Origin of the sequence: Natronococcus sp. A-GB1, from assembly GCF_029688845.1 — an archaeon.
Lineage (GTDB): Archaea > Halobacteriota > Halobacteria > Halobacteriales > Natrialbaceae > Natronococcus.
In genome coordinates this window covers 390,290-445,161 of sequence record NZ_JARUKW010000001.1, presented here as the reverse complement: position 1 = coordinate 445,161, position 54,872 = coordinate 390,290, and the positions used below count along the sequence as shown (strand labels likewise).

Here is a 54,872-nt window from a genome sequence, read left to right as displayed (position 1 = left end):
TTCCTCAGCGACGTCGTTCTCCTCGTCATCGGCGACATCGTTCTCCTCGTCATCGGCGACATCGTTCTCCTCGTCATCGGCGACATCGTTCTCCTCGTCATCGGCGACATCGTTCTCCTCGTCATCGGCGACATCGTTCTCCTCATCTTCGTCGAGTTCCGCCTCGAGTTCCTCTTCATCAACGCTGAACTGCTCGACGTTCAATTCCTCGATCGTCGCGTCCTCGACGGTTGCGCTGTCGAGTTCGAGCATTTCGACCTGTACGTTCTCGAGTGTTGCGCTCGTCTCTCCGGCGTTATCGCTCGTATTTACGGACGCTCCGGCGAGGCTGGACCCTCCAGAGAGTGCGACCATTACTACGACGAAAATCACGCCGAGTTGCTGCAGTCGTGAGACCATGCGTTTCGGCCTACAGTCAGACCGCGACTAAAGCGAGGGGACTGTTCCACCATTATTTCAGAGAAAATCGCGATTAGCGCCAGCAACGGACGGCCGGATCACCAGAGAAGAAAAACGGTGAAGAGCAGCCACTTTATGTAGTAGTATCCTTGTTGTGCTTGCGGCTGCTGCGATATTATTTTTAGAGGAGAGTGAACGAGTGTTTACCGGAGTATTCGATCGGCGAAAAATTAAACGGTGGTTCGACCGAGAACCCGATCGAACCTCGAACCGCGTTCGGAGTCGTTCCGGTTAGCTCAGGATCGACGGCAGTTCGTCGTCGTTCTCCTCGTCGTCGTCGAGCAGGCCATCGTCTTCGTCTTCTAGCAGGCCGTCATCCTCGTCATCTTCGATGTCCTCGAGTTCGTCGGCGTCGGCGAGGGTGAGTGACGCGGCGGTCGCATCACCGATCTCGATCATCGATGCGGAGGCATTCGAGATGGTTTCTTCGTCATCAGCGACGTCGTTCTCCTCGTCATCCATCATCTCATCGTCGTCGTTCATCTCGTCGTCAGCGACGTCGTTTTCGTCATCGGCGACGTCGTTATCCTCGTCGTCAGCCTCTTCGACCGACTCGACGGTCATCGAGTCGACGTTGATCTCGTCGGCGTCAAACTGCTCGATGGTGAGTGAGCCGATCTCCTGTGTCTCGACCTCGTCATCCTCGTCGTTAGCGACGTCGTTCTCCTCGTCATCCATCATCTCCTCGTCATCCATCATCTCCTCGTCATCCATCATCTCCTCGTCATCGGCAACATCGTTCTCTTCCTCAACAGTCAGTTCGTCGATGGTCAGCTGGTCGACGTCCATCGACTCGATAGTGAGCTCTTCGATGGTGAGCTCATCTGCGTCCTCGTCGAACACGTTCGCTTCGTCGTTCTCCTCGTCGTCAGCGACATCGTTCTCCTCGTCGTCAGCGACATCGTTCTCCTCGTCGTCAGCGACGTCGTTCTCCTCGTCGTCAGCGACGTCGTTCTCAGTATCCTCCTCGAAGTCCTCCATTGTCACGTCCTCAAGTTCGAGCTGCTCGAGCTCGATGTCTGTGATGGTGACTTCGTCGACGTCGTTCTCCTCATCCTCCATCATCTCATCGTCGTCGTTAGCGACATCGTTTTCATCGTCGTCAGCGACATCGTCCTCCTCATCGAGTGCGTCCTGGAGCTCCTGGGTGTCAGCGTCGAGTTCCTCGACGTTCAGCTCCTCTATTGTCGCGTCTTCGATAGTGACGCTATCGAATTCGAGTGTCTCGACCTGTACGTTCTCGAGTGTTGCGCTCATGTCTCCGGCGTCGTCGCTCGTGCTCATAGACGCTCCGGCGAGGGCAGACCCTCCCGAGAGCGCGACCATTAGCACGACAAAGACCACGCCAAGTTGCTGCGGTCGTGAAACCATGCACGCCACGGTACATCCAGTCGGAGAGTAAAACGAGACGACTGTTACACCATTGTCATCGAGAAAAGACTACTTAGAATCGTGCAACCGTCCCTAATCTCTCGTTCATCGTATCGGCTGCTATGATCGTAATCAACATTGGTACGACAGCGGATCGATGCCGAGCCCGAGGACCGTCGGCGCGGAACGGAACGTTTACCGACGCCCTCGCCAACACACGGTCGATGCGCGAGTGCTTCGAACTCCGGGACGCCGACGCCGGCGGTCGTATCGGCGAACTCACCGTCCCGCGTGCCGACGTGACCGTCGAGACACCGGCGCTGTTACCGGTGATCAACCCGAACCTGGACACGATTTCCCCCCGGCGGCTCGCCGAGGAGTTCGGCGCCGAGATCCTCATTACCAACTCATATATCATCTACGGCACCGACGACGTCCGCGAGGCAGCCCTCGAGGACGGCCTCCACGAGCTACTCGATTTCCCCGGCGCGATCATGACCGACTCCGGCTCCTTCCAGTTGGCGGAGTACGGCGAGATCAGCGTCACCACCGAGGAGATCCTCGACTTTCAGTACCGGATCGGTTCCGACATCGCCACCCCGGTCGACATCCCGACGCCCCCGGACGTCTCCCGCGAGCAAGCCGAAGGCGAACTCGAGACGACCCAGGAGCGCCTCGAGATCGCCGAGACCGTCGACACCGGCGAGATGCTCGTCAACGCGCCCGTCCAGGGTTCGACCTATCCCGACCTCCGCGAGGAGGCCGGGCGCCACGCTGCCGGAACCGACCTCGACGTCTTCCCTGTCGGTGCGGTCGTCCCCCTGATGAACGACTACCGCTACGACGACATGATCGACGCCGTCGCGGGCGCGAAACGCGGCCTCGGCGCCGATGCGCCCGTCCACCTCTTCGGCGCCGGCCATCCCATGATGTTCGCGCTCGCGGTCGCGATGGGCTGCGATCTGTTCGATTCGGCGGCGTACGCGCTGTACGCCCGCGACGATCGCTACCTGACGGTTCGTGGCACCCGTCACCTCGAAAATCTCGACTACATGCCGTGTTCGTGTCCCGTCTGCGTCGCCCACTCGCCCGACGAGTTACGAGCGCTGTCCGACCGGGAGCGCGAAGAGGAGCTCGCCGCGCACAACCTCCACGTCACGTTCGAGGAGATCCGACGCATCAAGCAGGCCATCCGCGCGGGCAACCTCCTCGAACTCGTCGAACAGCGCGCCCGCGCCCATCCGACGATGCTCGACGGCTACCGGACACTGCTCGATCACGCCGACCAGCTCGAGCGTTCGGATCCGGTCTCGAAGGGCGCCTTTTTCTATACCTCCCACGAGAGTGCGCGCCGACCCGAGGTGCTGCGCCACCACCAGCGCCTCGACCGGCTCTCGGTACCCGACTCGCTGTTTCTCACCGAGGGCGACTCCGACAGCGAGCGCTACGACGAGTCCTGGCGGGTCCAGCCGCCGTTTGGCCCCTTCCCGCGGGCGCTCTCGAAGAGCTACCCCCTCACCGCCGAAGTTCCCAAGCGAACCGACCGCGGGGCGCTCGAGGCCGCGGCCGACGGCGTCGCCCGTTTAGTTGAGACGAATCCCGAGACCGAGTTCGCGCTCGGACACCAGGGGTGGCCGGCGGACGTTCTCGAGCGGATACCAGACGGCGTTGACCTCGTCGATCTGTCCGGGGGAGGCGGCTGAAAGTCCCGTTTGCAGGTTCGTTTGCGCAGCCACTACTGCACCCAAATAGCGATTACAGCGCGGCTCCTTGAGGGCCATGTCCGATACGGACCAGAACAGCAAAGGGGCGAGCACGACCCAGTAGCGGTATGCTCGGGGCCGCGTCACTCGTTCTCGGCGGAATCGTCGGGGTGTTTTTCATCTCGTGGCTGGTCGGCCGCGTTCGTTCTTCTGACAGCGAACGGCGAGCGTCCGCAGCGCGCCATCGGGAGGCCCAGCAACGCGAGCCGCCGGTCGAGATCGGCGACACTCGAACGGTCGCCATCGAGGAGTTCACGACACATCACTCCGGGACGCGTCAGGCGGTCTGCAGGATCGAGGGGTTCGTCGTCTTCGTCGAAGACCTGCCCGACGACCTCGAGGAACGAGACGTCATCGAGATCACGATCCTCTCGTTCAACCGCGGCCACACCTCCGCGACCGCGACTTTCCTCGAGCGGGCCTGATCACTCGCCGAGTTCCTCCTCGAGCGAGAGCCACCAGAGGTAGCCCTCGCCGACGACCTCGTGGCCCTCGAGTCGGCCGGCCTCGACCAGCGACTCGAGTTGGGGGATCAGCTCCCCGGGGGTAACGTCGAACTTTCCCGCGAGATAGGTAGTGTTGACAACGGGCTTGGGGGCGGTGCGGATCGCCTCGACGAGTCGGTCGTTGTCGATCGAGTCGCCCTCGGTGCTTCGATCCCCGTTCGGCGGTGGCGACATACGGGACGTACGGTCTCGACCGGGTTGAATCTGGGCCAACGGGAGACGGGAAGGGCTTTTCGCCGCTGCCGGTGTGGATCGGGTATGCTTCGCCCGCTGCTGCTCGCGTTCGCCGTCCTCGAGGTCCTCGTACCGGATCGGATCGTCGCTTGGGGAGAGCGACGTGCCTTCGAGAACCCGGAAAGCGGCCGACTTCGACCCTGGACGCTTCCCCTGGCGCGCCTCGAGGGTGTCACGGCGATCTGGCTCGTCCGAAACCGCGAGACGGCGTGGCCCGGCATCAAGCCGCTGTTCGCCGTTCTCGGCCTGCCGGCCCTGTTACAGCCGCGGGCGTTTCTGAACGTCGCGCTCGCGACGGCCTACGAGAACCCCGAGGAGATCGAGCTCAAGCCGTGGGTCGTCCCGTTCACGCGGGCTCTGGGCGCCTGCTACCTCGTCGTCGCGCTGTGGCCCGGCCGCTCCGGATCGCCGTCGGACGCCCGGTCGGACCCGTAGCCGACGGCTATCGACAGCCTCTTTCGCGCCCCACCGTCATATCCGGTATGACCGACTACTTCGAAGTACACGCACGCGACGGGGCCGCGCGCGTGGGCGAGCTTCGCCTCGAGGAGCCGCGTTCGACGCCCGCGCTCGTCGACGACGTCCTCGAGGACGCGGGCTCGCTGTGGAGCGCCGATCGGGGAGTACCCGAGGGCGACGACTCCAGTCTCACCGTCCTTCCCCACCGCGGGTTCCCCGGCGGCACCGCCGACGAGGTCAAGGAATCCTTCGCCGTCGAGTATCCCAATGTCGACTACCCGAGCGTCGCCGTCGTCTCCAGCGACCACGCCGACGACCACGGTACCGACGCCTACACCGTCTCGGACGTCCAGTCGATCACAGGCCACGGCGCGGCGCTGGTCGAGGCCGTCGTCGAAGCCCGCGAGGCGATGCCCACTGACACCGCACTCTACTTCTCGGGGGTCGCCACGCCGCGCAACGTCGCCGTGCTCGCCTACGCCGGCGTCGACCTGTTCGACGAGACGGCCGCTGTCGTGAAAGGAACTCAGGGTCGGTACCTGACAACCGACGACGCCTACTTCCTCGAGGACCTCGAGGAGCTGCCCTGTGCCTGCCCCGCCTGCGAAAAGCCGCGCGAGGAGTTCACGCGCGAGGACTGCGTCGAACACAACGTCAACGCCCTCGAGGCAGAACTGGGGATCGTCCGTCGACGGATCCGTGACGGCCGGCTCCGGGATTACGTCGAGGGCCAGGCCCGCCAGGACCAGTGGCTCACCGCCGCGATGCGCGAACTCGACAGCCAGTGGGGCTACCTCGAGGAGCGGACGCCCATCCTGCGGGATGCAGAGATCGACGCCGCGAGCAGCGATACGATTCGGCGGGTCGAGATCCAACGCTACGCCGACCGCGTGACGACTCGGTATCGAAATCGGTTTTCGAACCCGCTCGTCCTCGTTCCCTGTTCGGCGGCCAAACCCTACAGCGAGTCCCAGAGCCACCGCCAGTTCCACGACGCGATCCAGTTCCGGGGCCACCTCGTCTCGATGACCAGCCCCATCGGCGTCGTCCCCCAGGAACTCGAGACGACCTACCCCGCCCAGCATTACGACACCGTCGTCACGGGTCGCTGGTCCGAAGACGAGAAGCAGTTCGTGAGTCAGGTTCTGCAGCGGTACCTCGAGCGTAACTCCTACCCGGAGATCATCGCCCACGTCCCCGACGAGGGCTACCGGGATATCGTCGGACGGGTCGAGGACGAGCTCGAACTCGATATTACGTACACCGTGGAGGAGCACCCGACCGACACCGAGTCGCTGGCGAACCTCCAGCGGGCACTGTCGGGCGAACTCAAGTACTCGAAACGCGAGCGCGAGCACAACACCGTTCGCGCCATCGCGGACTACCTGCTGGGCGACGGGGCGGGCGACGAGCTCTTTTCGGACATCCAGACCACGAGTCGCTACCCGAAGATCCAGGTCCGTGATCGCGACGAGACGCAGCTGGCGACGATGGTACCCCAGTACGGGACGCTGTCGTTCACGCTCGAGGGCGCCAAGATGTGGGTCGACAGCGAGGCGCCGACCAAACGTGTCGAGATCGACGGCTTCGTCCCCCACGGCAGCGTGCTCGCGCCGGGGGTCGTCGACGCCGACGAGGAGATTCGGGTGGGCGACGAGGTCGTTGTCGAGGGGCCAAAGGCCTTCGGCGTCGGCCGCGCCGAGATGTTCGGCCGCGAGATGGCCGAAAGCACGCGCGGTATCGCCTGCGAGATCCGTCACGTCGAGGAGAAGTAGTCACAGACGCACATCCTCTATGCGAATCGTCCTGTGATCCATGAGTTGCGCTTCCGGTGGGTCAATTCCTCCCCTGGCACCAGTTCGGCAGCGTATCGTATACAGACCAAGCAGGTGACGAAACGATAGTCGGTTTCTCCCGTGGCCGTCGAGAATCGCGTACCGAGTACGCAGCGCGAACACGACGCCCCTCGTAAGCTAATCGACGGGGTTAATCGCCGGTCGGCACCGCCCACTGGCAATTAACCGGGCCGGCTCGTGCAAACCGTCCTGTTTTATCAGTACGTATTAGTGTGCATATACAATGAATACCACTCGGCGAACACTGGTAGCGTCGGGAACGTCTCTCGTCGCGGCTGGGATGTTCGGGTCGCTGTCGACGGCAGCGACCGAACACGACGAGGACGAAGAACCTGCCGAGGACGATTCTGAGTACGCTCCAGTCGAGGAGTCCGCGAGCTGGTCGTCGTACGTCGGGACCGTGGGAAATACGGGTGCCGTACCCGCAGACGGCGCTTTTCCTGAGCCGGAAACGGTCGCGTGGGAACACGACGACTCGGGTCACGTCGCCATCGCCGACGGACGGGTCTATCTCCGGTCGGAGAACTCGCTTTACGCTCTCGACGACGGTGATGGTTCGGTCGTCTGGACGGCCGACGACGTCGGAACCGAAGGCGGTGTCCGGTATGGAACGCCGGCAGTCGCCGACGAGACGGTCGTTATCGGCGGCGATCGACTGACGGCGCTCGACGCCGACAGCGGTGAGGTTCGCTGGAGCCAGGAGTTCGATACCGAGAGTGACGAGGCGGTAACGAGCCCGACGGTGGCGTTCGACACCGTGTTCGTCGTTGCCGACGAGGCCCTCCACGCCTTCGAATTAACTGACGGATCGCTCCGGTGGAGTCGGGAGTCGATCGAACTCGACCCGCCCGAGGATTCGGATCTGGACGACAGCCAGGATGTCGCCTTCGTCTCGACACCGGCCGTGTCGAACGAGTACGTCTACGCGGGTGTGGGTCACGACGACCCCGCTGGGGTGGCGGCTCTCGACGTCGATGCAGGCGAGACACAGTGGGCGCATGCTATCGAAGAGGAGACGAGGAGGTACGCCGAGAGCTTCAACCGTGATATTCTGGCGACCGAAGACAGGGTATACACGCGTGGCGGAGACGTAGATCAGGGGTTGTTGTATCCCGTTCTGGATTCTCGGACAGGTGAAGAAGTGACTCGAGAGAACGCATCCCGGACCCGACCGGCCGCGACGGACGAAGTTCGTGTCTCGACAGGGCGAAGCGGGTTCTCCGTCGAGAACCACGAGACGGACGAAGGGTGGAGCAAGGGTGGTGACGCCGACGGATGGAGTCACACGGACGCGTGGGGACAGCCGGCTATCGCCGGAGAGACACTCGTGATCCCGTATCAAGTGAATGCCCCGGAGGGAGACGAAAACGATGGAATCTACGGCTTCGAGCTCGAGGACGGAACCGAACGGTGGCAGTTCACCCACGCCGATGTGGACGGCACAGATGTCTGGAACACCCACGGGTTCGTCGTCAGCGGGGAGAGTATCTACGTCACTGGGGGAGATCAGCTCCAGGTCCTTCGCCCCGAGGATCAGGAGCAGCAAGAAGAGGGCGACGAGGAAGACGAGGAGCAAGATCAAGAAGAGGGCGGCGAGGAAGACGAAGAGCAAGAAGCGGACGACCAACCGGAGGATTCGGACTCCGAGGACGAGTCGTCAGACGAGGAGCCATCGGAGGGCGACGAAGCTGACGACGGGGTTGATGAAACGCCAGGCGACGACACGGCGGAAGATGCTGACGATGATGCGTCGGACGCGGAATCCACAGAAGGCGCCGACGACGCCGACACCGGTGATGACGACGACACAGACGAGGCCGACGAGGACGATACTGACGAGGCCGACGAGGAGGAAGACGATACCGGCACCGACGACGGGGGCGCCGAGGCCGACGAGGGTGACGAGGACGTGGACGAGGGTGACGACACCGCTGGTGACACCGACGACAGTGATGACACCGACGACGCCGATGGGGTGCCCGGCTTCACTACCGGTGCAGGTATCCTCGGTGGCGTGCTCGGTCTCGAGTGGATGCGTCGGCAGGCGAGGACGGACAAGTCGGACGAAAAGCAATAACAGCGAGGACGAGCCGGTCGTACCGTCGCATGCTGTTGTTCGTCCGAGTGGGACTGCACGGAGGAACAACGCGGTACGTACAGGTGGACCATGTATCAGTTCGGTCCGACCGTTCTTCCTGCGGTGGCGTGCGCTGTCGACCGACCGAGCGAAAGCGAGGACGGTCGATGATGCCGCGCGAGGTCTTCGTGAACAGCGTGAACGAAGGCTTGTCAGAGCGTGCTCTGACAGTGGACGAACGAGCGCAGCGAGTGAGTCGGTTGGGGAGGGCGTGGCGATCCCGTGTGTTCGTGCGAGCAGGACTGCTACTCGTCGGTAGTACCGTGAAAGCCCCTGGCCCCTTTCAATCCCACCCAGGGTGGATAGTTGGGGCTGCAGACACGACGCCGGCCGTTCCATTCGCTTACCCGCGGATCGACGGCACGAGATCTAGCGCAACCGCAGCGATGGCGAAACCGAGAACAACGAGTGCGAGGCTGACGACCGCACCGGTCGTCCCGGCCACCTCGAGCAACCCTCGAACCCCGGTCGCGACGAACAGCAAGGCGAACCCGAGCAACACAACGGTGCCGACGACGTCGAGCAGTGCGTCTCTGACGGCGGTACGGACGACGACGTACAGCTCATCGCGATCGACCTCGGCCGCCGTTCCGCCGTCAGGTTTCGGTTCCGTTCCCATACGCACCGACGCGTTTCGAGGCGTATAAGTTTTCGAGAACGAACGATCGAGAGCGTCGACCGAACGGTTATTCAGTCCCCAACTCCGACCGCCCGTCGTGAACCTCTCGATCGTCGATCTGGCGCCTGTTCGGGACGGAGAGAGCGCGACCGAGGGCTACGAGCACACGACCGAACTCGCTCGAGTCGCCGAGGAACTGGGCTACGAGCGGTTCTGGGTGGCCGAACACCACGGGCTGGCCGACTCGATCGCAAGCACTACGCCGGAGGTGTTGATCGCCCACCTCGCCGCGAAAACCGACAACATTCGCGTCGGTTCGGGAACCGTCCTGCTGAACCACTACAGTCCGTTCAAGGTTGCCGAGACGTTCGCCTCGCTGGACGGGCTGGCGCCCGGCCGAGTCGACCTCGGGCTCGGTCGCGCGACGGGAATGCCGGAAGTCGACCGCGCGCTGGGCACCGAGCGACGCAAGCGCAACCCCGATCAGGACCACCGAGAGAAGATCGAGGCCGCTACGAGCCATCTCTACAACGGGTTCGAGGAGGGCCACCCCTACGCGGATATCAAGATCCCGCGCTCGGCCGACGACGTCCCCGAGATCTGGGTGCTCGGCTCAAGCCCCTCGAGCGCCGAGATCGCCGGAGAGCTCGGGCTGCGGTACTGCTTCGCGGCGTTTATCCGCCCGCAGCTCGCCGAGCGCGCCTTCGAAACCTATCGCGACAACTTCGACCCCTCCGCGTTCGGCGCCGGCCCCGACGAGCCCCGGGGGATGCTCGCGGTGAACGCGGCGTGTGCCGAGACCGACGAGGAAGCGGCGCGGCTGCGGGCGACGGCCGAGGCCTCGTACAAACGGATGCAACGCGGCGTCGTCGGCTCGATGCCGTCGGTCGAGGAGGCGATCGACGAACTCGGCGGTGTTCCCGAACCGACCCCGAACCCGCTTCCGGACGGTGAGTGGCCGCGTTCGATTTCGGGGAGTCCGAAGACGATGCGGGATCTGCTCGAGCAACTGACCGTCCGGGTCGGCGTCGACGACGTAATCCTCCAGAACCTGATCGCCGATCACGACGACGTGATCCGATCGCACGAACTGCTCGCGGAGGCGGCCGATCTCACGGCCGCGCGCTGAGGCGACTCGGACGGGGTCGAAACCGCGCCGTTACCAGTGAACCGCCAAGTTGGCCAGATCGGCGCCGATCGCGAACGGAAGCAACAGGACCGTCGCCGCGTACACGAGGCCGACCAGGACGGTATCACGGACGCTTCGGTCCGGGAAGTCCTCCGACGTCAGCGAGTGACGTACCGCGCCGAGCAGCGTCCTCGTTTCTCCGAACGCCCGTTCGGTTCCGTTCATCGCCAGCGTTCACCCCCGTGACGGATTCGCATGATAATTCTCAATCTATTGTGTGGGCTGGATTCGGATAACTGTGCCCATTGCATTACGAAGGTGTTCGGGTACGGCAGGATCGATCCGACCGCCCGATTCGCTCACTCTCCGAGTATCGAATCGAAGAACTTCCGCTCCGAGGTCCGCAGATGTTGGTTGAACGTTGCGGGTGAGATGCCGAGTCGGTCGGCGATCTCCTCGCCGGTACTCTCACGGGGCCAGTCGAAGTAGCCCGCAAAGTAGGCCGTCTCGAGGGCAGCCCGCTGCTTTTCGGTGAGGTCGCTCTCAAGAACCGACTCCGAGCCCGACTCCGAGCGATCGCCCCGTTCGGTCGTCCGCTGGGCGAGGTAGGTGACGTCCGGGCGCTGTTCTTTGAGCAGTTCGATCATCTGGCGGGTGTCCCGGCCGCGAGGGAGTTCGACGACGAACCGGAACTCGCCGTCGGCGATCGTCGCGGAGGCGACCCGACCGCCGTGGGTCGCGATCGTCTCAAACAGCGAGACCGCCGTCGGCGCGACGAGCTCGAACTCGAAGTAGTCCTTTCGAGCCGAGAGGACCCGAGCCTCGCCGAGACCGTCGGTTTCCTCGATCGTCTCGAGGAACGTCTCCTGGTCGAGATTGGACGCGGAGCCGTAGACCAGCAGCGTCTCGTCGCCATGGATCATCTGGTCGAACCGGATCGTACACGACTCCTCGGTGGAGAGGGCGATCAACTCCGGAGCCATCTCCCCGATCCGGAACTCGAGTTCGATGACGGCGTCGCTGACCAGCGCGTCCTTGCGTTCGATGGCGGTGATCGCGTGGGCGATAACGTCGCCGATCCGCGAGAGGATCGTCGCCTCGGCGTCGGTGAACGACCGGGCCGATGCCGAGTAGACGTTCAACACGCCGTAGACGAGATCCTCGTGGACGATCGGGATCGCGACCGTCGATCGGTAGCCGCGGTCGCTTGCAGCCTCCCGCCACGGGCCGAACGTCTCGTCGGTCTGTGTATCCTGGGCGATCTGGACCTCGCCGGTTCGGATCGCCGTTCCGGAGGGTCCCTGGCCCCGTTCGTCGTCCGGATCAGCGGTGACCTCGACCTCGTCGAGGTAGCCGTTCTCGGCGCCGGCAGCCGCGGTTGGCTCGATCCGGTCGCTGCCAGGGTTGACGCTCCCGAGCCAGGCGAACCGGTAGCCGTCCGACTCGACGAGGCGGTCACAGACCTCCTGTTCGAGCTCTGCGCGGGTTTCGGTCGTGATCACCGCGTGGGTGATGTCGTGGCCGATCCGGTTGAGGCGGTTGAGTGCCTCGAGCTGTTCGCGCTGGCGTCGGCGTTGTCGTTCCTGGTGAGCCCGTTCGATCGCGTGGTGGATCGTCCGGATCAGCAACTCGTCGGTGACCTCGTCCTTGACGAGGAAGTCCTGGGCACCGCTTTGAATTGCCTGGACGCCGACCTCCTGGTCGCTGACGCCGGTGAAGACGACGATCGGCGTCTCGTCGGCGACGTCGTCGACCGTCTCGAGGGTGTCGAGCCCACGACTGTCCGGAAGGTTCAGATCGAGCAACACGAGATCCGGCGGCGTCGATCGGAGCGTCTCGAGGCCCTCCTCGAGGTGGTCCTCGTGGATCACCGTCGGCGCCTGGTTCGTCGACTCGTCGGGGTTGACTCGCTGGGTGAGTTCGGTCGCGTCCCGGAGCATCTCCTGGATTAGCCGCGCGTCGCCGGGGTTGTCCTCGATCAGCAGCAACTCGAGCGTGCCGCCGATATCGGCGTCGTCGCCGGCCCCGGAGACGACGTCGTTCATTGACCCTCCTCCTCGGGGGGGAGTCGGACCACGGAGAACCAGAACTTCTCGAACGCGCGGACGGTCTCGATGAACTCGTCGGGGTCGACCGGCTTCGTCAGGTAGGCGTTCGCGTGGAGCTCGTACGATCTGGCGATGTCCTCCTCGGCTCGCGAACTCGTCAGGACGATCACCGGGATCGACTGAAGCTGGGGATCGTCCTTGAGATCGGCGAGTACTTCCTCGCCGTCCTTCCGGGGAAGATTGAGGTCGAGCAACACGAGATCGGGTCGCGGCGCGTCCTCGTACTCGCCTCGCTGGTGGAGAAAATCCAACGCGTCGCTGCCGTCCGAGACGGTGTGCAGGTCGTTGTCGATCCGACCCTGCTTGAACGCCTCTCGGGTTAGACGGACGTCACCCGGATTGTCCTCGACCAGGAGCAGCTGTGCGGGTTCGGGGGAGTGCTGTCCTGACTCGCTCATTGGTCTTCGGTTAGTACTCGACGGTCGTTTCTGCTTCGGTTTCGCAGGTGAAGGGAGAGCTTCGACGCGGTCCTCGAGTCACGTTCCGCGTCCGAACTCGCGGAATCCGTCTCGAACCCGCAGCGAGCGCAACTGTTCGGAGACAAGGTTACCTGCAATTGTCGACGAAGACGGATATACGTGCGGTCTTCGCGTGCGAACCTCGAGTCCCCAAACGCGACGGTCGTGTCGTCGAACGCACCCCACTACGAGCGCGAGACTCCCCGGCTGGAACTCGATCCGTTTACAGGGAGTTCCGTATCGTAGTATAAACTGTATCGGCGAAATCGGAGTCGCGATAGCGACGAAAGCGAGTCGCCACGGCGTCGCTCGCCTCGCACGCGGAAGATAAAATACGGAAGCCGTCGCTCGAGAGTAGCCCGATCTTCGCGGTTCGGTTCTCGGTGGACGACGGATCCCGTGTGCTCGAGACAGGACCGGACGGCTCGGTACCGAATCGTTCCCGACGGGAACGGAGTTCCGTTCGCAGCCCTGTCGCTCCGCTACCGGCCACCATCTCGAGACGACCGGGAGTGAGTGCGGTACAGCTCGACAAACGACGAGGGCGATCGTCCGCGGGGAGTGCGACGTCGTGATCGTGTTCCGAATCACTGGGGACCGGTTCTCCCTCGAGCACGTCCGAGCAGCCTCGGTGTCGGCGTACTCGTACCGGTTTCAGGTAGACGGAAAACGAATATAAATCCGGTATCGCGATAGAGAATCGACTTCGGTAGTGCGATCAGTTTTCCCGCGTCCGCTCGCTTGTTGCTACCAGCGGTTCGGATCGTGCTCTGATGCCGTCGCTCGAAAACTGCTTTCGTACCGCCACACCGGAACGTCAGTCCCGATCCCAGCAGTCCGAGCTGGAGTGTGTACCGTCGGTTTCGTCGAACAGCAGCGACTCCGTACAGCTCGGGACGAGCTCGAGCGCGACCCAGTACTCCTCGTCGGACTGCTCGACGAAATACGCGCTGAGCTGTGGGTTGGAGTCCTCGTCGGCGTCGTAGAACGGGAGCTGTGACAGCGTCGTACCGAGTTCCTCGTACTCGTCTTGGTTGACCTCGATCGGGGTCCCGAGATCGTCGATCGCCTCTCGGAGGAGTTCGTGTTCGAGCGCGGACTCGCTCTCGTCGATCGCTACTGCGTCGTCAGGAATCCGCTCGAGCCCCTGTGCGTAGAGGTATCCGCCCTCGTACCCCTCCCGGCTGATGCAGCCGGTCATCGACACAGCGCCGACACCGGCGATCGAAGCCACCAGCTGCCTCCTGTTCAGGCACTGTCTAGTTCTGCACCTCCTCGATCGGCGTCTTTCCGTCGAGAGCTTGGTGCAGTCTCTGGCGGTTGTAGTAGTGCATGAATCGTTCAAACCATTCGCGTGCACTCGCCCGACTGCCCACCCACGAGTTATGGAAGCGGTCGATGCGCACTTTGAGGGTGTGAAACCATTTTTCGATGAGGTTTCGCTCGGTATAGTTGACCCGACCGCTTAACCCTAATCGAGCAAGGGCAGTTCGATAGCCGAATTGATCGACGAGAAATACGGTGTCGGAGAGATCGTATTTCTCGTTAAGTCGATGCAGAAACGCAGCTGCCGGAACGGTGCCATGCCGACCAAACAATGCGACATCGAGAATCAGCTTCGTTTCGGTGTCTATTGCAGCGCACAGCCAAGACCACTCGCCATTGATCTTGACAGCGGTCTCGTCAATCGCGACCCGCTTCGGCTGCGCCTCAGGCGGGTCGTACCCGATGTCAGCCAGCCGATGTACCCAGTTCCAGACCGCTCCGTGAGAGCGCTCAACGTCTAATTCAGCGAGAATCGTTGTTGTCTCCCGAAGTGAACAACCGGTCTGATGAAGGCGGACGGCGAACGCCCTGACGGGCGTCGCCGTCCGCTCGTTCTCCCAAGATTCTTCTAAATCCGCGTCGTAGCTCTCGCTGAGCAGGTCTGCGAGCATCCTAACCAATTCACTCAACGACCTGCTCGTTTCTCAAACTGGCTCAACTAGACAGTGCCCCTGTTCATATCACATATGACGTTTGATATGTGATGGGTTTTGCCTTGTTTCGGCCTCGAGTCGAGACGGTTCCCACGGTTGGTGCTGTCCCACCAGTGGTTTCCTCGAGCCGTTCGAACGCTGCCACCGAATGGCTGGCTAGTGGTTTCATACCGGTCCCGTTCGTACGGTCGCCCATGGACGAGATCTCACTCGGCGTTCCGGAACCGCTGCTCGAGCGACTGCCCGAGGACGACACCACCGCCGCGACCGACATGCAGGAGGCGGTTGGCGGCTGGGAACGACAGCTCAACCGCGTGATCGAGGAGTCCGAGGACGAGCGCGAGGCGGCCGGTCGAATCCTCGAGGCGATCGAGCGCTTCGAGGACCGATACCAAACCTACGACGAACTGGTCCCGGAGCTGCGGGCGTGGGGCCAGTCGCCGATCTACGCGATCGCGTGGCGGACGCTGTACGCCGACGTCGTCGCCCAACTGTACGAACACGACGGTCTCGGCGAGCATCTAGAGCGGGAGCGAAACGCCCAGTTGGTCGAGGACGGAATCCGGCTGCAGGACCTGTGACTTCCACCCCACTCTCCTCGCTCACGGCTGACGCCGTTCGCTCCTCGAGGGTAGCGTGAGACCGAAGATCTCACGGACCATGCGAACGGACGCGAAGCGCCCGTGAGCAGATGGGGCGTCCTGGCTTCCATGGCAGTGTCAGACGCAGTCTGACAGCCTGTCGAGATTCCCTCGACAAACGCGCTTTGCAGGAACCGAATCGGTTCCCATCGGGAGCGCAGTCTCCGCCGACGTTCGAAAATCGCTATGCGATTTTCACAGCCCATCAGAATCGCCGTGCGATTCTGAGGGCGTCGGCGCCGACGCGGGGATGCGGTCGACAGCGTCGCGAAACCGGCTGTCGACGCCGACGGGCGATGCTCTCGGTCGAACACTCCCTCGAGCAGCTGGCGCGGGTGTACGACGAGCCGTAGGAGCAATGGTACGCGGACGCATCCCAAGCGTTCAAATCCCGTGACTTCCTACAGCGGGTATGGAGTTCGCCGTCTCACGCGAAGGTACGACGCTCGTCACGCTGCACGGAGGAAGCAACACGACCGCCCGCGAGGACGCGGCCGCGGAACTCGAGGAGACGTTCGAGTCGCTCGCGACCGAGGGAACGCTCGTCGACTGGGCGGTGACCGACGCCGAGGTCCACGAACCGCCCTCGGCGCCGTTCGATCCGTACACGATCGCGATCGAGTTCGACGTCGTCGTCACCGTCGAAGCCGACGACGCCGAGGCGGCCGGTGAGCGCGGCGCCGAGACGATCGACGCGGCGCTGGCCGAGGCGGGCGTCGACTCGATCACGTACCGTTCGTCGCCGACGGCATCGGCCTGACATGGACTACGGTACCGACTTCGCGGCGTGACCGCAGTTCGATCACAGCTGTGCCAGAACTGACGTACAGCGGCCAGTCCGAGAGCCGGACTTATGGTTCCGGCCTCCGATCACCCGGTATGGAACTCGATTTGCGATTCTTCGCCACCTTTCGCGAGGCGGTGGGACAGAAGGAGCTGACGTCGTCGTTCGAGGACGACGCGACCGTCGGTGACATCCTGGGCGAGCTCGAGGCCGAGTACGACGATCTCGAGGGAGAACTGCTCGAGGACGGCGAGATCCGTCCCCAACTGAGCGTGCTGAAGAACGGCCGCGACGTGGTCCACATGGAAGGCCCCGACACCGCGCTCGAGGCGGGGGATACGCTGTCGGTGTTCCCACCGGTCGCGGGCGGGTAATCGGCGCGACGGCCAGAAGCGGTTTCGAGAGGAACTTATACGTCGTTCCCGGAGTCTCGAGTGGTGATGGAGAACGAGACGGAGACGAACGCGAGCGACGGCAACGCCACCGGAGACGCGACGGAGATCTCCGGCTCGACCGACGGCGCCGAGCCGGTGACCTTCGGTTGGCGGGGGGTCCGGGCGGGATTACTCACCTGCGTCCCGATCGCGTTCGGCGTCGCCGGCTACGGCGTCGCGTTCGGCGTCCTCGCGAATCAGGTCGGGTTGAGCGTCGCGGAGGCGGCGCTGATGAGCGCGCTGGTCGTCGCCGGCGCCTCCCAGATCGTCGCGGTCGAGCTCTGGGCCGATCCGATCCCGATTGCCGCCATCGTCGTCACGACGTTCGCGATCAACCTGCGGTACTCGCTGATGGGGGCAGCGCTCCAGCCCTGGTTTAAACGCCTGTCGGCGTCGAAGGCGTACGGCAGCCTGTTTTTCATGGCCGACGAGAACTGGGCGCTGACGATGCGGGACTTCCGGGCGGGCAACAGACGCGGCGCCTTCCTGCTCGGCAGCGGGATCGCGATCTGGACGTTCTGGGTTGCGTCGACGGTCGTCGGCGCGCTCGCGGGCGAGACGATCGGCGACCCCGCAGAGTACGGCGTCGACTTCGTCCTCGCGGCAGTGTTTCTCGCGCTGGCGGCCGAGCTCTGGGAGGGGCGGTCGTCGCTGGCGCCGTGGATGGCGTCGCTCGGAACCGCGGTGATCGCTGCCGAGGCGCTTCCCGGTCGGTGGTACATCCTGCTGGGCGGGCTCGCCGCGGCGGTCGTCGAGGTGATCCGCCATGATCGGTGACGGCGCGCTCTCGGTCGATCCGATCGTCGTCGGCGTCGTCCTCGCGATGGCCGTCGTCACCTACGCGACCAAAACGGGCGGGCTCTGGCTGCTCAACCGGATCGAGGCGAGCGAACGCCTCGAGGCCGCCCTCTCGGTGTTGCCGGGCGCGATCGTGATCGCCGTCCTCGGTCCCGAACTGGCGGCGGGCGGTCCGGCCGAGTGGGGTGCCGGCGTCCTCGTCGTCGCCGTGATGTGGCGCACCGAGAGCATCCTGCTGGCGCTGTGTACCGGCGTCGTTTCGGTCGTCGCGCTGCGAGCGGTCGTCTGAGGGAGCTTTATTCCTCCGGCGGCCCAACGGGTGGTATGACAGAACGGACGCGGGTCGAACGCTCCTTTCGCGGCATCTCCGAACGACTCGCGAGACGCTACCTGACGAACCTCGGCGGGGAGCGAGTCGACGACGAGACTGTCGCGGGCGAGGACTGGACGGCATCGCTCTCCTCGGAGACGGTCGGCATCGGCCCGTCGCTGACGCTAACGGAGGTGACGGTCGTCTTCGAGGGCGATCCCGACGCGCTCGACGGGCTGATCGAGGACTTCGCACAGAAGGCGATGCGCGCGGGTGGCTGATGGCGGGGGAGCCGATCGAAGGACAGATCCTGCTGCTTACCGCCGCGAAGGCGAGCATTACGCCGACGCAGCTGCCCGACCTCGTCGACGTCGCACAGAAGCGGCTGGCGGCCGACCGCGAGCGCTACCGCCGCGAGTACGAACGCCTCTACGAGGGCGACGGGCTCGAGGCGTTCGCCGTCGAGACGGGCCACTGGGCAGCACTGGGTGCCGAGCTGGGAATGAGCGACAGCGAGCGGTCGGCCGTCGAGCGCGCCCACGAGGAGCAGCTGTTACGGATCGGGCGGCGCACCGATCGCGAGGACGAGTTCGAAACCGCCCTCGAGATCCGCGAGCCGGTGTTGATCGGGTCCGACGGGTAGGCGTTCGGAACCGAGAACGGGTTACAGCAGGAGTGCGATCACCGCGAGGACGATGAAGATCAGCACGAAGATGCGTGCGATCTCCATCGAGACGCCCGCGACGCCACCGGCGCCGACCGCGGCGGCGACGAGTGCGAGGACCATGAAGATGACTGCCCAGTAGAGGAAGTCGACGCCGCCGATCTGGAGTGGGACCGCCGTTGCGAGTTCGTACATACTGATCGATCCCACGCCGACGATTATAAACGCCGGTGTCGGTCCGCGGCCCGTCGGTTCGGCAGGAGGGGAGTATCGACGGTCTCATGCGGTTTACTGTACGTCAGTATCGGCGTAACCGCGACCCGTGCGGCGGTTGCGCCGGGACATCGGTACAGCAACCCGTATCAGTCGTCGCCGAAGAACGCCCGACACAGTTTCGCCTCCGCGCCGCGGAGGTGTTCGTGGAACGTCGGTCGCGAGACGTCCATCGTCTGTGCGAGTTCCTCTCCGGTCGTCGGTCGGGGCCACTCGAAGTAGCCCGCGAGGTAGGCCCGCTGTAACGCCGTGAACTGCCGGTCGGTGAGCGACGCCTCGAGCCGCGAGGCGAACTCGTGACGGGAGCGACCCTCGTTCTCGCGCTGACGAAACGAGACGACGTCGGTCCCGGCATACCGGTCCTCGATCGCCTCGATGACCGAGCGAACGTTCGCCGATCGCGGTATCTCCAGCGAGAGTCGGGCGCTGCCGCCCTCGCTCTCGATCGTTCGGGTCCGAACGCCCCGGTCGGAGAGCCAGCCGACCGGATCGTCGTCGTCGGCCAGCTCGATCAGACAGCTCCCTTCGTGCTCGACCAGTACCTCGAGAGAGACGCCCGAGAGGTCGGCCGCGGCCGCTCGAAGCTCCTCCCCGCTCGCGTCCTCGGCGGTGAACAGCGACGCCGTCCCGTCACCGGTGCGGTGGACCGAGCGGCGGTACTCGAGGTGGGCGTCGGTTGCCGCCGATAGTGCGACGGCGGTGAACGCGGGGTCCGTGAGTTCGATGTCGACGGCGACGACGGCGTCGGTCGCGAGCGTGCGGCTGGTCTCGCGGGCGTTAACGCCGCTTGCGACCGCGCGGGCCAGCGCCGAGAGGATCACCGACTCGCGGTCGTCGATCGGGCGGTCGCGGTCGGTACAGACCGTCAGCACGCCGTAGTCGATCCCGTTGTACCGAAGCGGGAACGAGGCGTGAGTGGTGTCGCCGTCGCCGTCGACGGCGACGGCGTGGGTATCGAGCGCCGCTATCGAGGGGTGGTCGTCGCCGATCGAGGACCCGTCGACGGGAACCCCCGCCCGTTCTCGGACCTCGATGCGTTCTGTGGCCGGATCGCGCTCACCGATCCAGGCGCCGTCGTAGGCCTCCTCCGCGGCGATACGCTCGCAGACAGCGGCTTCGAGCTCCGACCGGGAGGTCGAGCCCGCGACGACGTCGGTGACGTCCTGGATCAGCCCCTGGACCCGCTCGAGGATGTACTCGAGTTCCTCGGTTCGGCGCTCGAGTTCGATTTCGGCCTCCTTGCGGGGGGTGACGTCGTTCTGGAAACCGACGTAGTGGGTGGTCTCGCCGTCGCCGTTGCGGACGGGCGCGATCGTTACCTCGTTCCAGAAGGCGGTGCCGTCCTTCCGGTAGTTGACGAGTTCGACCGTGACGGGGCGTTCCTCGTCGACTCCCGCGCGCATCTCCGCGATGGCTTCCGGGTCCGACTCCTCACCCTGCAGGAGCCGACAGTTGCGCCCGACGACGTCCTCGTAGCTGTAGCCGGTGATCTCTTCGTAGGCCTCGTTGACGTAGACCAGCGGGTTATCGTCGCGGTCCGGGTCGGAGATAGTGATCCCCACGGGCGCCTCGTTGATCGCCCGGTCCTTGACCGCCCGGTCGCTCGCCGGCGGCTCCTGTTCACCGAGGCGTTCGAACGCGATCGTCGCTCCGTCCTCTCCGCGGTGGATCCGGACATCGTACTCCGCAGTCTCGAGGGAGACGTGGCGGGCCGTGCCGACCGTCGTCTCGGTCAGGGCGGCCTCGATGCGCTCCCAGTGCGAGTCGAAAACCGGTTCCGGCTCCCTCGGGAGGGCGTCTTCCTGAAGGTCGAACTCCGTCCGAGCGGCCTCGTTCGCGAACGTGATCACCCCGTCCGTCACGGCCATGACGGGGTCGACGAACCACTCGAGGGCGGTCGCCGCGGTCCCGCCTCCGGGATCGTGTGTCTCACTGACGCTGTCCATACACCCACGTACGAAGGCGATGCCTAAGAACCATGCTGGTACGCTCGACGTATCAACGAAATCTCGCCTTTCGTCATATCTTTTCGAGAAGTGTGCTATCACACCAGTTTGCCCGTCTCCGTCCGAGCGGCTGCAGGAGAAGTTCGACGACGCGAAACTCGAGTATCGACGCTTGGGCTATCGCGACGACGGCGGCCGGAGCGTTTCGATGAGCGGGACTGGCATCCAGCGCCGGTTCGTCCGCTCGTCCTGTAAGGCCGACCGTCGAGATGTGGGATCGTGGGCTCGCGCTGTCGCGGAACGGTCACTCCTCGTCGAACTCGTCCGCTGGATCCGCTTCGTCGGCGTACGTCTCGCGCTCGGCGACCGTCACCTGGGTGTCGTCGGTCCCGACGGCGACCCGCTCGCGGTCGTCGACGCGCTCCGTCGAAACCTGTAGTTCTCCGACCGTCGTCGACTCGTTCGCGTCCGGGATCGCCGTCTCGCCGACTTCGGTACCGTCTTCGGTGATCCGAAGCGAGAACCCCTCTTCGGTTGGTGCGACCGACATCTTGTAACCGCCGACGGTCGCCTCCGCCTCGACGGGATCGGTGACGAACGTTCTGGTCGTCTCGTTGCCGACCTCGAGATCGACGGCGTAGGCCGTCTCGTTGCCGACGACCTCCCAGCCGGTTCGGTCGACGTCGACCGACTCCCGCCAGCCGAGCCCGCCGACGTGGACTGTCTCCTCGCCGGCGTACGCGAGGACGTCGTCTCTGACCGCGACGGTAGCAATCTCGCGCTCGTCACTGGCCAGAAGCAGGCCGTCCTGCTGGGACTCGATTGATTCCTCGCCGAGGTCGATCGGCGACCCCTGCTCGACGGACGCGTTCTGCTCGTAGGTGAGGGTGTACTCCTCGATCTCGAGTTCGTTCGAGCCGTCGACGGCGTCGTCGTCGACGACGGTCAGTCCGAGCGGGAGGCTCGGCGCGGCGACGAGCACCGTGGCGGCCAGCAGGACGATGAGCGCCGCTCGCCGACGCGGCGTCGGACTCGAGAGCCACCGGTCGGGCGCCAGCACCACCAGTGCCGGCAGCGCGACGAGTCCGACGGCGAGGACCATCGCGCCGACCGAGAGCGCGAGCGGGGCGCCCTCGCTGACGACGAGGGCGCCCCCCGCGATGAGTCCGAGTGAGAGGACAGCGAGCCACCCGAGCGCGAGCAGTCGCCGGACTCGCGTCGGGAGCGACACCGGCCACGGGAGCGGGCGATCGCTTCCAGCGACCGCGATCGAGAGCACCGCGGCCAGCAGAAGTACGAGGACGACACCAGGGGCCCGGTAGAGCACGAACGTGTCGTCGCCGACGGTACCGACGAGCAGCCAGAGCGACTGGGCGAACCCGAACAGTATCGTCGCTCCGAACACCCGGCTGGCCGCCGGCCGACGGTTGCGCCGCCGCAGGAGCGCGATCCCGACGAGCGCTCCGAGGAGAAAGCCGAGCAGGTGCGCCTGAAACCCGATCCCGGCCCACTCGGGCGGCGCCGGCGGTCCGCGCTCGATCGCTTCGGAGACGATCGGCTGAGTCAGCGCCTGGTACGCCAGCTGGACCCCGCTGGTTGCGACCACGCCGACGACGGTCGCCAGCGGGTGGGTAACGAGGGCGAAGCCGGCGATGGCGAATACGGCGCCCGAAAAGCCGAGTCCCGGCCCCAGCGAAAAGAAAGCCGTCGCGTAGGCGACGCCGAGCAACGCCGCAGGAAAGACGACGACCGCCCGAATCCAGGGACGAGCGAGGAGGCCGTCGGCCTCCCGGTCGCGCCCGTCCCGGGGATAGTGGCTCCAGGCGTACTCCGCGATCGGGGCGAACGCGAGTGTCCCGGCGACGTTCGAGACAAGATGTTCGGGCGAGCCGTGGGCGATCCCCGCGGTGAGCCACCCGGTCGGGTAGAGGTACGACCACGTGATGAACGGGTAGGTGAGCGGCTCGCTCCAGTGGTGGAGCCCACCCTGGACCAGCAGGTAGAACGCGACGACGAGACTCACGGTGACGAGCGTCCCCCAGGGAACGCCGTAGACGAACCGCGACTCGAGGAGCGAACGCCAGCGTCGGTGGTCGCCGACGGCCAGCGCGAAGCCGACCGCGGCGACGAACGCTGCGGCGAGGGCGATCTGAGCGGGAGCGAGAGGCATCGTTCGTCCGTTGTGCGAGGGAGCCCCTAACGATTCGGGAGCCGCGCCGTATAGACGAAGGCGCTTTAGGTACCCGACCGTTTTCTGCTCCTAATGAGTCACCCCACGCCCGACGTCTACGAGCAGGGCAAGGGCATGGACGCCCACAACCAGGTCATGCGCGAGATCCGCTCGCGCAAGGAGGCCAGCTACGACCCCCACGAGCCGACCCGCGTCTGGCTCGACGAGGACAACACTCCCAATGGCGTCAAGCGGAGCCTGACGATCATTCTCAACACCGGCGGCTGCCGATGGGCCCGCGCCGGCGGCTGTACGATGTGTGGCTACGTCGCCGAGAGCGTCGACGGCGGCAGCGTCAGCCACGACGCCCTGATGGACCAGATCGACGTCTGTCTCGCACACGAAGAAGAGAACGGAGACGAGCCCGCCGACCTCATCAAGATCTACACCTCCGGCTCGTTCTTAGACGAGCGCGAGGTCGGCGCGAAGAGTCGACGGGCGATCGCCGACACCTTCGCCGACCGCGAGCGAATGGTCGTCGAGTCGCTGCCCGACTTCGTCGACCGCGAGAAGATCGCCGACTTCACCCGTCACGGCGTGAATACGGACGTCGCGATCGGGCTCGAGACCGCAACCGACCGGGTCCGTCACGACTGCGTGAACAAGTACTTCGACTTCGCGGACTTCGAGGATGCCTGTGCCGAGGCCGCCACGGCGGACGAGGAAGCGGGCAGCGACGCCGATGCAGGAATCAAAGCGTATCTCCTGATGAAACCACCGTTCCTCACGGAGTCGGAAGCCGTCGCGGACATGATCTCCTCCGTCGAGCGCTGCGCCGCCGTCGACGGCTGTCACACCGTCTCGATGAACCCCTGTAACGTCCAGCGCTACACGATGGTCGACGACCTCTACTTCGAGGACGGCTACCGGCCGCCGTGGCTCTGGTCGGTCGCCCACGTCCTCCGCGAGACCGTCGATGTCAACGCCATCGTCGTCTCGGACCCCGTCGGCCACGGCTCGGATCGCGGTCCGCACAACTGCCAGGAGTGTGACGACCTCGTCCAGAAGGCGATCAAAGACTTCGACCTGCGGCAGGATCCCTCGGTGTTCGGGCAGGTCTCCTGTGACTGCGAACTGACGTGGGAGGCCGTCATGGAGCGCGAGCGGAGCTTCAACCAACCGCTGACCCGCTAGTCGCGTCGGCTCAATCCCGCATCGGATCGACGCCGTCAGGATCCGCCCGCGGGAGTTCGAGCGTGACGACGGTCCCCCGCGGCTCGTTGTCGGCGATGGACAGGCGACCCCCCGACTGCGAGACGGCCCAGTTGACCAGCCAGAGCCCGAGACCGTTCGTGTGCTGGAGCTGGGTGATCTCCCGTTCCTCCCGGAGCAGTTCCCGCTCCTCGGGCGGAATACCGGGGCCGTCGTCGGCGACCGACAGCGCGACCAGGTCCTCCGTCGGCCGATCCCGGACCGTGACCTCGATCGAGGGATCGCCGTCGTGGTGTTCGACCGCGTTCTCGAGGAGCTGTTCGAACGCGGTCTCCAGATGCGCTCCGCCGGAAACCGGAGCAGGCCCCGATATCGAACGTTCGATCTCGACGTTCGGATCGTCGTTCTCGAGTCGGGTCGTCGCTCGTTCGGCGAGCGCGGCGACGTCGATCGGGCAGATGTCTGTGCCGTCCCGATTAAGCGTCCGTTCGACGGTTCTCGACTTCTCGGCCAGCGAGGTGAGCTCGTTCGCACGTTCCCGGATCGTCTCGACACGTGCCGCGGCCTCCCCGTCGACCCGATCCGCGAGCAGGTCGGCACAGCCGCCGATCACGTTCATCCCGTTTCGCAGGTCGTGTCGTAACACCCGGTTTAGGATCTCGAGGCGCTTTCGTCGCCGCTTCTGCTCGGTGACGTCGGTATAGAGCGCGAACGATCGGCTCTCGGTGTCGTCGAGCTTGATCGGAACGAGTCGCAGCATGAACTCGCGGAAGCCGTCCGCTGTTCGACGTCTCACCTCGGCCTCGACCACCGACCCCTCGTCGCTGCACCGATTGATCGCCTCCGCCGCGTCCCGGTCCTCGAACGGGACGATGTATGCGTGCAGCGACTCCCCGATCAGCTCCGCCTCGTCGTAGCCGAACGTCCGTTCGAACGCGGGGTTGACCGCCTCGACGATCGGTTCGCCGTCCCGGTGTTGGACGCTCGCGACGGCGTCGGGAACGTTCTCGAACAGCGCCGCGAACCGATCCCGTTCGGCCCTGAGCACCGACTCCGACTCGAGCTGATCCAGCCTGTCGGTAACGTGGGAGAGCAGCAACTCCACCAGCTCCTCGTCGTGGCGGTCGAACGCGCCGGGCACTCGCGAGGCCGCCTGGAAGACGCCGTGGTCGCCGATCGGGGCGCTCAACACCGACGCGTAGGCGCCGGCGTCCGCCGCCGCGTCATCGCAGCGCTCGACGTCGTCGATCCGGTACGTTCGGCCGGTTCGGTAGGTCTTCCCCGCGATCCCGGTCTCGACTGGTATGCGGTCGACGTAGTCCGCGTCGTCGAGGTGTGAAGAGAGGGCAACCTTCACGAGCGAGTCGCCGACCGCCCGGTCGACGACGCAGACGTCGAACTCGAGGACGTCCTCGGCCGTCTCAACGATCAGCTCGTAAACGTCCTCGGGACGGCAACGGTCGTCCAGGCGGGAGGCGACCTCGTGGAGGTTCTCGATCTTGGCCCGGCGTTCCCGGAGTTCGCGCTCCATTCGTTTCCGGTCACTGACGTCGCGAACGACTCCGACAGAGCCCTCGATGTCGCCGCCCGAACACAGCAGTCGTGTGGTGGACTCACAGGGGATTCGTTCCCCTGACTCGGTCAGCACGGTCACCTCGTAGGTCGCGGCGTCTTCGGTTCCGGGCTCGAGGGCGCCGACTCGGTCCCGGACTCGATCGGCGCTTTCAGCGGTCAACACCGACGAGAAGTGGTCGCCGACGAGCGTCTCCCGGTCGTAGCCGGTTATCGATGCGAGCGTGTCGTTGACGGTGACGAACCGGCCCTCCCCGTCGGTCGCGTACACGCCGTCGCCGACGGCCTCGACGATCGTCTTCGCGCGCTCGAGTTCCCGCTGACGCGCCGTCCGGTCGAGGGCGGCCTCGGCGGTCGCGGCGAGCACCCGAACCAGGTTCATGTCGGCAGTCTCGAGTTCGCGCCCCCCGACCGAACAGACCGACAGCACGCCGTGTGCGCCGAGCGGATACACGATCGCGTTCCCGAGGGGGAACTCGAGGTAGTAGGGAAACCGCTCGATCGAGGCGTCCTCGACCACCATCGGTTCCCCGCGTTCGTAGACCTCCCAGAGAAGACTGTCGCTAGGGGTGACCGGCGATCGATCGACGCTGGCGTCGGCCAGCTGCGAGGCCGTCGCCGCGAGCTCGAGGGCCTCGCCGTCCTCGTCGGCGAACCAGACGCCGGCCAGCGAGCGATCGAGGACGCTTCCGGTCGCACTCATGGTAATCTCAGCGATCGTCTCGAACGAGGACGCGCCCACGAGCTGGCGCGTCGTCTCCTGGAGCGCCTCAAGGGTGTTCGCCCGCTCGAGATCGTCGGTGATGTCGCGGGCGAAGGAGAGCACTCGAACGACCTCGCCGTTCGCTAGCAGCGGCGCGGTGACCCACTCGCAGGTGACTTCGGTGCCGTCCTTGCGAACGTTCCGGGTGACGGATCGGGACGACTCTTCGAGGTCGGTCCCGACGAGTAGCTCCCACTGGGCCGCAACGTCGGTTCGGTCGCGTTCGCCGACGACCAGCTCGAACGCCGACGTACCGAGGGCCTCCGCTCGATCGTAGCCGAACAGTTCCGTCGCGGCCGGGTTCCAGCTGATCGCCTCGAACGACCGGTTCCACTCGATGATCGCGAGCGGGGACTGTTCGACGAGCAACTCGAACCGGCTCGAGTGGCCGACCGATCGCGAGTGAGAATCGGAAAGCAACGCGGCGAGACGCGAGCGCAGTGTCTCGAGGCCCTGAGACTGCGGCACGTAACCGTCGACGCCGGCCGCGATAACCTCGCCGGCCAGCTCTTCGCTGCCGGCCGAGGGAAACGCTACCAGCGGAAGGTCGGGTCGACGACTCCGGACCAGCGAGCAGAGCTCGGAACAGGTCGCGTCAGGGATGGTATCGGTCGCCACGACGCAGTCGGCACTCTCGAGTTCCGCCAGGCAGTCCGCTAGCGTCTCGACGACTTCGTCGAAGACGCCGTCGACGTTTTGCGGAACGTCCGACCCGACACAGACGACGCGCGTTGTCGTATCCATAGCCCGTGTTCCACGTAGTCGGGACCGTCGCCCGCTCGCTCCGGACGAGTCGACCGACACGTTCGACTAACTGTATCGATATCACACAGGTAATGGAATAAATATGTTGGCCGTAGCTACAGTTTATCGGCCACAGATTCGAACCCGCGGAGAATCCCCTGCCCGTCGGTCGGGCCGACGTCCGGCAGCGCGGCGCGCTCGGGATGGGGCATCAACACCGCGACCGTCTCGCGCTCGCCGAGCAGGCCGGCGACCGCCCCCTTCGACCCGTTGGGGTTCGAGTCGCCGTCGACCGCGCCGTCGGCGTCGCAGTATCGGAAGAGGATCCGATCGTCGGCCTCAAGCGCCGCCAGTCGGTCGTCGCCGATCTCGTAACGGCCCTCGCCGTGGGCGATCGGCACCTCGATCACGTCGCCCTCCTCGTAGGCGGCCGTCCAGGGTGTGTCGGCGCGCTCGACCCGGAGGTGGACCGGCTCGCACTGGAACCGGGCGCTCTCGTTGGTCGTAAACGCGCCCTCGGTCAGGCCGGACTCACAGCCCACCTGGGCGCCGTTACAGATCCCCAACACCGGAACGCCGTCGGCGGCCGCCTCGCGGACCTCGGCCATGATCGGCGAGCGCGCGGCCATCGCTCCCGCGCGCAGGTAGTCGCCGTAGGAGAACCCGCCCGGCAGAACGATCCCCGACGTCTCGGCTGGCAGGCCGTCCTCGTGCCAGACGATCTCGGCGTCGATACCGAGATGCTCGAGGGCTCGCTCGGCGTCGCGGTCACAGTTCGAGCCGCCGAATCGGACGATCGATACCGTCACAGTCGCCACCCCACGGTGTTGTGACCGACGGTCTCGATCGTCGTGATCGATACCGTCATCTACCGCTCGTCGACCTCCACGTCGTAGTCGTGGATGGTCGGGTTCGCGAGCAGTCGTTCGGCCATCTCGTCGGCGCGCTCGCGGGCGCCGTCGGCGGAGTCCGCCTCGAGGTCGATCTCGAAGCGGTCGGCCGAGCGCAGCGCCTCGAGTTCGAAGCCCAGCCGCTCGAGGGCCTGTTTCGTGGTCTCGGCCTCGGGGTCGAGGACGCCGCGTTTGAGTCGAACCGTCACCGTCGCGGTGTAGGCCGTCATTACCTGATACCCCGTAACCGTGCTCAAAAACGCTTTCGGCTTTCGTCCGAAATCCACGTTCGTGGATACCGACTGGAGCGCCCTCAGGGAAGCAGTCGACCGATCGCCGACTGCAATCGGTGGCCGATCGATCCACTCTGATAGCCGTTCCAGCCCCGCATCCCGCCGGCCAGGGTCACGGCGTCGTACCCCTCCTCCTCGAGGACGGACGTTGCTTTTCGTGCCACGATTCCGGCCTTGCAGACCGTGACGACCGTCCCGTCGTCGGGAACCTCCGCGAGCGATCGCCGGAGTTCGGCCTCGTCGCCGCGTCGCAGGTCGTCGTAGACGGGGACGTTGTGGCTCCCCTCGATGTGCCCGCGCCGGTAGCTCTCGGACGGTCTGATATCGAGAACGTAGTAGTCCTCGCCGCTCGAGCGGCGTTCCTCGAACGCCGACGGGCTGATCTTGCTCATACGGTACAACACCGGTCGGCGTACAAAACGGTGCGGATGCTCGCTTGGCGTTCGCGTTGCGCCGAGCCTCGTGCAATCAGAACTACCAGTCCGCTGTGAGAACCGCCCCCTCACGTTCGGCGATCGGTTCGACCAGCCGATCGGCCGCCCGCCGCGCGCCGGCGACGTTCCCCGCGAACGGGCCGACGGTCCCGGCCGCCAGCGCGCCGGTGACGAACACCGGGGATCGGGTGCCGTCGGGACGGCACCAGGCCAGCGTCTCGTCCTCGAGCATCGGCATCCCTCGGTAGCCGCGCTCGAGCCCCAGCTCCTCGGCGACCCGGTCGACGAACGGGTGATCGAACACCGGGGCGAACCCGGTCGCGAGTACGACGCGCTCGGCCGAACAGCAGCCGCCGTCCTCGAGCAGCAGTCGCACGCTGCCGTCGACCGCGCGGGCGGAGTCGACCTCGCCGATCCGGGTTCGCAGGTCTTCGTCAGCCACTGCCGAGTCGAGCCGATCGAGCAGCGTCGGCGGGACGGTGGCGTCATTGCGCGCCTCCTGAACGACCTCGAGGCGGTTCCGCGAACCGGCCGGGTGGCGATGGAGGTGTCGTTCGACGTGTGACCAGTTGATCCAGCGGGGATCGGCCTCGATCGTCGCCTCCTCGAGGTCGCGCCTGGAGAGCAGCGTCACGGGTTCCCGGTCGGCGAGGCAGGTCGCCAGCTGGGCCGCGGTAACCCCGCCTCCGACGACGACCGTCTCCTCGGCCCGACGGTCGGGGTCGAACCCGTCCCAGACGTGGGCGATCCCGTCGACGCCGTTCGCCCAGTCGGGCGTTCGGTACCGTCCACCGCGTCCGATCGCCAGCACGCAGGTTCGGGTTCGGATCGGTCCCTCGTCGGTCTCGAGGACGAGTGTTCCGTCCTCGCGTTCGCTGACGGCGTCGACCGCCGTTTGCCTGTGCAGCGCCTCGAGGTTCTCCCGGTCGATGACCCGGTCGGCGTAGTCGAGAAACAGCGACAGCGACGGCCGACGTGGGTAGCCCGGCGTCGGGAGGAGTTCGTCCTCGCGGCCGCGGGCCTCCGCGAAGCTCTCGAGGCCGAACGGCTCGGTGCCGACGTGGTGGACGAACGTCGAGCGCATCGCGTCCATCTCGCAGGCCCGGGCCTTCCGTCGGAACGAGGCCAGCAGCCGTTCGTTCGGATCGACGATCAGAACGTCCTCGCGCTCGAGGTCGCTGTCCTCGAGCAACCGCTGGACGAGGTACGTGCCGTGAACGCCCCCGCCGACGATGACGCAGTCGTACATGTGAATCGGATAGCCACCGTTGTTACTTCATACCCTTGTATTAATAATAATTGCGTAGAGTTCTGGGTTAGGATAGTAACCGTGTGAGCGATCCGGACGGGAAGCGCCCGGTCGTTCGGTCGAAAGCTGTGGGGTTTTCGTCGGTCCAACGCGTAGTCCCGTGGCGAGTGCCATGTCCGAAGAAACCCTCGCCGACCGGTTCGGCGCCTATCAGCGGCAGTTCGACAGGCTCGACGCGACGATAGCTGCGTACATGGATCGGTGGGGAATACCGGTGTTGCGGGCTGCGATCGGCGTCGTCTTCATCTGGTTCGGCGCGCTCAAGGTGCTCGGCGTCTCGCCGGCCGGCGAACTCGTCGCGGCGACCGTCTATCTGGTGCCGCCGGAGCTGTTCATCCCCGTCCTCGGCGTCTGGGAGGTGCTCATCGGGATCAGTCTGCTCTACCGACCCCTCATTCGGCTCGGCATCCTCCTGCTGTTCTTCCAGCTACCCGGCACGTTCCTCCCGCTGCTCCTCGTTCCGGAGGCGGTCTACGTCACGTTCCCGTACGCGCTCACGGTCGAGGGGCAGTACATCATCAAGAACCTCGTCATCATCGGCGCGGCGCTCGTGATCGGCGGCACCGTCAGAGAAGACGTGTAAGCAGCCGTCCGATCCACGCGAGCGCGAGCGCGAATCCGATCGCCGCCGCGGCCTGACGGGCGAGCATCTTCGCGACGAACCGGGCCGACACCTCGCGAGCGACCGTGATCGCGGTGACCAGACAGGGCAGGAGCACGCCGGCGAGGTAGACCGCGACCAGCACCTGGACCGGCGAGAGCGCGGCGATCCCGCTCGCGTCGGCTGTCAGGAGCGCGATGCCGTCCTTGCGGATCGAGGCGAGGACGATCGGCATGGCGGCCTCGGCGGGGAGGCCGAAGGCGCCCATCGCCGGCACCAGCGCGTCGCCGAGGCGTTCGAGCGCGCCGACGTACTCGAGCAACGCGGCGACGACGCAGATTCCCGCGAAGACGGGTAAGGCGGTCGTGAGAAAGCTCTCGAGCGAGGATCTCGCCTCCCGCCAGATCGCGCGCGGACGGGGCCACTCGAGGAACGTCCGACGATCGACCGCGAGCGACGCCGTCCGTGCCTCCGGGGGAGCGATCAGGCGGACGTAGAGCAGCGTCGTCGCGACGAGCACGGCAAGATAGGGGACGACGAGCCAGCTCATCCCGACCGCGGCGAAGACCGCGAGCGTGGCCGGAAACTGGTAGGAGCAGGCCGCACCGAAGGAGATCGCCGAGATGGTGGTACAGCGCGTGCAGTCCGAACAGCTCCGGGTGCTCGTCACGGCGGGGACGTTACAGCCAAAGCCCATCACGACGCGGACGAGATCCCGTCCCGTCAGCCCAACGCGGCTCATGATCGGGTAGAGTGCGGTCGTCACTCGCGTCACGAGCCCGCTGGCTTTGTATGCGCCCATGAACAGGGCGAAGATCAGCATCGTCGGCAGCGCCCAGACGAACAGGAACGGCCCCATCGCGAGCAGTCCGTAGTCGCTGACGAACACGGCCGCGACCGGCTCCGGCAGCGATGCCGCCTCGAACCAGGTGACGGCGGGCTCGAGGGCGGCACCGACGATCGGATCGAGTTCGCCTGCGACGGTGTTTGCGAACCAGACGGCAACGGCGGCGGGGAGGAGGAGAACGAGCGCGCTCGCGATCGGCCCCAGATACGGGCGCTCGAGGATCGTCTCGGACGGCTCGATCTCCCAGCCCGCGTGGGTCGTCGTCTCGACAGGAAACGAGCCCGCGTAACGAAGCGCCTCGAGGGTCGAGCCGGCATCGGCTCCCGCTGGAGGATCCGCGTCGGGAGCGATCCCGCCGTCTGCGGCCACCTGCGTCAGACGACGGGCGTCGACGGGGACGACCGGGACGCCAAGATCCGACTCGAGTGCGGCGATCGTCTCCTCGGCATCGCCGGGCTCGTCGACCCGGTCCCAGTGGGTGACGACCACCGCACCGGGACGGCCCTCGACGAGGGGCAGCAGCTCCTCGAGGTCCCGATCGAGATCGGTCGCCGGAAGGACGAGGACGACACGGTCGGTCGCCTCGAGTTCCGACAGCGCCTCGCGGGTCGTCTCGGTGTCGGCCTCGAGGGTGATCCCCGGCGTGTCGACCAGCTCGAACCCGTCGGTCCGGTAGACCTCGCTCGAGACGGTCGATCCCTCGACGTTCCGGTCGGCCGGTCTCGAGCCGGTCAGGCCGGCCGCGAGCGCCGATTTGCCGACGCTTTCCTTCCCGATCAGGGTGATCCGATCTCGACTCTCACTCATCTCGACGACTCCTCCGTCACCGGTGTACTCGCCGACGTCTCGGATCGGCCGGTCTCCTCGGCGGCGCGATTTCGGTGCTCCATCCGTGGCTGCTCACTCGCCGGCCAGTGTTAATAATAGTAACGTATAGAATAATAACTTCTATTATCCTCGAGCCTGTATTGGCAATCGAATGCCCGACAACTCGACCCCAGTCACGGTCCTGTCCGGAACGCTCGGTGCCGGCAAAACCACCGTTCTGAACCATCTCTTGCGCGAGACCGAGGATCGGGTCGCGGTCCTGGTCAACGATATGGGCGAGGTGAACGTCGACGCCGAACACGTCGCCGAATCCTCCGACATCGCAGACGAGGACGAGGAGCTGATCGAACTCTCGGACGGCTGCATCTGCTGTGAGCTCCGTGGCGACCTGCTCGAGGCGATCGACGAGCTCACCCGCGAGCGGGCGTTCGACGCCGTCGTCGTCGAGTCGACCGGCGTCGCCGAGCCGCTGCCGGTCGCCCAGACGCTGACGATCGGGTTCGACCAGAGCGACCTCGAGCCCACCGAGTTCTACGAGGAAACCGGGATGGAACCGCTCGAGGACTGTCACCTCGACACGACTGTGACCGTCGTCGACGCCCACCAGTTCGACGCGGCGATGCGCTCGGACGAGCTCCTCGACGACGACGGCACCGAGAAACACCTCGGTGACCTGCTCGTCGAGCAGGTCGAGTTCTGTGACGTCCTGTTGCTCAACAAGTGCGACCTCGTCGACGAAGAGACCCTCGAGCGCATCGAGTCGACGCTCGAAGTACTGCAACCTCGTGCAGAGATCGTCCGTACCGAACACGGTCGCATCGACCCCGACGCCATCGTCGACACTGATCGGTTCGACTTCGAGGACGCGAGCCAGTCGGCCGGCTGGATTCGGGAACTCCAGGAGCCCCACCAGTCCGCCGAGGAGGAACACGGCGTCACCTCGTTCGTCTTCGGCGCCCGTCGCCCGTTCCACCCCGAACGGCTCGCCGACCTGCTCGATTCGTTCCCCGACGAGGTCGTCCGCGCGAAGGGCCACTTCTGGCTCGCCGGCCGCAGCGAGGAGGCGCTAACGATCAACGTCGCCGGCCGATCGATTCGCGTCGGCCCCGCTGGCTCGTGGGTCGACGCCTTGCCGGAACCGGAGCGCAGCGAACACCTCGAGGAAAACCCCGAACTCGAGGAGGGCTGGCACGACCGGTGGGGCGACCGGAGCACCCAGCTCGTCCTGATCGGCACCGAGATGGACCACGAGGCGCTGCGGGCCGCCCTCGAGGACTGCCTGCTCGAGGACGCGGAACTCGAGGCGGACTGGTCGAGCTACGAGGACCGGTTCCCGACGTTCGAACCCCCCGAAGACGAGCCGACGGCGGAGCCCGAGGACGACTCGAGCCAGGAAGAGATCGGCATCGCGGACTGAAACCCACCAGTGACCGAGTACGACACCGACACCGACCCGTTCGCCGACGCACGCACCGAAACCGACGGCGACGTCTCGCCGTGTTACCAGGCGTACGTCGAGCGCCGCGACCATCGACCCGACAGCTGCACCGTCTACTGTGCGCTCGACGGCGAATCGATCGAGGATACCTGGATCCGCGCGAAGGGCGACGCGTTCGTCTCCCGCGAGGACGCCAGGTAACGGTTCCGAACGCTATACACTCCAACACGCCACACGACGATGTCAACCAACTTCCAGACCGCAGTCAGATCGAACGTCTCGCACGCAACCCGACGCGAAGCCATCGACCGTCTCGTCGCGGCGGACGAGCGACGGAATCTCGCACTCCTCGTCGAGATGGGCGGCCTCCGCGGGGAGGTTCGTCGCCGGGCCCTCGAGGGACTCGCCGACTGTAACGCGAACGAACAGCTCGAGGAGCTAGCCGAGGATACGACGGTCGATCCGTCGCTCCGGCGACGCGCGGCCGAGTTGTCCTAGCGTTACACCCGTTGACGCTGTCGGCGGCTCGGTTCGGCTAGCAGCAAACCGGGTCGATGTTGTTAAAATATATGGGGCACAATTACCCTGTTGCTAGTAACTCTTTTTACGTACCAAGCACTCGGTTAATAACGCTATGGCATACAGCTGCTCTACCTGCGACGAGTCGTTCCAGTCCGCGGCAGGCGTCACCCAGCACGTCGCGCTGCATCACAACACCTGTGCCGTCTGTGACGACGCGTTCGACGACGTAGACGGACTTCGCAACCACGTTCACGAGAACCACTAGCTGCGATCCCAGATTCCGTTTTGTGTCCGGTTCCGAAAAGCGCTGCTCGAACCCCATTCTCGAGTACGACCGTGGTGAGCCCGAAGTTCGTCCACGAATCTCCTACCGACAGTGGATACCCCACCGACCGAAACGGCTACACGCTCGTCGACTGAGCGTTGTGACTGCGCAGCGTCCGTAACATATCCTGACAGAGCGGCTCGGGGTAGTAGCGGACCGTCTCGCTCCGAAAGTCCCACTCTACCAGTCCCGAATCGGCCAGTTTCGGGAGGTGGACGTGGTGTATCTCGGTGGACAGCGAGGTCTCTCCCGACTGAGAGTCCACGTGTTCCACGAGCTCGTCGACAGTGGCCGTGTTCGTCGGTTGTTTATCGAGGAGCCGAAGGATCTGCCGTCTGTGACGGTGACACAACAACTGGAGCAGTTCGTCACACTTCTCGGCGTGGGGGTTGGCGTTCATCGGAATTCGACCCTTGGATAACAGAAACCGCAGCTCGCTCATAAGTGTAACGTATATGAACCTCTAAGAATTGCGAATTTCGCAGTTCTGTCCGAAACAGCTGCGGTTTCCGGTTGCGCTGTCCGTCACTCGCTACTCGGCTCTTTCGGCTCGAAGTGACCCCACGGCTGACTGTACTTTCTCGTGATGATCTCGGAGCTGTGAACGGTGAGCCCGTGTTCGTTCAAGTCCTTCGTCAGTCGGATGAGATCGGACGTGGAGGTCGCGATAGTTTCGATGTAGAGGTTGTGCTCGCTGGTGATCATCTCGGTGATATCGACGACACCGACGATGTCGAGAACGTTTTTGGCGACGCTCGAGCGGGCCGACGGATCGCTGGTACACACGAAAAGGAGCCGAAGCGGAAAACCCCCCCGTTCGTAGTCGATCTTGGGCTCGTATCCTCTGATGATTCCCGCGTTCTCCATCTTGTCGATCCGGTTGCGGACGGTGCTGGGCGAAACGTCCACCTCCGTCGCGATCTCGTTGATCGTGACGTTACGGGCGTCGCGTTGCAGCGCGAACAGCACACCTTCGTCGATGGCGTCGATCTCGACCGCCTCACCGTTCTCGTCGTCGGAATCGGATTCGGTATCAACGGACACGTCTTCGTCGGCCATATAGGGGTATACGGTTCGCCCAAAGAAAACTAATTCTGGCGGCCAGCGACGCGGGTTGCGTCCACGCTCAACAGTTGCAGTAGTCAGGTTCGCAACACTCGAGGTCCTCGAGCACCATCCGTTTCTCCCGGTAGGCCTCGAGCGACCCCGTCTCGACGCCGAGTCGCTCGCCGAGTTCCTCGACGACGACGGCGAAGCGCTGGCGGAACTTGTAGATGAAACAGAACTGCTGGCCGTTGTGTGCGACCTGCGGCCCGGCGAGGAAGAGGCCGGACGTCTCGGTCGACTCGTCCCGATCTGTGAGTTCGGGAAACTCGCCGTCGAACGCGAACAGGTCGTCGACGACCGCGAGGCTCCCCTCGAACCCGGTCGCGAGCACGGGCGGGGCTCGAGAGCGAACTCGATCGCCGGCGGTCGTCGTGACGAGGTACCCTCCGTCGTCGCGTTCGACCCCGGCGACGCGGGCGTCGGCGACGAGGTCGATCGGCGCGCCCTCTTCGAGGGACGTCTCGAGGCGCTCGTTCGTTCGCGGGGAGAGCACCTCGCTCGGGTCGGGGCTGCGGAACTGCCAGGTTCCCTCGTCGTCGAGCACCGTCACCGAGCGTCCCGCTTCGGCGAGTCCCAGCGCCGCGTCGATCCCGCTCTCGGCGCCGCCGACGACCACGACGTCCGAGACGGCCTCTGCCGCGGCTCCCGCGCCGTCGGCGGCGATCCGGTTCGGTCCGGCCGATTCGGTACTCGAGGCTCGCGTCGCGTACTCGGCCCACGAGTCGACGTTCGCGACGTGGACCCCGTGGGTCGCTCCATCGAGGTCCCCGCTCGAGGGGTACTGATACTGGCCGGCGGCCCAGACGATGTAGCGAGCGCGGATCGGTTCCTCGCCGGTCTCGAGGACGAACCCGTCCGTTTCTCCGTCTCGCTGCGGGAGGACGGACTCGACATCGATTCCGGTTTCGACGGGGAGGTCGTGAAACTCGGCGATCGCTTCGAGGTACTCGGCGTACTGCTCGCCCGTGGGGTGTTCACAGTCTAAGGCCAGTGCCGGCGAGGTGTCGATCGTGACGGCGTTCAGATCCCGAACTCCGAACGCGTTGGCCGGAAACGACGGCGTCAGCAGTCGCATCTCGTCGGGCCAGTTCCGGAAGGAGGCGCCGATGCGGTGGCGTTCGAGGACGGCGTAATCGACGTCGAGGCGCTCGAGCGCGACTGCAGTCCCGATCCCGGCCGGCCCGGCGCCGACGACCGCGACCTCGAGTGAGTCGTTCATACCCGCCGATGGTCGCTACGTGTTAATAATACTGTCCACAAGATTACTAACTAATGGCATAGATTGGGAGGTGGATGTTAACTCCGGCTCGTGGAGCGGCGATCCGCGGTGCTTTTGACTACCCGGAAACTGGATCCGATACTGATGACTCGACGACCGCTCGAGCGGAGGTGGCTGCGATGACGACCGACCTGACCGAGATCACCGTTATCGGAGATGACGACACCGGACTGGTCGCCCGCGTGACCAGCCTCCTGTTCGAGCGCGGAGCGAACATCGAGGACATGGACCAGGCGGTTCGGGACGGCGTCTTCCGAATGTATCTCGCGGTCGACACCGCGGAGATGGTCTGTACCGAGGAAACGCTGCGAAACGACCTCCGCGACCTCGGCGAGGACCTGGGGCTCGACGTGCAGGTCCGGTTCCCCGCCGACCGCGAGACCCAGCGGATCGCCGTCCTCGGCACAAGCGAGAGCCACTGTCTCGAGGCGCTGTTCGAAGCCTGGGCGAACGACGAACTCGGCGCCGACATTGGGGTCGTCATCGGCAACCACGACGACCTCGAACCCCTCGCCGAACGGTACGACGTTCCGTTCCACGACATCGGCAACGAGAACGGCCAGCAAAACGAGGAACGGCTGCTCGAGTTGTTGTCGGAGTACGACGCCGACCTGATCGTCCTCGCGCGGTACATGCGAATTCTGAGCCCGAACGTCGTCTTCCGCTACGAGGACCGGATCATCAACGTCCACCCCTCGCTGCTACCCGCGTTCCCCGGCGCGGAGGCCTACCGCCAGGCCCTCGAGGAGGGCGTCCGTGTCGCGGGCGTCACCGCCCACTACGTCACGACCGACCTCGATCAGGGGCCGATCATTACCCAGCGCGCGTTCGACGTCCCCGACGACGCCGACCTCAAGGATCTCAAGCAGCGGGGTCAGCCCCTCGAGGCCGACGCCTTGCTCGAGGCGGTGCGGCTCCACCTGAACGGCGACGTCTCGGTCCACCGCGGTCGGACGAGCGTCCGTGGGGGCGAGACAGCGTATCAGCTGGGGCTACCCGAGGAGATGGACGAACTCACGCCGGACCGACCGATCGACGGGATCGCCGACACCGTCGACGACGCGACGGTCTCGGAAGGGAAAAGCGAGGACGAGGCGGAGCGAGAGACAGAACCGGAGCCACCGGCGAACTATAGTAGCCACTGACAGTCAGTGCGCACCCGATCGCACGACGGCTGTGCGATCGGTGTGCAAACCGTTTCAGTTGTTACTATAACGGGACGTCGAATCGTCCCAGGACTCGCGACAGTCGACGCTACAGAACTCGTAGTGGACGGCTTCGCCGTTCTCGACGACGCTCACGACCCGACGCTCGCCATTTTGTGTCACCGGTTTCTCGCAGGCCTGACACGCCGGTGTGTCCTCGTCGCTCGAACCAGTCATCGATCCTCAAAATAGGATGCAGCTACTTGAACGATCCTGTTGCGGCGGTATCGGCCGGCCGATACGAGGACTCAGACGTCTTCAGGGTCGACCGCCACGCCCTCGAACAGCGGGTGGAGATCGCCGTCGAGCTGGGCCTTCAGGTCCTGGAGTTCACCCTGCGTGAGCGTGGCCGCAATCGCGTCGGTAACCCCGTCGGCGAACTGTTCGGCGTCGTCGCCTTCGATCTCGGTCCCTTGGAGGTGGTCACCGACGCGATCGACGAACGCCTCGCGATCGTAGCCGGCGCCGTCAAGATCGGCGTTCTCGAGCGAGCGAAATCGGCTGACGTCCGTGTTACTGAATCGTTTATCACGGTCCGGGTGATACTCTCACGCACAATGGCACAGCGAGAGGTTCAACAGGAGCTGTCGGTCGACCAGTACACGCTCGGACTCGTCGGCCCCGACCAGGAGTGGGCGGGAACGGTGGCCGACGGCGGGACGATCGAGACCTACACCCCGCCGGGCTGCTGGGGGCCGATGATCACTCCCGAGTTCCGGGGCGGCCACGAGGTAACGAGGCCGATTCGGGTCGAGAACGCCGAGGTCGGCGACGCCGTGGCGCTGACGATCCGGGACGTCGAGGTGACGAGCCTCGCGACGAGCACGGGGTCGATGCGCGAGCGAACGGAGGCGTTCGGCGACGACCCGTTTGTCGACCACCGCTGTCCCGACTGCGGCACCGAGTGGCCCGAGTCGATCGTCGAGGGCACCGGCGAGGAGGCGATCCGCTGTGCGGAGTGTGGCGCCAACGCCTCCTCGTTTGGTTTCGAGTACGGCTACACCGTCGTCTTCGACGAGGATCACACGGTAGGAATCACGGTCGACGAGGACGCCGCACACGACCTCGCCGAGGACGCCACGGAGCTGATGGACATCCCCGAAAACTCCCGCCAGCACCCGATCCTGCTGTACGCACCCTCCGAGATGCCCGGCACGCTCGGTCGGCTGCGCCCCTTCGTCGGCAATATCGGGACCACACCGTCCGTGGAGCTGCCCGACTCCCACAACGCTGGCGACTTCGGTCAGTTCCTCCTCGAAACCGACCACGACTGGGGACTCGAGAGCGAGGCCGAACTCGAGGCCCGCACCGACGGCCACATGGACATCCCCGAGGTCCGTGCGGGCGCGACGCTGATCTGTCCCGTCAAGGTCGACGGCGCGGGCGTCTACGTCGGGGACCTCCACGCCAACCAGGGCGACGGCGAGCTCTCCCTGCACACGACCGACGTCAGCGGCAGGGTGCGGATGGACGTCGGGGTGATCAAGGGTCTCGAGATCGACGGGCCGATCCTCCTGCCCAACGAGGAGGATCTGCCGTTTATCAGCAAACCGTACAGCGACGACGAACTCGAGACCGGGCGCGCGCTCGCCGACGAACACGGCGTCGACCTGCTCGAGGAGATGGGGCCCATTCAGGTCGTCGGAACGGGCGCGACGATCAACGACGCGACGGAGAACGCCTTCGATCGGGCCGGCAAGCTACTCGAGATGAGCGAGGGCGAGGTACGCTCGCGGTGTACGTTCACCGGCGGCGTCCAGATCGGCCGGCTGCCGGGCGTGGTCCAGCTCGACATGCTCGCGCCGATGGACGTCCTCGAGGACCGGGGGATCGAACACCTCGTTCGAGAACAGTACGGCGAAGGTGAACGAGAGGCCTGACTCCGGCCGACGTAACGCTCGGATTCGCAGGGGGAAAACAGCCGACTCCGCCCGTCCGGCGCGTCTCAGTCGGCTTCGTTCGGCTCGATGGTCGCGCGCTCGTCGGTCGCACGGTCGTCGCTCGCGGCCGTGCCGAGCCGTGCGCTTCGGTCCTCCGAAACCAGCGGTGCAACGGCCAGCAACAGCATCGCGAACATAAACACCGCCAGCATCGAGAGAACGACCGTCGTAACGCTGAACGGGACAATACCCGCGAAGATACCGGACGTAACACCCGCAAGGATTCCACCGGGAGTGACGGGACTCATCGCTTTCGGCCGTTCCTTTCGTATCGGCTCACATGAGTGTTACTTTTTCGTGGTCGACTTCGTGGAACCGCCATCCCCCTCCGTCGGGTGGGTCAACGGGACGACCGAACGGCATTTACAGCAGCAGCCGGACCTGTTCGTATGGAGATACCCGAGGGGCTGGGGTCACACGTCCTCGATACGCTCGCGCCGAACATCGCAGTGCTGGACGATGAGGGCGCGATTCTGGGGACGAACGAGGCCTGGAAGTCCTTCGCCGAGGAGAACGAACTCCAGCCGCTGGTCGACAGCGTCGGCGTCAACTACGTCGAGGTCTGCGAGGACAGCGACAGCCCGTACGCCGAGCAGGCGGTCGAGGGCGTTCGGGCCGTCCTTGAGGGCGAACAGGAGACGTTTACCCTCGAGTACCCCTGCCACTCGCCGGACTCGCAGCAGTGGTTCCAGCTGACCGTCGAACGGACGCGCTACGAGGACGAGCTGTACGCGATCGTCTCCCACTGGAACATCACCGACCGTAAGCTGAGCGAACGGCGGGTCGAGGAGTCCAACGAACGCCTCCAGCAGTTCGCTTACGCCGTTTCCCACGACCTCCAGGAACCCCTGCGAATGATCACGAGCTACCTCGGCCTGATCGAGCGTCGCTACGAGGACGAGCTCGACGAGGACGGCCGGGAGTTCATCGAGTTCGCCGTCGACGGCGCCGAACGAATGCGGGACATGATCGAGGGGCTGCTCGAGTACTCCCGCGTCGAGACCCGCGGGGACCCGTTCGAGCCCGTCGACCTCGAGAACGTTCTCGAGGAGGTCAGCACGGACCTCCAGATGGCCGTCGACGACGATGACGGCGAGCTGACGATCGGGTCGCTACCGATGGTCGAGGGCGATCGCAGCCAGCTCCGGCGGCTGTTTCAGAACCTGCTCGAGAACGCGATCACGTACTCGGGCGAGGATCCGCCACGGGTTCACGTGGAGGCCGAGGAGAGCGACGGCGAGTGGATCGTCGCGGTCAGCGACGACGGGATCGGGATCGCTCCCGGTGATCAGGATCGGATCTTCGACGTCTTCGATCGACTCCACAGCCGCGAGGAGTACGAGGGAACGGGGATCGGCCTCGCGCTGTGTGAGCGGATCGCCGAGCGCCACGGCGGGAGCATCGAGGTCGACTCCGAGCCCGGCGAGGGGTCGACGTTCTTCGTGACGCTGCCTGCTCCCTGAGACGGTTCGAGCGTCCTCGAAGTCCGTCACAGACGACGTTTCCGCGCGGAAGACGTTCGACCTCGTTTTTCACCCGAGTCCTCACACAATATCTATTATCGGACGAACAGTACGGCGCCGTATGCCCGACGGGGAGAGTGGACGAAGGATGGCCGTCTGCACCTCCTGCGAATCCGCTTACGCCGCCGAAGTATGGCCGGACGGAACGATCAAACCGATCGGAACGAAGGGGAGCTGTCGCTGTGGATCGACGGAGTTTCGAATGGCCGAATACTCGTCGGACGTCGTCCCGGAGCCGGAAGAGCCGACTGACGCTGCCGACCCGTAGTCCGCTCATGAGGTTGGTCGGACTCGAGCGGCAGTACGTCGAGCGCCCGGCTCGGTGACGACGCGGAGGGTGTAACGCTCGTTCCGGACCGTCTCGAGCGCGCCCGTTCCGAACGGTCCGGCCGACTCCGGACTCGGTGTGTGAAACGAAACATTGTCCGGAGGGGGCACCGTCCGCCGCCTCCAGAACCCCCCACCCCATTGTGTCCAGTGTCTCGGAGACTGAGTGTGGGATGAGGTTGTCGACGCTTGTCGACCAAAACTTGTAATTAGTATCTTTCCGGACGATAGCAAAAAAAGAGGGAGCGACAGGTCCGTTCGAGGAGAGATCGGGGTAGATGGATTGTCATAGAGATAATCGACAGTGCAATCACAGTACGTGTCGCGGTTGTATCCGTACACTGTTCCAGGGACCGCATACGGAGATGACCACATGCAAGACGACCGAAGACACTGGACACACTGGGGGGAGGGGGGTCGAACCGTTCGTCTCTGGTGTCGGACCGTCGCCCGTCCGTCAAAAATCGACTCGAGAGAGCGCCCGAACTACAGCCCCTGAACGGAGCCAATGGCACTCGAGAGCGGCGGGGCGTCGAAGACGTCCAGTCCGGTGTAGGTGTTGGTGCCGGCACAGTACATGTTTCGGGCCGTCTCGAGCACGCGGTCGTCGAGCGGTTTCGGCTCGACGTCACAGAGGGACCGCCAGTCGGCGATATCCTCCTGTTTAGCCTGTGCCTTCGCGGCCTCGACGGCCTGGACCCACTCGGGCTGGGTTCGCTTGTGGTACTGGCGCAGCACCTCCTTCGAGAGCTGGGTCGCCCCGTAGCTGAAACGGTTCTCGTCGAACGTGCCGACGACGTCCGCGACCCCGACGTCGCCCTTGTAGTAGAGACACTCGATCTTGCCGTCCTGATGGACCAGCTCGGTTTCGGCGGCCTGTTCGGTGATGACCCGGTTGACCTCGAGTGCGAGCGACTCGAGCTCGTCGAGGTCGGCCTTCCCGGCGATCTCGTCGGCCTCCGCACGGTCGAGTTGGCGATCGGTCTCCTCGTACTTCGTCGTGAACTCGACGACCGGCTCCGGGAGGTCGACGGGTTCGTCAGGCCAGGAGTCAAACTCGAGCCCGTGGTCAGCTGGCTCGGTGCGCCGGCGCAGGCTCGATCCGATCGGGACCCGGTTTCGGAAGACGATCTCGAGGGGGATCAGGAAGTTCTCCCCCGCGGCCTCGTGGTAGCTGTCGTAGTCGTACTCCAGGCCCTCGTTGGGCAGCTTCGGCGTCTGGGTGAGGTCGATCGCCATCTGCCAGGGCGGGCGCGAGGCCTCCTCGAGCGAGCGGACCTCGCCGTTCTCGACGACGCCGCGGTAGTGGGTCGGCACGCCGGCCTCCTCGAGGAGCTCGAAATTAAAGGCGCCCATCGTACAGAGGCTCGCGCCCTTATCGGGGATCTGGTCGGGCATCTTCCCCCAGTCGAACACGGAGTAGTCGTCGGTGAAGACGAACGAGCCCGCACCGAGGCTGTCGGCGGTGGCCTCCTCCTCGATGTGGAACTCCTTGACGCTCGTCATCCGAGACACCTCTGGGCAGCCGGGCGGCCGCGGTTCATATGTCAGATGCGGAGGCCGGGCGGTAAGAAGGTTTCAGTATCGGCGCGGACGGCTCCCACTGCGGCTCCAGAGTGACTAACTATTGACAACATACGCCAGACCGGCATCCCTCCGGACTCTCGGTGCGTGAACGGGACGAACCCGACCGCTCGCAGCCGCCGAGAGACCGGGACTCGCACGAACTGAACGACCGATCCACCACCCTTTTCTCGCTGTACTGGTATTGATACGCCGATGGAGCGACCGGTGACCGAGGCAGATCTCGAGTTCGATCACGTTCCCGACACCGACCAGTCCTTCGAGAACGCGCTCGCGAAGGCCCGGGACGGCGACCGGCTGACCGTCGACGACGCGATCGAACTGCTGACGACGGGGACCGATATCGAGGGGATCGACCGCCGACGCAAGGAGCGCGTACTCGAGGCCGCCGACCGACGCCGAGCCAACGTCGTCGGCGAGGAGGTCACCTTCGTCGCGAACCTGAACAACAACGTCACCACCGCCTGCAACGTCGGCTGTCTGTTCTGTAACTTCAAGGACGCCGCTCACACCTTCGAGAGCGAGTACGAGGCCGAGATGGCCGGGTTTACGAAGACGCCCGCCGACTCCCGCGAAACCGTCGCCGATGCGGTCGACCGGGGGATCTACGAGGTCACGTCGGTGTCGGGGCTCCACCCCGCGTTCGCCCTCGACGACGAGCACCTCGAGATTCTTCGCAGTCATCCGACTCCGAAGGAAGTCAACTTCAAACCGCCCGGAACCTACGAAACCGATCCCGGCACCTACGCCGCACAACTGGAAGCGATGAGCGTCGACGGGGTTCACGTCCACTCGATGACTCCCGAGGAGGCCTACCACGCCTGCCGAGGGACCGACTGGTCCTACGAGGAGGTCTACCGCAGATTACAGGACGCAGGACTAGACACCGTTCCAGGAACGGCAGCCGAGATACTCGTCGACGAGATCCGAGAGGTGATCTGTCCCGGCAAGATCGGCACCGACGGCTGGCTCGAGGCGATGGAGGCCGCCGCGGACGTCGGGCTCGGGCTCACCGCGACGATCATGTACGGCCACGTCGAGAACGAGGCCCACCACGCGATACATCTGAAACGAGTCCGTGACCTCCAGGAGCGCGTCGACGGCGCGATCACGGAGTTCGTCCCCCTCTCCTTTGTCCATCAGAACACGCCGCTGTTCGAACACGACGTCGTCTCGAGCGGTCCGAGCGACGACGAGGACGAGCTACTGATCGCCGTCTCGCGACTGTTCCTCGACAACGTCGATCACATCCAGTCCTCGTGGGTGAAGTACGGCGACGAGCAGGGGCTGAAGATGCTCTCCTGTGGCGCCGACGACTTCATGGGGACGATCCTCTCCGAAGAGATCACCAAGCGCGCGGGCGGCGAGTACGGCGAGTTCCGCTCCTTTTCGGACTACGTCGAACTAATCGAGTCGATCGGCCGCGTTCCAGTCGAGCGGTCGACCGACTACGAGAAACGGCGCGTGATCGATCCCGATGAGCCGCCGTTCGGCCCCGAGCTCGGCCCGAAGGCCGACGGGACGCCGCTGCTCGAGCGCGACGAGCGGACGGTTCCGGCCGACGACTGATCCCGACGCAGCTTTTTGCCGACGCCGCGCGTACCGGCGCCTATGAACCACCTCCTCGAGATCGACGACCGCAGCTGGCGGCTGCCGAACCACGCCCATCTCGTCGTCTACGAGCGCGAGGGAAGCGAGCGCGGTCTGCTCACGATCTACGACTGCGGGGCGACCCAGGGACCCCCGAAGGCGCAGTTGCTGGGAACCCTCGAGTCGGTCGACGTCGATGCCGTTATCGAGCCGAATCCAACCGGGCGCACCGTGAGTCTTCGCGAGGCGGCGACGCTCGAGCGAGCGGATGATGACCGGTACCGGATCGTCTATAGTAACAACTGAAACTGTTTGCACACCGATCGCACAGCCATCGTGCGATCGGGTGCGCACTGACGTTCAGTGGCTACTATAACTCCACTCACTTCGCGCCGCGGGCGAGTCCAGGTTCGTCGTCCTCGCGTTCTGTGAGTTCGACGGTCGGCTCCTCGCTCACCGAGCGGGCGACCGCGAGCGCGAGCGCGGCGATAGCCAGCAGGCCGATGGCGCCGCCACCGACGGAGACGATCGACAGCCCGCCGAGGAAGAGGCTGCCGACGAGGATCGCTGCACCCAGGACGAGCCCGGCAACCGGAACGCCGAACGCAATGGTATCACTGTGCATACGATTCCTACGGCTCGAACCAGAATATACGTCGTTGCCGCTTCACTGGTAGGTCCGGACAACAGGATAGTTTTGGCGTCTCGAGGGATCAGCTCCCACCCTCGCGTCCGCCGCCGTGTTCCGCGTAGAACCGATCGACGAGCCACTCCGTGGCGTTCGTCTTGTGCCCGTCGGGAACGTAGACGAACGGGATCGGCGCGTCGAACGCCCGCTCGCCGTACAGCCCCCAGTCGCCCGCCGAGCGAGTCGTCCCGCCGTAGGCGATCGGGATCTCCTTTAGCTCCGCAGGCTCGTACTCCGGGACGTACGAGCGCTCGATCCAGACCTCGTGAGCGGGCAAGTCGAACCGCTCGGCGAGCGCTGCCTCCAGCCGAGCGTCGTTCGAGACGAGCCACTGGCCGAAGGCGTCGAGGTCGGCGTCGATGCGGTCGGCGTAGGCAATGCGGTGTTTCCAGCAGGTCTTCGGGAACCGTCGCCGCCGAAAGCGCTCGTGGAGCGCCGCGAGCGTCGTTTCGGGGTTGTCGCGGGCGGCGACCCGGAGTCGCTCCATCACCGTGTTGTCGTCGACGTACCCCTCGAGAATCCCCTCGAGCGTCACCGGCGGTTCGCCCGTTACAGCCGCAAGCTCCTCGACGAGCTCCCGCAAGAGGATGTTCGCGTACACCGACTTGTGGTGCTGGGTCACCCACATGTACAGCGCAATCCGGCCCTCGAGGTAGTTGCCGAGCGTCGACAGGGCCTTCTCGGAGAGCGCCAGCCCCTCCTCGGGGTGGGCGGTGTAGGAATCGACCATCCGATCGGTGTCGAAGCTCAGGACGTCCGCACCCGTCATCTGGTTGTCCCGCGTGATGTAGTCCAGTCGGTCGACGTCGATCGGCGAGTGGAGCAGCTGGGCGCCGAGTCCGTGCTGCCAGGGACCGCCGCGCTCGTAGACGAGGCTGTAGCCCAGCACGTACGCACAGACCTCGAACGGGTCGACCCCCATCGCCTCCAGGTCCTCCTGGAACTCCCGAAGGACGATCAGACAGCCGAGCAGTTCGTGGTCGTTCGCTGTCCGGAGCGGCGCCCCGTCGACGCCGGCGTCGCGAAACGCCGCGCGCAGTCCGCGGTCGGCGAGGCGCTCGCGAATCTCGCCCGTGTCCAGAAACGGCTCGCAGATGTGGGAAAACGGCGGATGACCGACGTCGTGGAGCAGACAGGCACACTCGAGGGTCCGCTGAATCTCGTCGAGGGTGGACTCGGGCGTGTCGCGCACGAAGTAGGGCTCCTCGCGCAGGTTCTCGAACACCGTCCGACCGAGGTGATAGACTCCCAGACTGTGCTCGAAGCGCGTGTGGTTCGCGCCCGGGTAGACGAGGTTCGTCGCCGACAGCTGTCGGACGTACCGGAGCCGCTGGAACGCCGCCCGGTCGACGACGCGCTCGACCAGCGGTTCCGGCAGCTCGATGTACCCGTGTACCGGGTCCTTGATCTGGGTAACCATCGGGTGTGAGAGAACGCACCCGCCGCGGTCTTACGCTTTCGGTTCCCGCTCGCTTCGCGTGAGCGGCGTTGTCCGAGGGGCGCTCCTCGAGACCGTCGCGAGCCCGCCGACCGAGGAGCGATCTACCGAGCGCGCCGGGTTAGCAGCGGTTCACGAGGCTCTCGCCCTCGAGGACGGCCCGGTACCGATCGCCAGCCGCGTCGTCGGCCTCGAGTGCGTCCCGGATCCGCGACGGGATCCACTCGCGCTCGTCGTCGCGGGCGTCAGTTCCTGCGGCCGCGACGCCGTCGAACGCCGCCGTTCGCAGATCGCTCGGAAGGAACCGCTCGTAGACCGGCAGTCGCTCGCCCAGGGGCACGCCAGCTTCGTCGGCGATCGCCTCGAGCTCCCGCAGCGCGGGCCACTTGTACTCGGGATTGATGTGGTCGTCGGTGATCGGCGAGACCCCGCCCAGGTCGTCGACGCCGCAGTCGACCAGATCGCGGGCCGGTGCTAGGTTCGGCGGCACCTGCACCGAGATCTCCTCGGGCAGGGCGACGCGGGCCATCGCCGTCACTCGACGCATCGTCTCGAGTCCGGGGCTCCCGTCGGACCACCGCTCGTTCTCGGCGACGGGCTGGACAATCACCTCCTGGACGTGATCGTAGCGTTCGTGCAGCTCCCGGATGGCGAGCAGGCTCTCGGCGCGATCGTGCCAGTCCTCGCCGATCCCGACGAGGATTCCCGTGGTGAAGGCGACGTCGAGTTTTCCCGCGTTTTCGATCGTCCGCAGGCGCTGGCCCGGCTCCTTCCGGCGGGGGCCCGCGTGGGCGCCGACCTCGGCCGTCGTCTCGAGCATCACGCCCATGCTGGCGTTGACGTCCGCCACCGTCTCCATTTGCTCGAGGGTCTGGTCGCCGGGGTTCGAGTGGGGGAGCAACCCCGCTTCGAGGGCGACCTCACAGGCCGCCCGCAGATAGTCGTGGATCGAGTCGTACCCCCACTCCTCGAGTTGCGCGTGGATCTCGGTGTACCGGTCGTCGGGGTCGTCGCCGAACGTAAACAGCGCCTCCGTGCAGCCGGCGTCGGCGCCGCGCTCGCAGATCCCCCGGACCTCCTCGAGCGAGAGCAGCGAGGCCTCACCGGGTGGATCGAAGTACGTACAGTAGGTACAGGTGTACCGGCAGGCGGTCGTCAGCGGGACGAAGACGTTCCGGGCGAAGTGGAGTTCCGGCGGCGCGCCGACGTCCTCGGGGGTGACCTCGAGCAGCCGCTCGACGGCCGCGTCGTCGATCTCGAGGGCGACGCCGTACTCGCTCGCGCCGGGAATCATTGCCTCGAAGTGTCGTCGCCGGGACCATAAGGGCTTCTCGTTGGGTCGGGGCCGATCCCGGCCCGTGAGGACGGTGCGGTTCGGCCCGTCTTCGGCGGGACTCAGCTCGAGGTCGCGTTTCCAACCCGGACGACTCCGACCCGCCCGTCGTCGGCCTCGAGTTCGAACCCCCGCTCTCGGAGGGCTGCGGGCGCGTGGTCAGTGCCGTGGACCAGCACCTCGACGAGGTCGGTCGGTTCGTCGATGTCGGTCGAGAGCCGGAACGAGTCGACGACCGCGAGGTCGGCACCGACCTCCGCGGCGATCTCGCGGTGGTCGAGGAAGGAGCCGCCATGGTAGTCCACCCGAAACTCGGGGTGGTCCACGACGAGGGCGTTGGTCCCTGCGCCGCGGCCGGGCGCGACGACGACGTCGCCCTCGGCGGCGAAAAGGCGCTCGAGGGCGTCGGGCGTCGCCAGCGCGAGGTCGGCCATCACGACGGCGACAGGGTCGTCCTCGGAACGCTCCGGTAGCCGGGCGTCGACCGCTGGCGTCAGCGGACGGTCGTCGACGACTACCGGTGCCGGGATCGGCTCCTCGAGCTCGAGTGGTGCCGTCGAGAGCACCGTCGGCTCGTAGCCGACGGCGTGGATCGCGGCCAGCACGTCGCGCAACATCGCCCGCGCGAACGCCGCCCGCTCGTCGGCCGAGAGCACCGGCTCGAGGCGCGTTTTCGGAGCGTCGGCCGCAAACGGAACGAGGACCCGCATTCGGCTACCGTTGCCGGCACGCGGGCAAAAACGCGTCGGAGCTCAGAAGAGGGGTTCGAGCTCGTCGGCCTCGTCGACGACGAGGCTCTCGAGGTTCTGCTCGCGCTCGGCCTCGATGTCGTCGATCCGGTCCTGGGCCTCGATCGCAACTTCTTGGAGGCGCTTGATTCGCGGGACGTTCGTCACGCCCGACAGCAGGACGACGGCGTCGACCTCGGGTTCCTGGCGCGGGTAGTCGCCGCCGCGGACCTCCATCGAGCCGGTCTCGTCCTCGAGCCAGGTCCGGCCCCGCTCGATCCCCTTGCGGTTGAGATACGACGACGGGCCGGCCAGCACCAGCAGCGCGCGCTCGGTACCGTCGACCTCGCAGGGAAGGGTGAGCCGCCCGAGGGTGGCCTTTCGGACGAGGCTCGTGATTCGGTTGGTCGTCTCGGCGGTGTCGAGTTCGGCGCCCTCGTCACCGCCCGTAAACCGCGAGAGCAGCCCGCCCGACTCGAGTTCGACGTCCTCGCTGGCGAAGCCGATCGTCGAGACGCCCCCGCCTGCGAGGGTGTTGATGATCTCCGAGGAGTCGACGACGCTCTCGGCGACGTCTTCGCCCTCGCGGATCTCGCCGGCGCCGAAGAGAATAGCGAGCCGGCGAACGATCTCGCCGTTGATCTGGTCGTAGCTCCCCTCGACGGACTCGCCGGTCTGACGCCAGGAGTCGTTGTCGAAGACGAGCAGGTTGTCCGTCTCGCGGACGAACGTCTGGAACGATCGGGCCGCGTTGAGCGTGTAGATCCCGCCCTCGTCGGCGCCCGGCAACACGCCGAGCCCGTAAACCGGGATCGTGTAGATCCGCTTGAGGTGGTCGGCCAGCACCGGCGCGCCGCCGGAGCCGGTCCCGCCGCCCATTCCAGCGACGATCAGGAAGGCGTCGACCTCGTGGGTCGGGATCGAGTCGACGGCGTGTTGGATTTCGTCGACGTTGTTCTCGGCGATCTCGGCGCCGAGCTCGTTGTCGGCGCCCACGCCGTGGCCGTTGACCTCGGCCTGCCCGATGAGCACGCGGTTCTCCTCGGGGATCCGCTCGAGACCCATCAGATCCGCCTTCGCGGAGTTGACGGCGACGGCCGCCCGAACGATCCCGCTGCCGGTTCGATCGTCGTGCTCGAGGAAGCGATCGACGATCTTGCCGCCGGCCTGTCCGAATCCGATCATCGCCAGTTTCATGCGTATCAGAGGTCTCCGTTGTCTGACCGAGTGCTATCGCGGGCATAAGTTTTGTGTCAAAAGAGAATTTCAGCTTATACTACAACTGTGGCCGCGGTCCGCCACCGAGGACCGTCAGTCGGCGGTCGGCGCCTCGACCTCGAGTCCGAGATGTTCCTTGAGCGTCGTCAGCTCCTCGAGGTCGAACCCGAAAGCGGTGACGTCGTTGTCGGCGAGGGTGTTGTCCATCTCGAGCGAGCGGGCCTGGTCCGGGCCGAAGGGGATGAACGGAACCGGCTTCGCGGCCGTCAGCCCGAGTTTCGTCAGCTCCATCGGGATCGGCACGATGGTGACGGACTTGCCCTCGGCCGCGTAGGCCAGTTCGGTGACGTCGGCCAGCGTCGCGACCTGGGGTCCCGCGAATTCGTAGGTCTCGCCGACGTGGGCGTCGTCCTCGAGGATGTCGGCAAGCATCGGAACGAGGTCGCCGACCCAGATCGGCTGGAACCGCGTCTTCCCGCCCCCGGGAAGTCCCGTGACGTGGGGCGTCGTCAGCTGCTTGGTGAACCCGACGAACTCCCCGCCGTCGCCGAAAACGACGGAGGGTCGGACGATCGTCCACTCGAGGTCCGAACCGGTGACGACGGACTCGGCCCGACCCTTCGATCGGATGTAGTCGGTCGCCCCGTCGGGGTCGGCCCCGAGCGCGCTCATCTGGACGAACCGGTCGACGCCCCGTTCCTCACAGGCCCGGACGAGATTTTTCGTACCGCCGAGGTGGACCTCCTGGTGGCTGGTTCCCTCGGGGGGTTCGTACAGCGGCGACAGCGAGACGAGGTTGACGACGGCGTCGTGGCCCTCGACTTCCTCGACGATCGAGTCGTAGGCGCTGGCGTCGCCCATGGCGCGGTCGATCTCCGGGGGGAGGTCGGCATCGTCGGGGCTCCGGGAGAGTGCGGTCACGTCGTGACCCCGCTCGTGTAGTTCCGTACAGAGATGCGTCCCGATGAAGCCGGTGCCACCGGCGACGAGAACGTTCATACCTGCACTAGGTCCCTGGACGGACAAATAGGGGACGGCATCATTGTAAGGGTCGGCCGAGCGATGGCGATGCCGTCTTGTATCCGCCCGAGCGACGTGGGAGTATGCTCGTGACGCTCGAGGGACTGGACGGGAGCGGGAAGACGACGGTCTGGGAGGCCCTGCGGGACGTCTACCCCGACGCGACGTTTACGACCGAGCCTACCTCGGGAGAGACGGGGTCGTGGTACGGCGAGGCCGTCTATCGCTCGATCGCCGACGACGACGCCGACCCGCTGGCCGAACTCTTCCTGTATACGGCGGACCACGCCGATCACCTCACGCGGGTGATCGAGCCCGCTCTCGAGCGCGGCGACCTCGTGATCTCCGATCGCTACTCCGACTCCCGCTACGCCTACCAGGGGGCGACCCTCGAGGCGGACGGCCGGATCACCCGCCCGCTCGAGTACGTCGTCGGGATCCACAGCGCGTTCTCGATCGAGCCCGACCTGACGATCTACCTCGATCTCGACCCCGAGACTGCCGCTGCTCGTGCGGGGACGACGAACAAGTTCGAACGCGTCGAGTATCTCTCGAACGTGCGGGACAACTACGAGCGGTTGATCGAGCGGGATCCGGCCCGGTTCGTGCGGGTCGACGCCACCCAGCCGCCGGAGGTCGTTCTCGAGCGCGTCGAGAACGTGCTGGCGAGCGCGCTCGCGGACACGGAGTAACCGGAATTACTTTCAGCCATCTCCGCCAGGCTGGTGGCATGCACCGAGTCATCGGCGAGACCGCCCTCGAGGACAGTCGCGTCTCCGTCGAGGAGGCCCTCGATATCTACCGCGACATGGTGCGAGCGCGCCGGTTCGACGAGCGCGCGCTCGCCCTGCAGCGCCGGGGCTGGATGAGCGGCTACCCGCCATTCAGGGGCCAGGAGGGATCTCAGGTCGGGGCCGCACACGCCCTGGCGGAGACTGACTGGCTCGTACCGACCTATCGTTCGAACGCGATGCAGCTCGCTCACGGCGTTCCGATGAGCGACATCCTGCTGTTCCGTCGGGGGTTCCCCGAGTACGCCTCCGATCACGATCTGAACGTCTTCCCACAGGCGGTGCCGATCGCGACCCAGATCCCCCACGCCGCGGGGTTGGGAATGGCCGCGAACTACGGCGACTCCGAGGAGGCGATCTGCTGTTACCTCGGCGACGGCGCGACGAGCGAGGGCGACTTCCACGAGGGGCTGAACTTCGCGGGCGTCTTCGACACGCCCGTCGTCTTCTTCTGCGAGAACAACGGCTGGGCGATCTCGACGCCTCGCGAGCGCCAGACCGCGAGCGACACCATCGCGCGCAAGGCAGAGGCCTACGGTTTCGACGGCGTTCGCGTCGACGGCAACGATCCGCTGGCGGTGCGGGAACTGACCGAGGCCGCCCTCGAGCGCGCCCGCGAGGAAAACCCCGTCCTGCTCGAGAGTTTGACCTACCGCCAGGGCGCCCACACGACGAGCGACGACCCCTCACGCTACCGCGACGGGAGCGAGGAACTCCCGGAGTGGCGCACCGCCGATCCCCTCGATCGCTACGAGGCCTACCTTCGCGAGGAGGGAGTCCTCGACGACGCGTTCGTCGAAGAGGTCGAGGACGAAACCGAAGCAGAGCTCGAGGACGCCGTCGAGACCGCCGAATCGAGGCCCGCGCCCGAACCCGGGGAGGTGTTCGAGCCGGTGTACGCGGAGTCGACGCCGCGGCTCGACGAACAGCGGGCGTGGCTCGAGGGCTTCGCCGCCCGCGAGGATCCGCGGGAGCTCGAGCGTTGATGCGGCTCAGTCCCGGGGCGGGTCGTCGTTCTGATGGTCGCGACCGTAGTCGGTCAGCGAGTCCCAGCCGAGGCGCTCGCCGAGATCGGTGATCGCCTCCGAGAGCGTCCCCTCGTCCCCGAACTCGATGTCGACCTCGTCGCCGGGTCGCGGCGTGATCCCGCCGTCCTCGTTCACGTCGCCGTGGTACAGCAGGCCAGATTCGGCGCTGTGAAAGACGGGCGTTCCGGGGTTTGCCATTCCGATCAGCTGGAAGTCGTCGTCGGATTCGGAGTCGAGGTTCTCGGATGCGGGGCCGGGGTCGTCGTCCAGATCCGTCTCTCCGGGCCACTCGATTTCGGGCGGATCGTCGGTACGCTCCGGCTGGTCGTCTGCCATGCCGACCCGTACTCCACTCCACCGCAAAACGTCGAGGCCTCAGAGCGCAGGCTCGAGCGAACGCGTCACCGGTGGCCCGAGACGACTCCGATCTCGGCGCGCTCGCGACCCGGACGGGGGCGGGCCTTCGACCAGTGTGCGATAAAAAGAGGCGTCAGTCCATCGCGATGTACGTCTTCGTGTCGGTCACGCCCTCGAGTCCCTGAATGTCGGTCGAGACGGCCTTGAGGATCTCGTACACCTCCTCGGTGGTGACCTCGACGATGATGTCGTAGTTGCCCGCGACGATGTGGGCCTCGGCGACCGACCCGAGCCCCCTGATCGACTCGAGCAGCCCCTCGGACTTTCCGGCGGCCGTCTTCACCATGATGAAGGCGTGAACCATTCTCGCTGGTGTGGTACATCGTGGCATGACTAAAGCCTTTTGTCGGCTTCCGGCCGAGTGGTATGGGTCACCAGGGCAAACTTATTGGCGGGGGCGGGCGTACCCTCCGTTCATGCGGTTCGTGATCATCGGCGCCGGACGAGTCGGCCTGCGCACAGCGCGTGTCTTACGCGAGGAGGGACACGAGGTGACCGTCATCGAGCGCGAAGAGTCGAAGGTACGGCGTGCCCGAAACCAGGAGTTCACCGTCGTGGAAGGCGACGGGTCCCAGGAGACGATCCTCGAGGAGGCCGGCCTCGCCGAAGCCGACGCGCTGGGGGCGCTGACCGGTGACATGAACGTCAACTTCACCGCCTGTATGATAGCCAAACACCACGGCTGCCGGACGGTCATGCGCATCGACGAGGCCTACCGCGAGGGGATCTACCGCAAGTACGCCGAGGAGGTCGACGAGATCATCTACCCCGAACGGCTGG

Annotated in this window: 59 protein-coding genes and 1 pseudogene (2 of these 60 running past the window's edge); 27 read left to right on the top strand and 33 right to left on the bottom strand. The window is 65.5% G+C overall.

The window, feature by feature from the left end; genetic code table 11:
* Positions 1-399, bottom strand: the 5' portion of a protein-coding gene (locus QA600_RS02310; protein ID WP_278290344.1) for a hypothetical protein. The gene continues 951 nt to the left of window position 1, outside the view; 399 of the gene's 1,350 nt are visible here — the first part of the coding sequence; the start codon lies at positions 397-399; the stop codon falls past the left edge of the window.
* A gap of 291 nt (positions 400-690) precedes the next feature.
* Positions 691-1,830 carry a hypothetical protein gene (locus QA600_RS02305; RefSeq protein ID WP_278290343.1) on the bottom strand — a complete coding sequence of 380 codons (1,140 nt, stop codon included), beginning with the start codon at positions 1,828-1,830 and terminating at the stop codon, positions 691-693.
* Positions 1,831-2,054: 224 nt separating this feature from the next.
* Between QA600_RS02305 and tgtA the strand changes: the two genes are divergently transcribed.
* Together tgtA and QA600_RS02295 are read left to right on the top strand one after the other, a co-directional pair.
* Positions 2,055-3,533 (top strand): tRNA guanosine(15) transglycosylase TgtA, encoded by a 1,479-nt coding sequence (gene tgtA / locus QA600_RS02300; RefSeq protein WP_278290342.1) that lies wholly within the window; start codon positions 2,055-2,057, stop codon positions 3,531-3,533.
* Between the two features lie 128 nt (positions 3,534-3,661).
* On the top strand, positions 3,662-4,018 hold the full coding sequence (locus tag QA600_RS02295) for an RNA-binding protein (RefSeq protein WP_278290341.1): 357 nt from the start codon (positions 3,662-3,664) through the stop codon (positions 4,016-4,018).
* Here the strand turns inward: QA600_RS02295 and QA600_RS02290 are convergent, their stop codons facing one another.
* Entirely contained in the window at positions 4,019-4,273 is a 255-nt protein-coding gene (locus QA600_RS02290; protein ID WP_278290339.1) for a hypothetical protein, read from the bottom strand.
* Positions 4,274-4,357: 84 nt separating this feature from the next.
* Between QA600_RS02290 and QA600_RS02285 the strand changes: the two genes are divergently transcribed.
* The 3 genes from QA600_RS02285 (at position 4,358) to QA600_RS02275 (ending at position 8,725) form a co-directional block, all read left to right on the top strand.
* Entirely contained in the window at positions 4,358-4,768 is a 411-nt protein-coding gene (locus QA600_RS02285; RefSeq protein ID WP_278290338.1) for a hypothetical protein, read from the top strand.
* Positions 4,769-4,815: 47 nt separating this feature from the next.
* Complete coding sequence (gene arcS / locus QA600_RS02280) at positions 4,816-6,567, top strand: archaeosine synthase subunit alpha (protein WP_278290337.1); 1,752 nt, start codon at positions 4,816-4,818, stop codon at positions 6,565-6,567.
* Positions 6,568-6,871: 304 nt separating this feature from the next.
* Complete coding sequence (locus QA600_RS02275; RefSeq protein WP_278290336.1) at positions 6,872-8,725, top strand: PQQ-binding-like beta-propeller repeat protein; 1,854 nt, start codon at positions 6,872-6,874, stop codon at positions 8,723-8,725.
* 403 nt (positions 8,726-9,128) lie between these two features.
* Here the strand turns inward: QA600_RS02275 and QA600_RS02270 are convergent, their stop codons facing one another.
* A complete protein-coding gene (locus QA600_RS02270; protein WP_278290335.1) occupies positions 9,129-9,404 on the bottom strand; it encodes a hypothetical protein in 276 nt (91 codons plus the stop codon).
* A gap of 97 nt (positions 9,405-9,501) precedes the next feature.
* On the opposite strand from QA600_RS02270, the gene QA600_RS02265 reads away from it, so the two are divergent.
* A complete protein-coding gene (locus QA600_RS02265; protein WP_278290334.1) occupies positions 9,502-10,533 on the top strand; it encodes an LLM class flavin-dependent oxidoreductase in 1,032 nt (343 codons plus the stop codon).
* Positions 10,534-10,563: 30 nt separating this feature from the next.
* Here QA600_RS02265 and QA600_RS02260 read toward each other — a convergent pair whose 3' ends face one another.
* The 5 genes from QA600_RS02260 to QA600_RS02240 form a co-directional block, all read right to left on the bottom strand.
* Positions 10,564-10,758: a hypothetical protein gene (locus QA600_RS02260; RefSeq protein ID WP_278290333.1), complete on the bottom strand. Its 195-nt coding sequence runs from the start codon at positions 10,756-10,758 to the stop codon at positions 10,564-10,566.
* A gap of 134 nt (positions 10,759-10,892) precedes the next feature.
* Positions 10,893-12,578 (bottom strand): bacterio-opsin activator domain-containing protein, encoded by a 1,686-nt coding sequence (locus tag QA600_RS02255; RefSeq protein ID WP_278290332.1) that lies wholly within the window; start codon positions 12,576-12,578, stop codon positions 10,893-10,895.
* Positions 12,575-13,039 carry a response regulator gene (locus QA600_RS02250; protein WP_278290331.1) on the bottom strand — a complete coding sequence of 155 codons (465 nt, stop codon included), beginning with the start codon at positions 13,037-13,039 and terminating at the stop codon, positions 12,575-12,577. The genes QA600_RS02255 and QA600_RS02250 overlap by 4 nt, the downstream gene beginning before the upstream one ends.
* An 877-nt stretch (positions 13,040-13,916) precedes the next feature.
* Positions 13,917-14,333, bottom strand: a complete 417-nt coding sequence (locus QA600_RS02245) for a hypothetical protein (RefSeq protein WP_278290330.1) — start codon at positions 14,331-14,333, stop codon at positions 13,917-13,919.
* A 25-nt stretch (positions 14,334-14,358) separates the two neighbouring features.
* Entirely contained in the window at positions 14,359-15,036 is a 678-nt protein-coding gene (locus QA600_RS02240; RefSeq protein WP_278290329.1) for an IS6 family transposase, read from the bottom strand.
* Positions 15,037-15,272: 236 nt separating this feature from the next.
* Here QA600_RS02240 and QA600_RS02235 point away from each other — a divergent pair, with 236 nt between their 5' ends.
* The 7 genes from QA600_RS02235 (at position 15,273) to QA600_RS02205 (ending at position 18,688) form a co-directional block, all read left to right on the top strand.
* Complete coding sequence (locus QA600_RS02235) at positions 15,273-15,659, top strand: hypothetical protein (protein WP_005554097.1); 387 nt, start codon at positions 15,273-15,275, stop codon at positions 15,657-15,659.
* A 472-nt stretch (positions 15,660-16,131) separates the two neighbouring features.
* Positions 16,132-16,479, top strand: coding sequence for a hypothetical protein (locus QA600_RS02230; RefSeq protein ID WP_278290328.1), 348 nt, complete (start codon positions 16,132-16,134; stop codon positions 16,477-16,479).
* A 119-nt stretch (positions 16,480-16,598) separates the two neighbouring features.
* Entirely contained in the window at positions 16,599-16,877 is a 279-nt protein-coding gene (locus tag QA600_RS02225; protein WP_278290327.1) for a ubiquitin-like small modifier protein 1, read from the top strand.
* Between the two features lie 66 nt (positions 16,878-16,943).
* Positions 16,944-17,714 (top strand): AzlC family ABC transporter permease, encoded by a 771-nt coding sequence (locus QA600_RS02220; RefSeq protein ID WP_278290326.1) that lies wholly within the window; start codon positions 16,944-16,946, stop codon positions 17,712-17,714.
* Positions 17,704-18,024 carry an AzlD domain-containing protein gene (locus QA600_RS02215; RefSeq protein WP_278290325.1) on the top strand — a complete coding sequence of 107 codons (321 nt, stop codon included), beginning with the start codon at positions 17,704-17,706 and terminating at the stop codon, positions 18,022-18,024. Before QA600_RS02220 ends, QA600_RS02215 begins: the two co-directional genes overlap by 11 nt.
* Before the next feature lie 35 nt (positions 18,025-18,059).
* Positions 18,060-18,326: a hypothetical protein gene (locus QA600_RS02210; protein ID WP_278290324.1), complete on the top strand. Its 267-nt coding sequence runs from the start codon at positions 18,060-18,062 to the stop codon at positions 18,324-18,326.
* Positions 18,326-18,688 (top strand): hypothetical protein, encoded by a 363-nt coding sequence (locus tag QA600_RS02205; protein ID WP_278290323.1) that lies wholly within the window; start codon positions 18,326-18,328, stop codon positions 18,686-18,688. The genes QA600_RS02210 and QA600_RS02205 overlap by 1 nt, the downstream gene beginning before the upstream one ends.
* A gap of 21 nt (positions 18,689-18,709) precedes the next feature.
* On the opposite strand, the gene QA600_RS02200 is transcribed toward QA600_RS02205, so the two are convergent.
* The 3 genes from QA600_RS02200 to QA600_RS02190 form a co-directional block, all read right to left on the bottom strand.
* Complete coding sequence (locus QA600_RS02200) at positions 18,710-18,904, bottom strand: DUF1328 family protein (RefSeq protein ID WP_049891461.1); 195 nt, start codon at positions 18,902-18,904, stop codon at positions 18,710-18,712.
* Positions 18,905-19,071: 167 nt separating this feature from the next.
* Complete coding sequence (locus QA600_RS02195) at positions 19,072-20,928, bottom strand: bacterio-opsin activator domain-containing protein (protein ID WP_278290322.1); 1,857 nt, start codon at positions 20,926-20,928, stop codon at positions 19,072-19,074.
* A 304-nt stretch (positions 20,929-21,232) separates the two neighbouring features.
* Complete coding sequence (locus QA600_RS02190) at positions 21,233-23,098, bottom strand: rhomboid family intramembrane serine protease (protein ID WP_278290321.1); 1,866 nt, start codon at positions 23,096-23,098, stop codon at positions 21,233-21,235.
* A 93-nt stretch (positions 23,099-23,191) separates the two neighbouring features.
* On the opposite strand from QA600_RS02190, the gene QA600_RS02185 reads away from it, so the two are divergent.
* On the top strand, positions 23,192-24,292 hold the full coding sequence (locus QA600_RS02185) for an archaeosine biosynthesis radical SAM protein RaSEA (protein ID WP_278290320.1): 1,101 nt from the start codon (positions 23,192-23,194) through the stop codon (positions 24,290-24,292).
* Between the two features lie 10 nt (positions 24,293-24,302).
* Here the strand turns inward: QA600_RS02185 and QA600_RS02180 are convergent, their stop codons facing one another.
* The 5 genes from QA600_RS02180 to QA600_RS02160 form a co-directional block, all read right to left on the bottom strand.
* Positions 24,303-27,389 carry a PAS domain S-box protein gene (locus QA600_RS02180; RefSeq protein ID WP_278290319.1) on the bottom strand — a complete coding sequence of 1,029 codons (3,087 nt, stop codon included), beginning with the start codon at positions 27,387-27,389 and terminating at the stop codon, positions 24,303-24,305.
* Positions 27,390-27,505: 116 nt separating this feature from the next.
* Positions 27,506-28,198, bottom strand: a complete 693-nt coding sequence (gene purQ, locus QA600_RS02175) for a phosphoribosylformylglycinamidine synthase I (protein ID WP_278290318.1) — start codon at positions 28,196-28,198, stop codon at positions 27,506-27,508.
* 59 nt (positions 28,199-28,257) lie between these two features.
* Positions 28,258-28,509: a phosphoribosylformylglycinamidine synthase subunit PurS gene (gene purS, locus QA600_RS02170; RefSeq protein ID WP_005554115.1), complete on the bottom strand. Its 252-nt coding sequence runs from the start codon at positions 28,507-28,509 to the stop codon at positions 28,258-28,260.
* An 83-nt stretch (positions 28,510-28,592) separates the two neighbouring features.
* Entirely contained in the window at positions 28,593-28,964 is a 372-nt protein-coding gene (locus tag QA600_RS02165) for a rhodanese-like domain-containing protein (RefSeq protein WP_278290317.1), read from the bottom strand.
* 82 nt (positions 28,965-29,046) lie between these two features.
* A complete protein-coding gene (locus QA600_RS02160) occupies positions 29,047-30,255 on the bottom strand; it encodes an FAD/NAD(P)-binding protein (RefSeq protein ID WP_278290316.1) in 1,209 nt (402 codons plus the stop codon).
* Between the two features lie 172 nt (positions 30,256-30,427).
* Here QA600_RS02160 and QA600_RS02155 point away from each other — a divergent pair, with 172 nt between their 5' ends.
* A complete protein-coding gene (locus tag QA600_RS02155; RefSeq protein ID WP_278290315.1) occupies positions 30,428-30,898 on the top strand; it encodes a hypothetical protein in 471 nt (156 codons plus the stop codon).
* On the opposite strand, the gene QA600_RS02150 is transcribed toward QA600_RS02155, so the two are convergent.
* Positions 30,882-32,570, bottom strand: coding sequence for a nucleoside recognition domain-containing protein (locus QA600_RS02150; RefSeq protein ID WP_278290314.1), 1,689 nt, complete (start codon positions 32,568-32,570; stop codon positions 30,882-30,884). The genes QA600_RS02155 and QA600_RS02150 overlap by 17 nt on opposite strands.
* Before the next feature lie 172 nt (positions 32,571-32,742).
* Here QA600_RS02150 and QA600_RS02145 point away from each other — a divergent pair, with 172 nt between their 5' ends.
* From QA600_RS02145 to QA600_RS02130, 4 genes are all read left to right on the top strand, one after another.
* Complete coding sequence (locus QA600_RS02145; protein ID WP_278290313.1) at positions 32,743-34,008, top strand: GTP-binding protein; 1,266 nt, start codon at positions 32,743-32,745, stop codon at positions 34,006-34,008.
* Positions 34,009-34,017: 9 nt separating this feature from the next.
* Positions 34,018-34,230: a hypothetical protein gene (locus QA600_RS02140; RefSeq protein WP_278290312.1), complete on the top strand. Its 213-nt coding sequence runs from the start codon at positions 34,018-34,020 to the stop codon at positions 34,228-34,230.
* A 39-nt stretch (positions 34,231-34,269) separates the two neighbouring features.
* On the top strand, positions 34,270-34,527 hold the full coding sequence (locus QA600_RS02135) for a hypothetical protein (protein ID WP_278290311.1): 258 nt from the start codon (positions 34,270-34,272) through the stop codon (positions 34,525-34,527).
* 136 nt (positions 34,528-34,663) lie between these two features.
* Positions 34,664-34,816 carry a C2H2-type zinc finger protein gene (locus QA600_RS02130; protein WP_005554129.1) on the top strand — a complete coding sequence of 51 codons (153 nt, stop codon included), beginning with the start codon at positions 34,664-34,666 and terminating at the stop codon, positions 34,814-34,816.
* A gap of 136 nt (positions 34,817-34,952) precedes the next feature.
* Here QA600_RS02130 and QA600_RS02125 read toward each other — a convergent pair whose 3' ends face one another.
* The 3 genes from QA600_RS02125 to QA600_RS02115 form a co-directional block, all read right to left on the bottom strand.
* Positions 34,953-35,276, bottom strand: coding sequence for a winged helix-turn-helix domain-containing protein (locus tag QA600_RS02125; protein WP_278290310.1), 324 nt, complete (start codon positions 35,274-35,276; stop codon positions 34,953-34,955).
* Positions 35,277-35,401: 125 nt separating this feature from the next.
* The gene (locus tag QA600_RS02120; RefSeq protein ID WP_278290309.1) at positions 35,402-35,935 is read right to left on the bottom strand and encodes a winged helix-turn-helix transcriptional regulator; all 534 of its coding nucleotides are present in this window, start codon (positions 35,933-35,935) and stop codon (positions 35,402-35,404) included.
* A 67-nt stretch (positions 35,936-36,002) separates the two neighbouring features.
* Positions 36,003-37,202 carry an NAD(P)/FAD-dependent oxidoreductase gene (locus tag QA600_RS02115; protein WP_278290308.1) on the bottom strand — a complete coding sequence of 400 codons (1,200 nt, stop codon included), beginning with the start codon at positions 37,200-37,202 and terminating at the stop codon, positions 36,003-36,005.
* Between the two features lie 179 nt (positions 37,203-37,381).
* On the opposite strand from QA600_RS02115, the gene QA600_RS02110 reads away from it, so the two are divergent.
* Positions 37,382-38,407, top strand: coding sequence for a formyltetrahydrofolate deformylase (locus QA600_RS02110; protein WP_278290307.1), 1,026 nt, complete (start codon positions 37,382-37,384; stop codon positions 38,405-38,407).
* A gap of 54 nt (positions 38,408-38,461) precedes the next feature.
* Here QA600_RS02110 and QA600_RS02105 read toward each other — a convergent pair whose 3' ends face one another.
* Positions 38,462-38,644: a hypothetical protein gene (locus QA600_RS02105; RefSeq protein WP_278290306.1), complete on the bottom strand. Its 183-nt coding sequence runs from the start codon at positions 38,642-38,644 to the stop codon at positions 38,462-38,464.
* Between the two features lie 71 nt (positions 38,645-38,715).
* Positions 38,716-38,877, bottom strand: a pseudogene (locus tag QA600_RS02100) (DUF2267 domain-containing protein); the annotation flags it as partial.
* Between the two features lie 147 nt (positions 38,878-39,024).
* Between QA600_RS02100 and QA600_RS02095 the strand changes: the two are divergent.
* Positions 39,025-40,347, top strand: coding sequence for an acetamidase/formamidase family protein (locus QA600_RS02095; RefSeq protein WP_278290414.1), 1,323 nt, complete (start codon positions 39,025-39,027; stop codon positions 40,345-40,347).
* A 65-nt stretch (positions 40,348-40,412) separates the two neighbouring features.
* Here the strand turns inward: QA600_RS02095 and QA600_RS02090 are convergent, their stop codons facing one another.
* Complete coding sequence (locus QA600_RS02090) at positions 40,413-40,655, bottom strand: hypothetical protein (RefSeq protein WP_278290305.1); 243 nt, start codon at positions 40,653-40,655, stop codon at positions 40,413-40,415.
* Between the two features lie 141 nt (positions 40,656-40,796).
* Between QA600_RS02090 and QA600_RS02085 the strand changes: the two genes are divergently transcribed.
* On the top strand, positions 40,797-41,870 hold the full coding sequence (locus tag QA600_RS02085; RefSeq protein ID WP_278290304.1) for an ATP-binding protein: 1,074 nt from the start codon (positions 40,797-40,799) through the stop codon (positions 41,868-41,870).
* A gap of 873 nt (positions 41,871-42,743) precedes the next feature.
* Here the strand turns inward: QA600_RS02085 and QA600_RS02080 are convergent.
* Positions 42,744-43,763: a phosphoribosylaminoimidazolesuccinocarboxamide synthase gene (locus QA600_RS02080; protein WP_278290303.1), complete on the bottom strand. Its 1,020-nt coding sequence runs from the start codon at positions 43,761-43,763 to the stop codon at positions 42,744-42,746.
* A gap of 273 nt (positions 43,764-44,036) precedes the next feature.
* Between QA600_RS02080 and cofH the strand changes: the two genes are divergently transcribed.
* Both cofH and QA600_RS02070 read left to right on the top strand, forming a co-directional pair.
* Entirely contained in the window at positions 44,037-45,410 is a 1,374-nt protein-coding gene (gene cofH / locus QA600_RS02075) for a 7,8-didemethyl-8-hydroxy-5-deazariboflavin synthase subunit CofH (RefSeq protein WP_278290302.1), read from the top strand.
* Between the two features lie 42 nt (positions 45,411-45,452).
* Positions 45,453-45,737, top strand: a complete 285-nt coding sequence (locus QA600_RS02070; protein WP_278290301.1) for a hypothetical protein — start codon at positions 45,453-45,455, stop codon at positions 45,735-45,737.
* A 76-nt stretch (positions 45,738-45,813) separates the two neighbouring features.
* Here QA600_RS02070 and QA600_RS02065 read toward each other — a convergent pair whose 3' ends face one another.
* The 6 genes from QA600_RS02065 to QA600_RS02040 form a co-directional block, all read right to left on the bottom strand.
* Positions 45,814-46,056 carry a hypothetical protein gene (locus tag QA600_RS02065; protein ID WP_278290300.1) on the bottom strand — a complete coding sequence of 81 codons (243 nt, stop codon included), beginning with the start codon at positions 46,054-46,056 and terminating at the stop codon, positions 45,814-45,816.
* A gap of 88 nt (positions 46,057-46,144) precedes the next feature.
* Positions 46,145-47,539, bottom strand: coding sequence for an HD domain-containing protein (locus QA600_RS02060; protein ID WP_278290299.1), 1,395 nt, complete (start codon positions 47,537-47,539; stop codon positions 46,145-46,147).
* Between the two features lie 139 nt (positions 47,540-47,678).
* Positions 47,679-48,851 (bottom strand): 7,8-didemethyl-8-hydroxy-5-deazariboflavin synthase subunit CofG, encoded by a 1,173-nt coding sequence (gene cofG, locus QA600_RS02055; RefSeq protein ID WP_278290298.1) that lies wholly within the window; start codon positions 48,849-48,851, stop codon positions 47,679-47,681.
* A gap of 101 nt (positions 48,852-48,952) precedes the next feature.
* The gene (cofC, locus tag QA600_RS02050) at positions 48,953-49,600 is read right to left on the bottom strand and encodes a 2-phospho-L-lactate guanylyltransferase (RefSeq protein ID WP_345782001.1); all 648 of its coding nucleotides are present in this window, start codon (positions 49,598-49,600) and stop codon (positions 48,953-48,955) included.
* 42 nt (positions 49,601-49,642) lie between these two features.
* Complete coding sequence (locus QA600_RS02045; protein ID WP_278290297.1) at positions 49,643-50,815, bottom strand: tubulin/FtsZ family protein; 1,173 nt, start codon at positions 50,813-50,815, stop codon at positions 49,643-49,645.
* Between the two features lie 114 nt (positions 50,816-50,929).
* Positions 50,930-51,835 carry a complex I NDUFA9 subunit family protein gene (locus QA600_RS02040; protein ID WP_278290296.1) on the bottom strand — a complete coding sequence of 302 codons (906 nt, stop codon included), beginning with the start codon at positions 51,833-51,835 and terminating at the stop codon, positions 50,930-50,932.
* A 104-nt stretch (positions 51,836-51,939) separates the two neighbouring features.
* Here QA600_RS02040 and tmk point away from each other — a divergent pair, with 104 nt between their 5' ends.
* Both tmk and QA600_RS02030 read left to right on the top strand, forming a co-directional pair.
* A complete protein-coding gene (tmk, locus tag QA600_RS02035) occupies positions 51,940-52,548 on the top strand; it encodes a dTMP kinase (RefSeq protein WP_005554160.1) in 609 nt (202 codons plus the stop codon).
* Positions 52,549-52,586: 38 nt separating this feature from the next.
* On the top strand, positions 52,587-53,633 hold the full coding sequence (locus QA600_RS02030) for a thiamine pyrophosphate-dependent dehydrogenase E1 component subunit alpha (protein WP_278290295.1): 1,047 nt from the start codon (positions 52,587-52,589) through the stop codon (positions 53,631-53,633).
* A gap of 6 nt (positions 53,634-53,639) precedes the next feature.
* Here QA600_RS02030 and QA600_RS02025 read toward each other — a convergent pair whose 3' ends face one another.
* Positions 53,640-54,011 carry a hypothetical protein gene (locus QA600_RS02025; RefSeq protein WP_278290294.1) on the bottom strand — a complete coding sequence of 124 codons (372 nt, stop codon included), beginning with the start codon at positions 54,009-54,011 and terminating at the stop codon, positions 53,640-53,642.
* A 154-nt stretch (positions 54,012-54,165) separates the two neighbouring features.
* Entirely contained in the window at positions 54,166-54,396 is a 231-nt protein-coding gene (locus tag QA600_RS02020) for an Lrp/AsnC family transcriptional regulator (RefSeq protein WP_005554165.1), read from the bottom strand.
* A gap of 112 nt (positions 54,397-54,508) precedes the next feature.
* Between QA600_RS02020 and QA600_RS02015 the strand changes: the two genes are divergently transcribed.
* Positions 54,509-54,872, top strand: the 5' portion of a protein-coding gene (locus QA600_RS02015) for a TrkA family potassium uptake protein (RefSeq protein WP_278290292.1). Its footprint extends 338 nt past the window's final position; 364 of the gene's 702 nt are visible here — the first part of the coding sequence; the start codon lies at positions 54,509-54,511; its stop codon lies beyond the right edge, outside the window.

Excerpts from the sequence above, each read along its gene's own strand:
- QA600_RS02305 (WP_278290343.1), bottom strand. The coding sequence starts at position 1,830 with ATGGTTTCACGACCGCAGCAACTTGGCGTGGTCTTTGTCGTGCTAATG.
- tgtA (WP_278290342.1), top strand. The coding sequence starts at position 2,055 with ATGCGCGAGTGCTTCGAACTCCGGGACGCCGACGCCGGCGGTCGTATC.
- QA600_RS02295 (WP_278290341.1), top strand. The coding sequence starts at position 3,662 with ATGCTCGGGGCCGCGTCACTCGTTCTCGGCGGAATCGTCGGGGTGTTT.
- QA600_RS02290 (WP_278290339.1), bottom strand. The coding sequence starts at position 4,273 with ATGTCGCCACCGCCGAACGGGGATCGAAGCACCGAGGGCGACTCGATC.
- QA600_RS02285 (WP_278290338.1), top strand. The coding sequence starts at position 4,358 with ATGCTTCGCCCGCTGCTGCTCGCGTTCGCCGTCCTCGAGGTCCTCGTA.
- arcS (WP_278290337.1), top strand. The coding sequence starts at position 4,816 with ATGACCGACTACTTCGAAGTACACGCACGCGACGGGGCCGCGCGCGTG.
- QA600_RS02275 (WP_278290336.1), top strand. The coding sequence starts at position 6,872 with ATGAATACCACTCGGCGAACACTGGTAGCGTCGGGAACGTCTCTCGTC.
- QA600_RS02270 (WP_278290335.1), bottom strand. The coding sequence starts at position 9,404 with ATGGGAACGGAACCGAAACCTGACGGCGGAACGGCGGCCGAGGTCGAT.
- QA600_RS02260 (WP_278290333.1), bottom strand. The coding sequence starts at position 10,758 with ATGAACGGAACCGAACGGGCGTTCGGAGAAACGAGGACGCTGCTCGGC.
- QA600_RS02255 (WP_278290332.1), bottom strand. The coding sequence starts at position 12,578 with ATGAACGACGTCGTCTCCGGGGCCGGCGACGACGCCGATATCGGCGGC.
- QA600_RS02250 (WP_278290331.1), bottom strand. The coding sequence starts at position 13,039 with ATGAGCGAGTCAGGACAGCACTCCCCCGAACCCGCACAGCTGCTCCTG.
- QA600_RS02240 (WP_278290329.1), bottom strand. The coding sequence starts at position 15,036 with ATGCTCGCAGACCTGCTCAGCGAGAGCTACGACGCGGATTTAGAAGAA.
- QA600_RS02235 (WP_005554097.1), top strand. The coding sequence starts at position 15,273 with ATGGACGAGATCTCACTCGGCGTTCCGGAACCGCTGCTCGAGCGACTG.
- QA600_RS02230 (WP_278290328.1), top strand. The coding sequence starts at position 16,132 with ATGGAGTTCGCCGTCTCACGCGAAGGTACGACGCTCGTCACGCTGCAC.
- QA600_RS02225 (WP_278290327.1), top strand. The coding sequence starts at position 16,599 with ATGGAACTCGATTTGCGATTCTTCGCCACCTTTCGCGAGGCGGTGGGA.
- QA600_RS02220 (WP_278290326.1), top strand. The coding sequence starts at position 16,944 with ATGGAGAACGAGACGGAGACGAACGCGAGCGACGGCAACGCCACCGGA.
- QA600_RS02215 (WP_278290325.1), top strand. The coding sequence starts at position 17,704 with ATGATCGGTGACGGCGCGCTCTCGGTCGATCCGATCGTCGTCGGCGTC.
- QA600_RS02210 (WP_278290324.1), top strand. The coding sequence starts at position 18,060 with ATGACAGAACGGACGCGGGTCGAACGCTCCTTTCGCGGCATCTCCGAA.
- QA600_RS02205 (WP_278290323.1), top strand. The coding sequence starts at position 18,326 with ATGGCGGGGGAGCCGATCGAAGGACAGATCCTGCTGCTTACCGCCGCG.
- QA600_RS02200 (WP_049891461.1), bottom strand. The coding sequence starts at position 18,904 with ATGTACGAACTCGCAACGGCGGTCCCACTCCAGATCGGCGGCGTCGAC.
- QA600_RS02195 (WP_278290322.1), bottom strand. The coding sequence starts at position 20,928 with ATGGACAGCGTCAGTGAGACACACGATCCCGGAGGCGGGACCGCGGCG.
- QA600_RS02190 (WP_278290321.1), bottom strand. The coding sequence starts at position 23,098 with ATGCCTCTCGCTCCCGCTCAGATCGCCCTCGCCGCAGCGTTCGTCGCC.
- QA600_RS02185 (WP_278290320.1), top strand. The coding sequence starts at position 23,192 with ATGAGTCACCCCACGCCCGACGTCTACGAGCAGGGCAAGGGCATGGAC.
- QA600_RS02180 (WP_278290319.1), bottom strand. The coding sequence starts at position 27,389 with ATGGATACGACAACGCGCGTCGTCTGTGTCGGGTCGGACGTTCCGCAA.
- purS (WP_005554115.1), bottom strand. The coding sequence starts at position 28,509 with ATGACGGCCTACACCGCGACGGTGACGGTTCGACTCAAACGCGGCGTC.
- QA600_RS02165 (WP_278290317.1), bottom strand. The coding sequence starts at position 28,964 with ATGAGCAAGATCAGCCCGTCGGCGTTCGAGGAACGCCGCTCGAGCGGC.
- QA600_RS02160 (WP_278290316.1), bottom strand. The coding sequence starts at position 30,255 with ATGTACGACTGCGTCATCGTCGGCGGGGGCGTTCACGGCACGTACCTC.
- QA600_RS02155 (WP_278290315.1), top strand. The coding sequence starts at position 30,428 with ATGTCCGAAGAAACCCTCGCCGACCGGTTCGGCGCCTATCAGCGGCAG.
- QA600_RS02150 (WP_278290314.1), bottom strand. The coding sequence starts at position 32,570 with ATGAGTGAGAGTCGAGATCGGATCACCCTGATCGGGAAGGAAAGCGTC.
- QA600_RS02145 (WP_278290313.1), top strand. The coding sequence starts at position 32,743 with ATGCCCGACAACTCGACCCCAGTCACGGTCCTGTCCGGAACGCTCGGT.
- QA600_RS02135 (WP_278290311.1), top strand. The coding sequence starts at position 34,270 with ATGTCAACCAACTTCCAGACCGCAGTCAGATCGAACGTCTCGCACGCA.
- QA600_RS02130 (WP_005554129.1), top strand. The coding sequence starts at position 34,664 with ATGGCATACAGCTGCTCTACCTGCGACGAGTCGTTCCAGTCCGCGGCA.
- QA600_RS02125 (WP_278290310.1), bottom strand. The coding sequence starts at position 35,276 with ATGAACGCCAACCCCCACGCCGAGAAGTGTGACGAACTGCTCCAGTTG.
- QA600_RS02120 (WP_278290309.1), bottom strand. The coding sequence starts at position 35,935 with ATGGCCGACGAAGACGTGTCCGTTGATACCGAATCCGATTCCGACGAC.
- QA600_RS02115 (WP_278290308.1), bottom strand. The coding sequence starts at position 37,202 with ATGAACGACTCACTCGAGGTCGCGGTCGTCGGCGCCGGGCCGGCCGGG.
- QA600_RS02110 (WP_278290307.1), top strand. The coding sequence starts at position 37,382 with ATGACGACCGACCTGACCGAGATCACCGTTATCGGAGATGACGACACC.
- QA600_RS02105 (WP_278290306.1), bottom strand. The coding sequence starts at position 38,644 with ATGACTGGTTCGAGCGACGAGGACACACCGGCGTGTCAGGCCTGCGAG.
- QA600_RS02095 (WP_278290414.1), top strand. The coding sequence starts at position 39,025 with ATGGCACAGCGAGAGGTTCAACAGGAGCTGTCGGTCGACCAGTACACG.
- QA600_RS02090 (WP_278290305.1), bottom strand. The coding sequence starts at position 40,655 with ATGAGTCCCGTCACTCCCGGTGGAATCCTTGCGGGTGTTACGTCCGGT.
- QA600_RS02085 (WP_278290304.1), top strand. The coding sequence starts at position 40,797 with ATGGAGATACCCGAGGGGCTGGGGTCACACGTCCTCGATACGCTCGCG.
- QA600_RS02080 (WP_278290303.1), bottom strand. The coding sequence starts at position 43,763 with ATGACGAGCGTCAAGGAGTTCCACATCGAGGAGGAGGCCACCGCCGAC.
- cofH (WP_278290302.1), top strand. The coding sequence starts at position 44,037 with ATGGAGCGACCGGTGACCGAGGCAGATCTCGAGTTCGATCACGTTCCC.
- QA600_RS02070 (WP_278290301.1), top strand. The coding sequence starts at position 45,453 with ATGAACCACCTCCTCGAGATCGACGACCGCAGCTGGCGGCTGCCGAAC.
- QA600_RS02065 (WP_278290300.1), bottom strand. The coding sequence starts at position 46,056 with ATGCACAGTGATACCATTGCGTTCGGCGTTCCGGTTGCCGGGCTCGTC.
- QA600_RS02060 (WP_278290299.1), bottom strand. The coding sequence starts at position 47,539 with ATGGTTACCCAGATCAAGGACCCGGTACACGGGTACATCGAGCTGCCG.
- cofG (WP_278290298.1), bottom strand. The coding sequence starts at position 48,851 with ATGATTCCCGGCGCGAGCGAGTACGGCGTCGCCCTCGAGATCGACGAC.
- cofC (WP_345782001.1), bottom strand. The coding sequence starts at position 49,600 with ATGCGGGTCCTCGTTCCGTTTGCGGCCGACGCTCCGAAAACGCGCCTC.
- QA600_RS02045 (WP_278290297.1), bottom strand. The coding sequence starts at position 50,815 with ATGAAACTGGCGATGATCGGATTCGGACAGGCCGGCGGCAAGATCGTC.
- QA600_RS02040 (WP_278290296.1), bottom strand. The coding sequence starts at position 51,835 with ATGAACGTTCTCGTCGCCGGTGGCACCGGCTTCATCGGGACGCATCTC.
- tmk (WP_005554160.1), top strand. The coding sequence starts at position 51,940 with ATGCTCGTGACGCTCGAGGGACTGGACGGGAGCGGGAAGACGACGGTC.
- QA600_RS02030 (WP_278290295.1), top strand. The coding sequence starts at position 52,587 with ATGCACCGAGTCATCGGCGAGACCGCCCTCGAGGACAGTCGCGTCTCC.
- QA600_RS02025 (WP_278290294.1), bottom strand. The coding sequence starts at position 54,011 with ATGGCAGACGACCAGCCGGAGCGTACCGACGATCCGCCCGAAATCGAG.
- QA600_RS02020 (WP_005554165.1), bottom strand. The coding sequence starts at position 54,396 with ATGGTTCACGCCTTCATCATGGTGAAGACGGCCGCCGGAAAGTCCGAG.